This is a genomic window from Klebsiella indica (assembly GCF_005860775.1).
GTDB classification, from domain to species: Bacteria; Pseudomonadota; Gammaproteobacteria; order Enterobacterales; family Enterobacteriaceae; genus Klebsiella; species Klebsiella indica.
This window is the reverse complement of the sequence record NZ_VCHQ01000038.1, coordinates 1-44,795: the sequence shown is the minus strand read 5'-3', so window position 1 is coordinate 44,795 and position 44,795 is coordinate 1. Positions and strand designations below refer to the sequence as shown.

The 44,795-nt window shown below is 45.6% G+C and carries 45 protein-coding genes, 1 rRNA gene, 1 other RNA gene, 1 pseudogene and 1 other annotated feature; of the genes and pseudogenes, 22 read left to right on the top strand and 26 right to left on the bottom strand.

The genetic code is table 11. From position 1 onward, the window contains the following. On the bottom strand, nucleotides 1-244 hold a 244-nt coding region (locus tag FE839_RS23395), incomplete at its 3' end, for a helix-turn-helix domain-containing protein (RefSeq protein WP_138363124.1). A gap of 102 nt (nucleotides 245-346) precedes the next feature. On the opposite strand from FE839_RS23395, the pseudogene FE839_RS23390 reads away from it, so the two are divergent. From FE839_RS23390 to FE839_RS23360, 7 genes and pseudogenes are all read left to right on the top strand, one after another. After that, nucleotides 347-1,060, top strand: a pseudogene (locus FE839_RS23390) (DUF6387 family protein); the annotation flags it as partial. Nucleotides 1,061-1,160: 100 nt separating this feature from the next. Beyond that, nucleotides 1,161-1,367 carry a helix-turn-helix transcriptional regulator gene (locus FE839_RS23385; RefSeq protein ID WP_138363123.1) on the top strand — a complete coding sequence of 69 codons (207 nt, stop codon included), beginning with the start codon at nucleotides 1,161-1,163 and terminating at the stop codon, nucleotides 1,365-1,367. 334 nt (nucleotides 1,368-1,701) lie between these two features. Further along, nucleotides 1,702-2,913: a tyrosine-type recombinase/integrase gene (locus FE839_RS23380; protein ID WP_138363122.1), complete on the top strand. Its 1,212-nt coding sequence runs from the start codon at nucleotides 1,702-1,704 to the stop codon at nucleotides 2,911-2,913. After that, complete coding sequence (locus FE839_RS23375) at nucleotides 2,906-4,267, top strand: site-specific integrase (RefSeq protein WP_241675671.1); 1,362 nt, start codon at nucleotides 2,906-2,908, stop codon at nucleotides 4,265-4,267. The genes FE839_RS23380 and FE839_RS23375 overlap by 8 nt, the downstream gene beginning before the upstream one ends. After that, a complete protein-coding gene (locus tag FE839_RS23370; RefSeq protein WP_138363121.1) occupies nucleotides 4,260-6,143 on the top strand; it encodes a DNA-binding protein in 1,884 nt (627 codons plus the stop codon). The genes FE839_RS23375 and FE839_RS23370 overlap by 8 nt, the downstream gene beginning before the upstream one ends. A 34-nt stretch (nucleotides 6,144-6,177) precedes the next feature. After that, a complete protein-coding gene (locus tag FE839_RS23365; RefSeq protein WP_138363120.1) occupies nucleotides 6,178-6,573 on the top strand; it encodes a hypothetical protein in 396 nt (131 codons plus the stop codon). A 116-nt stretch (nucleotides 6,574-6,689) separates the two neighbouring features. Continuing rightward, complete coding sequence (locus FE839_RS23360) at nucleotides 6,690-7,103, top strand: hypothetical protein (protein WP_138363119.1); 414 nt, start codon at nucleotides 6,690-6,692, stop codon at nucleotides 7,101-7,103. A gap of 375 nt (nucleotides 7,104-7,478) precedes the next feature. Here the strand turns inward: FE839_RS23360 and FE839_RS23355 are convergent, their stop codons facing one another. The 13 genes from FE839_RS23355 to smpB all read right to left on the bottom strand — a co-directional run bounded on the left by FE839_RS23355 (nucleotide 7,479) and on the right by smpB (nucleotide 19,986). Next, on the bottom strand, nucleotides 7,479-7,769 hold the full coding sequence (locus FE839_RS23355) for a hypothetical protein (protein WP_138363118.1): 291 nt from the start codon (nucleotides 7,767-7,769) through the stop codon (nucleotides 7,479-7,481). A gap of 11 nt (nucleotides 7,770-7,780) precedes the next feature. Next, nucleotides 7,781-8,371: a DUF4755 domain-containing protein gene (locus FE839_RS23350; RefSeq protein ID WP_138363117.1), complete on the bottom strand. Its 591-nt coding sequence runs from the start codon at nucleotides 8,369-8,371 to the stop codon at nucleotides 7,781-7,783. 207 nt (nucleotides 8,372-8,578) lie between these two features. Next, on the bottom strand, nucleotides 8,579-9,757 hold the full coding sequence (locus tag FE839_RS23345; protein ID WP_138363116.1) for a relaxase/mobilization nuclease domain-containing protein: 1,179 nt from the start codon (nucleotides 9,755-9,757) through the stop codon (nucleotides 8,579-8,581). Continuing rightward, the gene (locus FE839_RS23340; protein ID WP_138363115.1) at nucleotides 9,757-10,170 is read right to left on the bottom strand and encodes a hypothetical protein; all 414 of its coding nucleotides are present in this window, start codon (nucleotides 10,168-10,170) and stop codon (nucleotides 9,757-9,759) included. Before FE839_RS23340 ends, FE839_RS23345 begins: the two co-directional genes overlap by 1 nt. Nucleotides 10,171-10,358: 188 nt before the next feature. Further along, nucleotides 10,359-11,072: a hypothetical protein gene (locus FE839_RS23335; protein ID WP_063863645.1), complete on the bottom strand. Its 714-nt coding sequence runs from the start codon at nucleotides 11,070-11,072 to the stop codon at nucleotides 10,359-10,361. Nucleotides 11,073-11,082: 10 nt separating this feature from the next. After that, nucleotides 11,083-11,283, bottom strand: a complete 201-nt coding sequence (locus FE839_RS23330; protein ID WP_138363114.1) for a hypothetical protein — start codon at nucleotides 11,281-11,283, stop codon at nucleotides 11,083-11,085. A gap of 341 nt (nucleotides 11,284-11,624) precedes the next feature. Continuing rightward, the gene (locus FE839_RS23325) at nucleotides 11,625-13,946 is read right to left on the bottom strand and encodes an AAA family ATPase (protein WP_138363113.1); all 2,322 of its coding nucleotides are present in this window, start codon (nucleotides 13,944-13,946) and stop codon (nucleotides 11,625-11,627) included. Then, the gene (locus tag FE839_RS23320) at nucleotides 13,909-14,595 is read right to left on the bottom strand and encodes an ABC-three component system middle component 1 (RefSeq protein WP_138363112.1); all 687 of its coding nucleotides are present in this window, start codon (nucleotides 14,593-14,595) and stop codon (nucleotides 13,909-13,911) included. Before FE839_RS23320 ends, FE839_RS23325 begins: the two co-directional genes overlap by 38 nt. After that, nucleotides 14,585-15,823, bottom strand: coding sequence for an ABC-three component system protein (locus FE839_RS23315; protein WP_138363111.1), 1,239 nt, complete (start codon nucleotides 15,821-15,823; stop codon nucleotides 14,585-14,587). The genes FE839_RS23320 and FE839_RS23315 overlap by 11 nt, the downstream gene beginning before the upstream one ends. Before the next feature lie 160 nt (nucleotides 15,824-15,983). Further along, nucleotides 15,984-17,231, bottom strand: a complete 1,248-nt coding sequence (locus FE839_RS23310; RefSeq protein ID WP_138363110.1) for an integrase domain-containing protein — start codon at nucleotides 17,229-17,231, stop codon at nucleotides 15,984-15,986. 263 nt (nucleotides 17,232-17,494) lie between these two features. Beyond that, nucleotides 17,495-18,700: a DUF4236 domain-containing protein gene (locus FE839_RS23305; protein ID WP_138363109.1), complete on the bottom strand. Its 1,206-nt coding sequence runs from the start codon at nucleotides 18,698-18,700 to the stop codon at nucleotides 17,495-17,497. A gap of 294 nt (nucleotides 18,701-18,994) precedes the next feature. After that, nucleotides 18,995-19,357, bottom strand: a transfer-messenger RNA (tmRNA) gene (gene ssrA, locus FE839_RS23300). Nucleotides 19,358-19,503: 146 nt separating this feature from the next. Continuing rightward, entirely contained in the window at nucleotides 19,504-19,986 is a 483-nt protein-coding gene (gene smpB, locus FE839_RS23295) for an SsrA-binding protein SmpB (protein ID WP_138363108.1), read from the bottom strand. Nucleotides 19,987-20,136: 150 nt separating this feature from the next. On the opposite strand from smpB, the gene FE839_RS23290 reads away from it, so the two are divergent. Then, complete coding sequence (locus FE839_RS23290) at nucleotides 20,137-20,574, top strand: type II toxin-antitoxin system RatA family toxin (RefSeq protein WP_206665985.1); 438 nt, start codon at nucleotides 20,137-20,139, stop codon at nucleotides 20,572-20,574. Nucleotide 20,575: 1 nt separating this feature from the next. After that, nucleotides 20,576-20,854, top strand: coding sequence for an RnfH family protein (locus tag FE839_RS23285; RefSeq protein ID WP_395034114.1), 279 nt, complete (start codon nucleotides 20,576-20,578; stop codon nucleotides 20,852-20,854). Between the two features lie 68 nt (nucleotides 20,855-20,922). Here the strand turns inward: FE839_RS23285 and bamE are convergent, their stop codons facing one another. From bamE to nadK, 3 genes are all read right to left on the bottom strand, one after another. Next, nucleotides 20,923-21,264, bottom strand: coding sequence for an outer membrane protein assembly factor BamE (gene bamE / locus FE839_RS23280; RefSeq protein WP_138363105.1), 342 nt, complete (start codon nucleotides 21,262-21,264; stop codon nucleotides 20,923-20,925). 147 nt (nucleotides 21,265-21,411) lie between these two features. Beyond that, a complete protein-coding gene (gene recN / locus FE839_RS23275) occupies nucleotides 21,412-23,073 on the bottom strand; it encodes a DNA repair protein RecN (RefSeq protein WP_138363104.1) in 1,662 nt (553 codons plus the stop codon). An 86-nt stretch (nucleotides 23,074-23,159) separates the two neighbouring features. Then, nucleotides 23,160-24,038 carry an NAD(+) kinase gene (gene nadK, locus FE839_RS23270; protein ID WP_138363103.1) on the bottom strand — a complete coding sequence of 293 codons (879 nt, stop codon included), beginning with the start codon at nucleotides 24,036-24,038 and terminating at the stop codon, nucleotides 23,160-23,162. 123 nt (nucleotides 24,039-24,161) lie between these two features. On the opposite strand from nadK, the gene grpE reads away from it, so the two are divergent. Then, the gene (gene grpE, locus FE839_RS23265) at nucleotides 24,162-24,752 is read left to right on the top strand and encodes a nucleotide exchange factor GrpE (RefSeq protein WP_138363102.1); all 591 of its coding nucleotides are present in this window, start codon (nucleotides 24,162-24,164) and stop codon (nucleotides 24,750-24,752) included. Between the two features lie 68 nt (nucleotides 24,753-24,820). Here grpE and FE839_RS23260 read toward each other — a convergent pair whose 3' ends face one another. Together FE839_RS23260 and FE839_RS23255 are read right to left on the bottom strand one after the other, a co-directional pair. Next, complete coding sequence (locus FE839_RS23260) at nucleotides 24,821-26,110, bottom strand: HlyC/CorC family transporter (protein WP_138363101.1); 1,290 nt, start codon at nucleotides 26,108-26,110, stop codon at nucleotides 24,821-24,823. 18 nt (nucleotides 26,111-26,128) lie between these two features. Next, a complete protein-coding gene (locus FE839_RS23255; protein WP_138363100.1) occupies nucleotides 26,129-26,920 on the bottom strand; it encodes a cytochrome C assembly family protein in 792 nt (263 codons plus the stop codon). A 166-nt stretch (nucleotides 26,921-27,086) separates the two neighbouring features. On the opposite strand from FE839_RS23255, the gene ffh reads away from it, so the two are divergent. From ffh to rplS, 5 genes are all read left to right on the top strand, one after another. After that, a complete protein-coding gene (gene ffh / locus FE839_RS23250; RefSeq protein ID WP_138363099.1) occupies nucleotides 27,087-28,451 on the top strand; it encodes a signal recognition particle protein in 1,365 nt (454 codons plus the stop codon). Nucleotides 28,452-28,688: 237 nt separating this feature from the next. Then, complete coding sequence (gene rpsP / locus FE839_RS23245) at nucleotides 28,689-28,937, top strand: 30S ribosomal protein S16 (protein WP_138363098.1); 249 nt, start codon at nucleotides 28,689-28,691, stop codon at nucleotides 28,935-28,937. A gap of 18 nt (nucleotides 28,938-28,955) precedes the next feature. After that, on the top strand, nucleotides 28,956-29,504 hold the full coding sequence (gene rimM, locus FE839_RS23240) for a ribosome maturation factor RimM (RefSeq protein ID WP_138363097.1): 549 nt from the start codon (nucleotides 28,956-28,958) through the stop codon (nucleotides 29,502-29,504). 46 nt (nucleotides 29,505-29,550) lie between these two features. Next, entirely contained in the window at nucleotides 29,551-30,318 is a 768-nt protein-coding gene (gene trmD, locus FE839_RS23235; RefSeq protein WP_138363096.1) for a tRNA (guanosine(37)-N1)-methyltransferase TrmD, read from the top strand. Nucleotides 30,319-30,362: 44 nt separating this feature from the next. Then, the gene (rplS, locus tag FE839_RS23230) at nucleotides 30,363-30,710 is read left to right on the top strand and encodes a 50S ribosomal protein L19 (RefSeq protein ID WP_000065253.1); all 348 of its coding nucleotides are present in this window, start codon (nucleotides 30,363-30,365) and stop codon (nucleotides 30,708-30,710) included. A 167-nt stretch (nucleotides 30,711-30,877) separates the two neighbouring features. Here the strand turns inward: rplS and FE839_RS23225 are convergent, their stop codons facing one another. Genes FE839_RS23225 through yfiR form a run of 3 tightly spaced genes read right to left on the bottom strand, consistent with a single transcriptional unit; the run spans nucleotide 30,878 to nucleotide 33,097 of the window. Further along, nucleotides 30,878-31,360 carry an OmpA family protein gene (locus FE839_RS23225; protein ID WP_138363095.1) on the bottom strand — a complete coding sequence of 161 codons (483 nt, stop codon included), beginning with the start codon at nucleotides 31,358-31,360 and terminating at the stop codon, nucleotides 30,878-30,880. 11 nt (nucleotides 31,361-31,371) lie between these two features. Continuing rightward, entirely contained in the window at nucleotides 31,372-32,595 is a 1,224-nt protein-coding gene (dgcN, locus tag FE839_RS23220; protein ID WP_138363094.1) for a diguanylate cyclase DgcN/YfiN, read from the bottom strand. Further along, nucleotides 32,588-33,097 (bottom strand): regulatory sequestration protein YfiR, encoded by a 510-nt coding sequence (gene yfiR, locus FE839_RS23215; RefSeq protein WP_138363093.1) that lies wholly within the window; start codon nucleotides 33,095-33,097, stop codon nucleotides 32,588-32,590. The genes dgcN and yfiR overlap by 8 nt, the downstream gene beginning before the upstream one ends. A gap of 340 nt (nucleotides 33,098-33,437) precedes the next feature. On the opposite strand from yfiR, the gene aroF reads away from it, so the two are divergent. The 3 genes from aroF to FE839_RS23200 all read left to right on the top strand — a co-directional run bounded on the left by aroF (nucleotide 33,438) and on the right by FE839_RS23200 (nucleotide 36,579). Further along, nucleotides 33,438-34,508, top strand: a complete 1,071-nt coding sequence (aroF, locus tag FE839_RS23210; protein WP_138363092.1) for a 3-deoxy-7-phosphoheptulonate synthase AroF — start codon at nucleotides 33,438-33,440, stop codon at nucleotides 34,506-34,508. A gap of 9 nt (nucleotides 34,509-34,517) precedes the next feature. After that, entirely contained in the window at nucleotides 34,518-35,639 is a 1,122-nt protein-coding gene (gene tyrA, locus FE839_RS23205) for a bifunctional chorismate mutase/prephenate dehydrogenase (RefSeq protein ID WP_138363091.1), read from the top strand. A 67-nt stretch (nucleotides 35,640-35,706) separates the two neighbouring features. Further along, a complete protein-coding gene (locus FE839_RS23200) occupies nucleotides 35,707-36,579 on the top strand; it encodes an SMP-30/gluconolactonase/LRE family protein (RefSeq protein WP_138363090.1) in 873 nt (290 codons plus the stop codon). On the opposite strand, the gene pheA is transcribed toward FE839_RS23200, so the two are convergent. The 4 genes from pheA to bamD all read right to left on the bottom strand — a co-directional run bounded on the left by pheA (nucleotide 36,576) and on the right by bamD (nucleotide 39,538). Next, complete coding sequence (gene pheA / locus FE839_RS23195; RefSeq protein ID WP_138363089.1) at nucleotides 36,576-37,736, bottom strand: bifunctional chorismate mutase/prephenate dehydratase; 1,161 nt, start codon at nucleotides 37,734-37,736, stop codon at nucleotides 36,576-36,578. The two genes, FE839_RS23200 and pheA, sit on opposite strands and share 4 nt — an antisense overlap. A gap of 30 nt (nucleotides 37,737-37,766) precedes the next feature. Beyond that, nucleotides 37,767-37,891: a sequence feature (Phe leader region), on the bottom strand. After that, nucleotides 37,843-37,890, bottom strand: a complete 48-nt coding sequence (pheL, locus tag FE839_RS23190) for a pheA operon leader peptide PheL (protein WP_101706155.1) — start codon at nucleotides 37,888-37,890, stop codon at nucleotides 37,843-37,845. It overlaps the preceding feature by 48 nt. A gap of 105 nt (nucleotides 37,892-37,996) precedes the next feature. Further along, on the bottom strand, nucleotides 37,997-38,332 hold the full coding sequence (raiA, locus tag FE839_RS23185) for a ribosome-associated translation inhibitor RaiA (RefSeq protein WP_138363088.1): 336 nt from the start codon (nucleotides 38,330-38,332) through the stop codon (nucleotides 37,997-37,999). Nucleotides 38,333-38,800: 468 nt separating this feature from the next. Continuing rightward, complete coding sequence (bamD, locus tag FE839_RS23180; RefSeq protein ID WP_138363087.1) at nucleotides 38,801-39,538, bottom strand: outer membrane protein assembly factor BamD; 738 nt, start codon at nucleotides 39,536-39,538, stop codon at nucleotides 38,801-38,803. A gap of 131 nt (nucleotides 39,539-39,669) precedes the next feature. Here bamD and rluD point away from each other — a divergent pair, with 131 nt between their 5' ends. The 4 genes from rluD to FE839_RS23160 all read left to right on the top strand — a co-directional run. Further along, on the top strand, nucleotides 39,670-40,650 hold the full coding sequence (rluD, locus tag FE839_RS23175; protein ID WP_138363086.1) for a 23S rRNA pseudouridine(1911/1915/1917) synthase RluD: 981 nt from the start codon (nucleotides 39,670-39,672) through the stop codon (nucleotides 40,648-40,650). Further along, nucleotides 40,647-41,378, top strand: a complete 732-nt coding sequence (yfiH, locus tag FE839_RS23170) for a purine nucleoside phosphorylase YfiH (RefSeq protein ID WP_138363085.1) — start codon at nucleotides 40,647-40,649, stop codon at nucleotides 41,376-41,378. Before rluD ends, yfiH begins: the two co-directional genes overlap by 4 nt. Before the next feature lie 127 nt (nucleotides 41,379-41,505). After that, a complete protein-coding gene (gene clpB, locus FE839_RS23165) occupies nucleotides 41,506-44,079 on the top strand; it encodes an ATP-dependent chaperone ClpB (protein ID WP_138363084.1) in 2,574 nt (857 codons plus the stop codon). Nucleotides 44,080-44,507: 428 nt separating this feature from the next. Continuing rightward, nucleotides 44,508-44,795: ribosomal RNA gene (locus FE839_RS23160) — 16S ribosomal RNA — on the top strand; the annotation flags it as partial.

The following is a 44,795-nucleotide window of genomic DNA, read 5'->3' as shown; positions in this document are numbered from 1 at the left end:
CCACAGCATAATCAACAACAGCCCGCTCAGTGGCCTCATCGGTTCGGTTTTTAAGGTTAGGAGCGCGACGGCTACGATTTATCAACGCATCCACGCCACCTTTATCGGCCAGCTCACGATAACGATAAAACGTATCGCGGGAGACGCCCATGATTTTGCAGGCCTTCGACACGTTGCTGAGTTCTTCAGCCAGATTGAGCAAACCGGCTTTGTGTTTGATAACGGGATTGGTAGTATGAAGCATGAGAGTTACCTCGTGTTTTGTATAAGGATTCGACACCCATATCAAAACCGGTAACTCTCAACCTTTCAAGGCCATGTGTCAGATCAAGTCGCGACTAATACACATGAAGAATTCGAAGCAGAAGCGGTCAGGCTTTACATTGAACGGATTTTCAGTGGAAAACCGTTTCTCATTACCGAAAAACATCTTGGCTATCTTACCAGAGAAGATACCCTGTACCAGCCACCTCACTTCTATCTGACAACAACTGAAAGACTGGCGCAACTCAGTATTGTCGGGCTGCGAAATTCACTTTTCTTCTGGGAGGGTGGTGATGAGTACTCGGTTAACCGCGAATTCCTCGATAGCCCTGTTTCAGAAGCTCTCCCCAAGTTGTTCAGGGATACTGTCATGGTCGAAATCGATCTTGCAAACGGGACAGATGAAGAGATCGCTGAATCACTCAAAGCTGCGCTACCTCAATGGCGTAAAGTACGGGGTATCGAAGCCGATACATCTGATTCGATCAGGTTTGGCTATGGCACCATCAAGAAAATCATTAATTACAGACTCATTCCCATGATCGACATCCTGGTATGGTCAAAATTACATAAAGTACGTATATCAGAAGACCGCCTTTCTCGCCTGTTGTATACAGATGACGATGATGAGATCAACACTCGCCTGAACCACCAAATCAGGGATACAGACAAACCCCTTGCTTTGAAGGCGGCGAGTATACCTTTTATTCGCCAGTTTCATCTGTTCATCAACAAGAACAGCCATTTGAAAAAGATCAGAGTTTCAGAGGTGATGAAAATCTCAGATTCTGACTAAGGCTAACCTCTATTAGCTCTGGCGTTCTCAGCTTCTGTCTCTTTCTTGCTGATTCACTCGTATAGTCATTCCCATCAAAACGACACAAGAGGAAACGACTATGAATCAGCACAACACCCGTCTTATTCGCCTCCCTGAAGTTCTCAATCGAACCGGTTATGGTAAAGCCTGGATCTATCAGCTAATCAGCAAAGGATGCTTCCCAGCGCCAGTAAAAATTGGATCTCGTGCTGTTGCTTTCATTGAAAGTGAAGTAGATGAATGGATTCAATTGACTATCGAAAACTCAAGAAAGCACGTTGCCTGATTAAATTAATAAAGGCCTTTCTTTGGAATATAAAAAACTGCAATTTACCAATAATGTAAAAAATAAATGAATAAAAAGTATGTATATTTTACAGAAAAATTTACAGATTAAAGTTAACTTAGTATTTCTAAGGCTCAGAGGTAAACTGATAAGTATTAGGTAAACATAATAAAAACTAGATTCACCTTATATAAGGTGCGAAAATTTTAGCACTCATATTATTGAATTGAAACAAAAATAAACAAATTAACAACTATTATTTTTGTAAAAAATAATAGTGTCATTTATTAATATATATCACCTGTGTATTAATGTAAAATTTAAAGGAGATGATGTGAAAAAATACAGCGTTAATTCTTTTGTTTTTGAAAGTGGAGAAAGGTTTTGCCATGTGATAGATAAAATATCAGGAGAGCCTTTATATTATCCAAACCTCTATATAACTACACAAGTTAGAAACAGATCAAAGTCGATCAACACGATGGAGGCTATTGGCGGAAATTTGGCATTACTATATCGATTTTTTTCTCTCAGAGGAATAGATATCAGAGAGAGAATAGCTACGTTGCAATTTCTGGATCTTAATGAAATTGATGATTTGGCTGATTTCGTTTCGAAAAACTTCAAAGACAAAAGAACAACATTTTTGCATGAGCATAGTGTTGTTAAAGAACCGACAAAATATTTCAGGTTGACCGTTATTATTAATTATCTTGAATGGCTGTGTGAAGTTCACACAATCGGAACTAAGAGTAAAGATAATCAAAAAATAATGGACAGTTTTATTGATAAGCTAAAAAATAAAAGACCATCAAATGAAAACGGATATAAAAATCAAATCCATGAGAAAACATTAAGCAGAGAACAGCTTGATATTTTATTTGAGATAGTCAGACCTGGCTCTGAACTTAATCCTTTTGCTGATGAAGTTCAGTCAAGAAACCGATTGATTATATTACTCCTTTTTTCTTTTGGGATCAGGGCAGGAGAGTTGTTAAATCTTCGCATCAGGGATATCGATTTTTCTTCAGGAATGATTGTAATAAAAAGACGACCCAATGATAAGTTTGATCCAAGAGTTAATCAACCACTTGTGAAGACTTGTGAGAGAATGTTTTCTGTGGGCAATACATTAATGGCTGAGTTATTTAATTATATTATGCAGGATAGGCGTCATGTGAATAATTCAAAAGGTAACGATTTTCTCTTTATTACATATAAAAAAGGATATTCACAGGGAAAACCATTGTCTTTTTCTGCATATCATAAAATTATTAATATGATAAGCGAGACTTCACCTGAACTGGCCGAACTAACAGGACATAAATTAAGACATACATGGAATTATGAGTTTTCCTCACTGGTAGATGGGATGGATGAGACTTTTTCGGAGGAAAAGGAAGAACAAATCAGATCGTATCTTATGGGATGGAAAACGGGTTCTGGAACGGCGCAAATTTATAACAGAAGGCATTTAGTTGAAGAGGCTCACAAAACTTCTCTTGCCATGCAGAACCAACTGATGGAGGGATACATTAATGAATGATTTAAAATGTCAGGAAGATAGAGTGCTTTTAAAAGCAAAACAGTCTGACTATTCATTTTGTATCAATGATGGACAGTGGAGATTAAACAGAAATAGCCTTGTTAATGTTGAGGCAGTATCTCTTCTCCTTGAATCAAAATTAATTGATGGATATCTGAATACGCTTGCTTTTTATGCCTGTCGATATAGCCCCAGCTATGTATCGAAAATAAATAATGCCATGAATGATTTTATTAGTAAGGTATCCCCTGAATATATTGATGAATCGGTTATCTTAAACTACAGAGCTTCACTGCCTAAATGGAAAATGCAGAATTTAGTGAGTTTGAGATGTTTTTTCATCAGATGGCATTCTCTGGGCTACTATGGCATTGATGAAAAAGTAATAACGCTTCTGAAAGCAACAAGGTTAAAAGTTAAAGAAGCAGGGAATATCATAAGACAGGACAACCCGGATAAAGGGGCATTGACTGATAATGAGCATGAGGCTCTGAATCAGGCTATATACAGTGCTTACAGAAATAAAAAAATAGCACTGCATGAGTTTTCTGCGGCATTGTTAGCGAGTTTTTCAGGGCGAAGACCATTGCAAATCATGTCATTAAAATTGAAAGATATAGTAAAAGAAAGGACACGCAATGGCGAAGTGAGGTTTCTTATAAATATTCCCAGAGTTAAGCAAGGTCTTGGGTTCAGGCAGTCTTTCAGGTCATTGAATATTAATAAATCTATGTTTGATATCCTCAACCAACAAGCCAGCGCCTCTGTTGCACTTATTGAATCTCAAATTGGCAGGGCACTTAAGCCAGCAGAAAAAGATGAGATTCCCGTTTTCGTTGACAGAACCCATTGTAAGATGCTGGTCGGAAGAGAGAAAACCTTAGACTTACTAGTTTCTGACAGACTTCATGCATCAAAACATACTGTTGATATTATTCTGAAAAAAATAATTAAAAAAGAAAATGTGATTTCGGAAAAAACGGCACAGCCCATGAAAATGAGTGCGCGCAGGCTTCGTTATACCATTGGGACAAGACTGGCCCGTGAAGGATGTAGCGTACAGGTTATTGCCGAACTGTTAGATCACTCTTCAATCGCCAGTGCAGGAATTTATATTGAAAACCTTCCCGATAATGCCGAAAAAATTAGTCAGGCAGTTTCTAAGAAACTGGCCTTTCTTGCTGATGTTTTTCTTGGGAAAGTGCAGGGGGATAGAGCCAATGGCAATCATGGTTTATTGACGAAAAAAACATGTTCACCCTGCGTCGATACTTCAACAATACCATGTCATAGCTGTATTTATTTCAGACCATTACACAATAATGCTGATAACAAAGAGGTGATATATGAATAATGTCATTGTATTCAAATCTCACTCCGATTTAGATGCAGAAAGAAATGTTCAGGAATTTATCAGCTTTTGCCGTGGTAAATTAACCGTGTTCGGAGCAGATCTGAAATGGGATTCGCCTGTCTGGAGAGGTATTGCCATTTTTAGAAAATTGGACTCTGGCTGTGGCACATTTAAAGATGAATACCTGTTAGATAAAAACTTTGTAGATTTTGCAAAAAGCTATATTCGATATCAGCAGGCACTGAACCCAGTTAAAAAGCCTGGTACAGCAATAACGGTGTTGAAGTGCCTGGAAAAAGCACTTTTACAGGTTCATCAAAATGCTTATGTTTATAATACATCGGTCATTGTTCTTGATGAAGCTTTGCAGATTGCAGGTCAGCATTATGGAAAAAATTTTCTGTATAAATGTGGCTATGAGATTGAAAAACTGGCTAAGTTTTTATCTGAATATCATTTTGTGAAGTGTGGCTTCCTTGGGTGGGTCAATCCGGTCAAACCCCATACTAAAAATAATTATCTTCCTGAGAAAGAAAATGAAGACAGAAAAAATAAATTACCGGATGAGCGAGCTTTACTCGCTATAGCCGAAATTTTTTCCCGACCGGATGAAGAACTCAGTGAGAGAGATCTGTTTACAGCCTCAGCTTTTGCGCTACTGATGTGTTCACCAAGTCGTGCCTCAGAAATACTGGCCTTGCGTGCTGACTGTGAAATTACCCGAAATGATAAAAATGGGGTAGAGCGATATGGGCTGCGTTTTTATTCCGTAAAAGGCTATGGTGCTACTATCAAGTGGATACCTGACGTAATCGTGCCCGTTGCTAGAAAAGCCATTAGCAGACTGCGCAGACTGTCTGAAAACGCACGCACTCTTGCAGGATGGTATGAATCCTCGCCGGATAAATTTTATAGACACTCGCTTTGCCCTGAAGTAAGTGAAGATAAACCCCTTGATGTTATTCAGGTTTGCCACGCGCTTGGTTATCCACTAAATGATAAGAAGCAATGTATTGAAAAACTGAAGCGCACGAGTCTCGACGGGGGCACTTCGTTCCTGAATCCAAAAGACGGGCATTACACACTGAGAAAACTATGGAAAATGATAACTGGATTATTACCTGCGGATTTTCCCTGGTTTGATGAAGAGAAATCAGTGAAATACAGCAATGCATTGTGTCTTTTGAATCTGCATCAGTGCCATGATCTGAAAATGACAGTTGATTACGTATTATACAGGCCAACCTATGACTTCTTTACGCAGGATATAGAGAAGGCAAGAAAAAACAGACAGGTAATGAAAAATATCTTTGCGCGTTACGACTATCTGGATGATTCAGGTAAAGCGTTATATCTGCGCTCTCATCAGCCAAGACATTTGCTAAACACACTTGCTCATCTCGGTGAATTATCAGAGTTAGATATCGCAAAATGGTCGGGTAGAGTCAGTGTGATGCAAAACCGAGACTACAACCATACTTCGCAGGAAGAGATGCTTGAAAAAGTCGAGACACTGAAGCTGGGGAATCATCGTTATTGCTACCAGCCCAAGCCTGGTGAGATTCTGCCTGTCGGGACTGGAGTGTTTAATGATTCAGAGAGTGGGGCTATTCATTTAACACCTCATGGATATTGTATTCACGATTACGTCATCCCCCCTTGCAGGAAATTATCTGAAACCGCCCATTATGGATGGGTAGGGCATAGCAAAATGAGTGAACAGCAAAGAGAACAAAGCATTAAAAAAATCCGCTCACTCTGGCAAATGGCTAAAGATGCTGTGGATGATGATCATTATGGTGCCGATAGATGGGTTGCTCACTACGAAAAAGTGTTGTCCATTTTAGACAAAAAGATCCCGAAAAATCAAAAATAACTTATAAAAATTAATAAAGTAAATAGGTGGTGATATGGCAAAACATTTAACAAGAAAAGATATAAATAAAATTAAAAGCACCATCCAGACATGGAATGGTAAGTTAACATGGGATTCATTATGTGAATCTGTAAAACCACATATTGGAAAGAAACCCACTCGACAGTCATTGAGTATGCACAAAGATATAGTGAATGCATATCTATTGAAAAAGGAAAAATTAAAACACGATGAAAATCCTCTTAAAAAACCTGCTAACCTGAGAATTGCTGCACAGAGGATAAAAAATCTGGAAGCGGAAAATGAAATTCTGAAGAAGCAAAATACCAGATATAAAGAACAGTTTACACTATGGCAGTACAATTCATATAAGTATGGACTTAAGCCACATCAGCTAAATGAACCTTTGCGTGCAAAAAACGATAATTAAGTAAATTTGATATTACATTCTGTAAATATATTTTTACTGTACTATTGATTTTTAATTTAAAAATGTTATTTATTGATCGTCAGGAAGACCTAACTTAACGTGCAAGGATGCATATTATGAAAAAAATAAACGTCAATCTTATGGAAAGATATCTTCTTCTGCTTGATAGATTTGTGGATAAACTTACGCAATCAGGTTTTGAAGATAAAGAAATTATAGAGAACGCGTATCTTTTTTGTGCAGGATTTTATATCAAATACCAAAGTGGTATAGAAAAAATGACCTTCTCCAACAGGGAGGTTGTTTTAACCTTCCTGCTACTTTCATATTATAGTCATATAAATAAACTGGATGATGATTTGATCAACAAAGAGCGTATGAAGCATGTATGTTCTTCATTGATTAATTTTATAGTCAGTAATAGTAGCCGAACAGAGAAAGTCTATGCTAATGAGAAAAGGAAATATGAGGCTTCGACCTTAAAAAGAGGGTTATCCATGAAGGATAAAAGGAAAAAGTATGGGCTGTAGTTTTGTATGGCATCATTAAACTAAGCTAACTTATAGTTTGAATTTTAATATTACCATTCGTACATTATCACTCTACTAATTTAATCAATACATAAAAAAGCACCCTTGCAGGTGCTTTTGGTATTTTAAAATGATAATCTGCATCAGCCCATAGAGGCAACATCACCAACAATAAGGTTGCTGATGAAAAAGAAGGAGTGGCGTATGAACAAAAAACGCTCCCGTGCATTAAAGGTGATGTTGTTTATCCTTTTAATGGTGGTTAGCACATCTGTGTATTAACCATTGGGATAACAGCCAGTGGCGCAATCCACTGGTTGTTATCAATTTACTATCTATGACGTACTTTATTTTGTTTGTCAAATATAATTAAGGTTATTTAGATGGTGCCATTGCTTTCCATGAGTCATCGGATTTAATAAACTTTAATTCCATTGTTGATGCTCTGTCGCCTACGATTGGTAATTTTGCATCGAATTCTACCGAGCAGAGATAACTGCCATCACTCTCTTTATCTTTACAGGCAATTTTCTTGGAAGAATTCAGTGTGCCATGCATCTCACTCATAAAGCTCTGCATGGCTTGTGAAATATCTGCATCCGATGGTTCACTGTTGCAGCCTGTCAGCATCATGGAAGTTAAAACCAGCATTATGATTTTTTTCATTCTTGTTTTCCTTACTTTGCATCAGCGTTTACGGTTAAGTCAAAAACGGTCATCCACTGCATCATCTGTTTTTTTAAGCTAATTAATCCCTTCTGATCTTTATAAGATCCTTCTTGAGGAAAGAATCGAATATGCCACTCAGGGTTTCTGATGTCTTTAACCTTGATAAAAAATCCTGTGTCATTAACGTTTTCACCAAGAATCTTATTGTTAATTAAGTTGGTTGTAGGATTAAGACCTGAAGTGAGGATTTGACCACCTGCGCTAATGTTATATTCCCAGCTTTCAACATCGGAGAAAGCGTAGGTTTTTTCGTTTAACCCATCTTTTAAATAAAGCTGTTTTTTGGCTTTATCTAATCGCATCTCCTGATTATGAAATTTGTAGATAAATACGCCATCTTCATTATCATTCAGGTAGCTAAAGATGGTATTTCTTTTTTTATTTTTTAACCACGCACCCCAGGCTGTAATCATCAACATTGCACAGACAAAAATCCACACAACCCAATACTCTGACAATGCTTTAGCACCAAATAAACATCCAATAAGAAACGGAAGAAGGATTGCTAACATTACACGCTTCATCATGAGATATCTCATACTTCAGTTCCTGTATGTTCAATACGTGGATAGAAAAATAGGCTAGTAAAATCAACCTATTATCCGATTTATGCATGAAAGTACATTTTGAACACTTCTAAGGACATAGCAAATTGCTTGTACCGATCGATTATTTTCATTTGATTGTTGCAGGCTATCAATATAAGAAAATCGATCGATTTAAACGATCGTTAATATGTAGAGAAATCAGGGAAGTAGGGGCTTATGGGCTTTTGGGTGGGAACTTTTTGGTTTGAAATTATCCGTTTTGGGCTGTCTCAGGCTTACAGAGGACAGATGAATCATGGACACAGAAAAGAACTTTTCTGGGCCATTGAACGCCTTTAGAAAGGGGATACGCATCGTTTTAAGTGCGCTAATAACACTCACAATATAAGGTATGGTTGCGATCCAACGCATTGTCATACTTGTAGGTTTTGTGGGGGCTGTATCAGGTCTTGGTAAGGGTACCCTCATCTCAGGGTAAATCTTTTCATCAGGATAGTCTTCCACTATAGGTATGACAGCTTCGTAGCTGCGATGGGCAGCAGGTTCAGGGATGACAGGTCTTTCATCTCCAATGTGTGAACTGGAATTCATCGAAATCATTGGTTCCAAGTTCTTCCAACTATACTTCTTACCAAGTTGGGAAGCTTTGAACACAACGCCTTTGCATTTAAACGAAAATCCATTCATCTTGCCAGTTGAGGCAATGTTGCTTTTCGCCGTAATCCCCATGCTATTCAGCTTTTCAACGAAGTCATCAATTGCTATAGGATTTAGCGTTATCGAATCTATAGCCCTCTGGATGATGGATTTAGGGCATGGTTCACCAGTTTTCTCCTCTAACATAGCCTCATTACGTGATTTTTTACGTTTTACTGGCGAGGTAGAAGGTTTCAGAGCATCAGGTCCTTTGGTTCTGGTTAACTGGTAGTCTTTTTCAAGTTCCTGGATGATACGTGTGCTGATAAGATTCTCATTCTTCCCAAGGTAGAGCTTTCCGGCATTAAGAGACGCTCTGCTGGCGATGATATGGATGTGCTGGCCATCTTCGTCGTCATGTAGGATGTAGCATCTGAGATGCGTTTCAGAGAACCCCATTCTTGTCATGTAGTCATCTGCGATGCAGAACCACTGTTTAGCCGTTAGTGATTCACCTTTAGGTAAGCGAAGCGAGTTGTGCCAAACAGCCTTTTGCACGTCAGGGCGAAGCTGTTTGGTGCTATCAAATTCAGCGATCAGATCTTTAGCGGCATTGCCAACTATCGTTATATTTCCGCCGATCACGATAGGGTCTTTTTTATGATGAGAACCGGGCTTTAACGCATAGAGGACGACGCCAGCAAAACTCTTTCCTCTGCGGATTTTTTGCATCCCCTTCATTATTTATCACTGACAGATCGATTTGCTGACAGAAGGGCATCTCTTAGTGCTTTTATTCTTTTTTGCACCGTATAAATTTCAGTGATAGTAAAAGGACTATCGTGTGATTTAGTGTTGAGATGCTGAACAAGGTTGTTCAGATCCTGAGATGCTTTGGCAAGGTCTTTCCAGACAGTTAGATTTATTTCAGGAATTTTGGGAGGGAGACAATTCAATGCTGACATACGCATCCAAACAGCACGGTTGAGATCCTCTCGTAAGCCATCAACGTAAGATAACTCGGCATCATTTAATCTGATACTAATACAATGAGAACGTGTCTGCTGAGAGGGTAATTCAGCAGAAGCGAAATTTTCATAGCTACAGATTCTGAATGGCTTGATGTTATTAAAAGTATGATTTCTATCATTCATATGAACTCCTTTCATATAGTAAAGTAAAATAAGCATCTCCGTTATGCTTATTTTACTTATATGATAGATGCTGAAAATGTCAATGTATGCAGTTGATTTTGCTTTTAATTTTTTCAACCAAAGGGCGGAAAAACAAGGAGCAACTCAAAGTATCACCGAAGGAGATGCTGAGAGTTAGCCCTTGCTTGTTATTGTTTGATGGCAATAAGATATTCTAGGGTTAGGTTTTGAATTTCATCATATTTTAATATCATTCTATCGACATTTATTGTTTCTTCTTTTCCTCTATGGGAGTTGTTTTTTAATTCTAATCTGGATATTCCTGTGATTGCGATTCTATCTAAACTACCATCAATATTTAAATAGAAATCGTTAAGAATCCCACTATAGAGATATGTGTTTTTACCTGAAACAATCATGCATGTTATGCGGATGAACTCACTTACACTATTTTTATCAATAGAGGTAGGTTCTATTTTACCTTTAAGCTCATAATACCAAGGTAAATTGAAGGCAAAGGCTGAAGACTTATAAGGATTCAATTTAAACATTAGCTTTTGTAAGGCCAATCCAGAAGCATATGCAAGTGTGAACACTAAAAAGAAATAACTTATAATCCATCTTCTACTATCGATTATTTTATTAATATCAACTGGTTGTAATTTTTCGTTGGTTAATATCTTTATGATTATTGAATAGTCAACCGATTTACAAAATAAAAAATAAGAGATAGTTAATGAAACAGTATGAAGGATTAAAGTTGCAAAAACAGATTGAGCTGATGTCGCGTCTAAACCCTTAGATTCAAGAGTGGTGTTTTCCTTTTTGTCGTACCTTTTAATATAAAGAAAACCTGGCAGCATAAGAAATAAAATGAAGAAAGCTTGAAAAGCAAGATTCACTATAATATCCCTATTTAGCTACAGGTTCTTTACTTTTTATATAGTCATAAAATTCTTTAGAATTAGTAGACATAATTCTATAAGTATCACCATTAGATAATTCTACACTTCCTGAACTCTGATTACTACCTATGAAGGTTTGCATTTGTTCTTTCCCCTTAGGGTCTCTAAGGATAGTTTTAATATCTTTACCCATAAGCGCTTTCATCATTCACCTCAACTTAAACTGTTAATATACTGTGTGTTATAGCACACAATCACGATAAAGTCAAAAATCCATTTGCATATCAGATGTATCATGTGATATGGACATACTCCAACTTAGGAATTTCCGTAATGATCAAGAAGTAAATCCATTTTGATATAAAATGACTAAGTACTTAATTATCGGTTATCATAAAAAATATTTTTAATTCAGCAATCTGCAAACCTACAAATTGAGAAGAGTCTCCAAAGTCCATTGATGTAATTGAATATTCTTAGAGTATAAATCCTCCTAAATTTAAATTTATTTATACGGCTGAGATATTTGTTATCTCAGCCGCTGGGTATTCACTTGCCAATATGTGTTTGCATATTAAATGGCTTTTGCGACAAGCCTGCACGCATGAATCTAAACCTGAGATATGAAGAAATATTATCTTCATGTGATGAGAGTATCAACTGCCTATTACTTAACTCACAGCGTAGTAAATCGCTTAAAGAGGCAATATTTATCTCGTCGAGAGATTGAGCTGGATCATCTATCAGAACCAGAGGGGACTTCGCATACACTTTATTAAGTGATAGGAAAAAGGCCAAACTTAATGCCGATAGTTGTCCAGAACTCATTGACATGGTTGCGTCATGTTCTGATTTTTCTGCTGTGCAGAACCTCAGTCTATCTCCATTCCCTTCATCTATAAATAGTCCTAAGCCACGTTGGTAGTTTTGGATAAGTCTACCGCTATAAATATGGAACGTTAACTCTATATCAGCGATGGTTTTTTTAGAATAATCTTTGTTTAGTATAGTGAGTTGTTCCTTTAATGTGGTAATTTTCTGTTTAGCATTTGTTAAGGCTTTATCCATATCTAACAAATCGCTAAGCTCTTTTTTTAAAGTTTTAAGTCTAAGATTATTTGCTTCAATCTTTTTGTATAAGAAGTATTTTTCCTTTTGATTGATCTGTGCTAAGTCTAAGTTGAAAACATCGTCTGGTGTGGCGAATGATTCATTCAAGACTGATTCCCAACCTCCGGGAAGTGTGATCAGCTCATTTTTCTTTTGCTTACGTATCAGCGATATTAATGATTCTTTTCTTGATTCTATTTCTTCTGGTATATCTGTAAAAGTCTGCGGGTAAGATATTCCGATTTGTGAAAGCCTATCATTTATTTTTATTATTTTTTCGAAAATACTCTCAGCCTTTTGTAAACTGTCAAACAACTTTTTGTCAAATTTAAGTTGTGCTTGTGTTTCGACTAAACGCTGTATTTCAGCATCCTTATATTTATTTATTTCATCAAGTTCTGTTTGTAGTAGTTTCCCTATGTCATTTAATGAGCCTTCTAATGCTTTGCTTTTAATATCAATCGCGGCTAATAAAAAATCTTTTGTGAGCCAGTCGTGCCCGCAAAGTAAACAATTTTTTTCTGATAAAGATGTAGCCTTCTGATGTTCTTCGGTTAATTTCTTTCTTGCCTGATTAATATCGACAAGAATAATATTTTTCTTGCCTATTTCGTTTCTATAATTATCTCGAAGTTGTAAACGCCTTTTGAAATCTATGATATCCAACTTCACATGAGATTCAATTTTGTCTATATCTCCCTGAGTTATAGAGTCTTCTTTTTTACGTAAAATGCCTAAAGATAAATTGATCCCATTGTTAATCTTATTCTTTTGAGTCAGTTCTGGGTAGTATTCAATATGGTGTCCTACGTTTATAACCTCTGTTAAAAGTTCTTCGTTTTTTGTTATGAAATTTTCTATTCTGATATTATCGATTATTACGCGAAGCTGTTCCTTGTTAGTAATTAGGTTTTTAATCAAGGAAATTTTGTTTTCATTTACTCTTGTTGTTTCAATGTCAGAAAAAAATGAAGGGTTCTCAACATCCCATGATGGTGTATTAAGATGGGTTGAGATTTTTTCATATTGAACAGGATTATTCTCATTCGTTCCCAACTCACTTATCGCTTGGATTTGTGATATCAGAGAGTTTCTCTTTTCAGTGAAATTAAGGCCATTGAATTTTCTTGTTAATGCCTTTTCAACTCTACCACATAAATTTATATTGTCAGTTAGTTCACTGACATTCATTAAACCACCGATAGCATTTTTTCGCTCTCTTATACTTTTAGCGAAAATAAATGAACTCTGACCTTGTTCAAGATAGTTGAGAAAGTTGTAGTTATCAGTGAATTTTTCGCCTAATATTTCATCAAGTTCATTTTGTGTAATTAAGGTACTATTTTCGTAGGAGTCTAACAACTCTAATTTATGGAGTTTAAATATATTAAAATTATCTGCTTTATTGTTCTGTATTATTTTTAAATCGTCTGCAAGTGCTTTACGTGAAAAGTAAAGTTTTTCATTGTTATCATCCGACATCTCCACACTGATTTCGATATCCTCCTCTCCATTTGTTTTATTCCAGAAAAGGTTATCACTATAATTTCTAACGCCACCTAGCATTATTGTTTGACATAGTTGTTCAATTCTCTTTATTTTTCCTGTAAACAATAATTCTAAAGCATCATATACGCTTGTTTTGCCATATCCATTAGGGCCTTCAAGTGTCAACAAAGAAGAACTCTCAAAATCGAATTCGACTTTATCAAAAGCCTTGAAGTTATTTATTCTCAGCTTTGATAGCTTCCAGTTCTTCATTTATTAATTCCTCAATTAGCATTTCTAAATTAATATCAGTTTGTTTATTTGCTGTGCTGATCTTATTATATGGTTCAGATAAATTTAATGAATCTACCAGCGTATTGATTTGGAGATCAATTGGAACAATATCCTTTTCTATATCAGGCATCTCTAAAAAAGGAAGCTTAATGAAAATTCTAGCTGCCATATTATACAGGCTAGGTCGGGATGGATCTGATTTATATATTGAGAATTCTTCATGATCTGAGAGAACTGCTTTAAGATTGCTGAAGTTCTTCCCGGAAATTAATTGGTTCTCTTCATTTGAATAATACAAAACATATTTTTTGAAATGATAAGCATTTTCTTCTATATCAAATATACTTTTTTCATATTGCTTGTAATTTGAAAGTTTGTCGAGTTGGAATACTATTATAAGGTCAGTATTTTTTGCAAAGGCTGGAGCTTCTAAAAGTTCAGTTGGGGTGTTATTAATTACTAACTCATTAATAACAGTCGCATCTTCAAGTTGATCGGTTCTGTAAGTTATTATATATCTGCGTAATTCACCTTTTTCCTTTTTAAAGAAGGATATTTCATTTGACTTGCTTTCTATCTCAATAAAATGATGATCTTCAATAGCCTGTTTTATAAATTCATTCAGCATTTAGTTCTTCCTCGGCCTTGTCTGAAGACAATACCCTTAAATTAAACTCTTTTACAATGTGGTTATTTTTTTCTTGAGTGCTTTGAACAGTTGTAATCTTCTCTGATGTAGCTGATATTATAGTATCCTCTGATATCTCATAGGCTATAATATTATTATATTCATAAAGCAATGAGGCAAGGGTAGCATTATCTCGTATGTGTTTTTTCAGGTCTTCTTGGAATGAGGTATTTCGTCGTCTTCCATCTCTAATGGTCAATGCTGTTGGAAGATATTTATTTATTTTTTTTGAATAATGAGGTAAGCCGAATAATTTGGGTATGTGAGATATAGCCGAAATTACATCAAGATAATCCCTAATGTCATCTTTATTTATAACATTATTTTCTCTGTGAGGCTGTAATGATGTATGCATTCGTATAGCAGAGCTATCATTTAAACTATAAATAAACCTGAAAACGTTTGAAATTGATTCAATCTGCTTCTCATTAAAATGGTCCAAATCATTGTAGAATTCAGTTTCAATAATAGTGGTTATTTTTTCTTTGGTTAATAATGCTTGATATATTTCGTCTGTCCGATTAAGTGGGGGAGATGTTAGTAATTCCCAAAAAATGCTACTTGCTATTCTATTATGATATGCTGCGTAGTCTTGTTTTTGTCCATTGTGAACTAAGTTATGAATTACAATTACTTTATTAGTTATAAGCTCTGAGAGTAAAGTGGATTTTTCAATAATTAAATTTTTTGTTTTAATCAAATTATTGGTATCTAAAAATAATTCAATTTGCTCATCAATCAATTCATTTATTTTTGATAGTAAACAGTATTTACTATCGCCATAACCGTAAAACTCAACTATTTTTCCATCATTACTTGTATAATTTTCAAAATTATCAAGTTCTTTAGCTACATGAAAATATCTGATTGTGTTTTCATCACAGTCAGTAGCTATACATGCTGCTTTATAAATAGCTTTGACATATTCAGAACGATATTGCGATAGCTTTGCTTTCACTTGATGAGTTGAGATCACCTTGCCATCACAATAAATAGCAAAGTCATCTGTGCTATCTAATTGCAACTCAAAATTATCAATTATTCTCTGTTGAAATGATTTTACAGTTAATAGTTTCAGGCAGTGATAAAGGGCTACTTTACCTTGGTAAACAAAGCCCCCCCAAGAACTGATCGCACTTCCTGGCAGTGTTTCCTCTATGTTAGACATTTTTTATCCTATGAAAATTTTACTGAACATAGCTATAAATCAGAATTCTTACATAGACATACTAATCATTTTTAGTGCGAATGAAATGCAAAATGTTCACTATCTTGCTCACAACTGTGAGAAAGCTCAATTATGAGAGCAGCTAAAGATTTTAATCGGTCTATCCTTCTATTGAGGTTAACTTGCCAATAACACTGATTGATGAGTTTCCAAAGGATGCTGCTTCTACATACTCACCCCACCAGATCATCATCTCTCTACGCTGTTCCAGATACTGTGATCTGTTATAGGCTCTCCTGACTTCGTTAGTATCGATATGAGCTAAAGCAGCTTCAATCACGTCTGGTGGAAAACCTTTCTCGTTAAGCACTGTTGAGGCAATCGCTCTCATTCCATGAGCCACCAACAGATCTTTGAAGCCCATCCGTTTAAGCGCCATGTTTGCTGTCTGACTATTCATAGGTTCAAGTGGATTCCTGTAGCCGGGGAAAACATAATCTCTGTGCTTACTGATGGGCTTCATCACTTCCAGAATAGCCAAAGCTTGCTCAGAAAGTGGAACGATATGCTCGCGTTTCATCTTCATGCGACCAGCAGGGATACGCCATTCTCTTGCGTCAAAGTCGATCTCATCCCAGCGAGTCGTTGACGCTTCGGCAGGTCGGATCATCGTAAGTAATTGCCATTCGATAAGACAGCGGGTTTGTCGTCCGATACTGGCAAATGCCAGAGTTTTCATTAAAAGGGGGAGTTGCTCTGGAGGTAGGGCAGGGCGGTGCTTTACCTTAGGTTTATGAAATGTTCGCCCGATTCGTGCTGCGGGGTTTACAGATACCAGCCCAGAATTGAGGGCGTAATCCATAACTTCATTTATACGCTGGCTTAGACGTTTAACCGTTTCTAGTCTTCCGGCTGCGTGTGTTGGCTCTAACGCTCCGATGAACTGCTGAGCTGTGATGTTAGCAATGGGCATAGAGCCAATATGTGGGAATACATATTTACTCATAGAACGCCAGATATCGTTTAACGTATGAGTTGCCAGCCCCGCTGATTCTTTGGTTTTGAACCATTCGGCAGCGACCTTTTGAAAAGTGTTCTCAGTGGCATTTTTTTGCCGCAACTGTTCAGTTTTTTTATGTTCCTGCGGATCAATATCTTTGCTCAATAGAAGACGGGCATCTTCACGAAGTTGACGTGCCTCAGAGAGAGATACAGCAGGGTAAGCACCAAAGCTAATCATGGCGCGTTTGCGAGTGAAAGGTTTGTAATAGCGGAATCGCCAGAGTTTTGAGCCACCGGGCTTAACCAGTAGTTCTAAGCCGTCCCCGTCATACAGGATAGTGGCACGTTCAGTCGCTTTGGAATTTTTGACTTCGGTGTTGTTAAGGGGCTTTGTCTGACGCGCCATATCATTCTCCAATCACTGGTTAGGCATATGACTCAGACGACATAATGGATTGTATGCCTAAAGATATGCCTAAAAATGTTGGATTTCACTGTATCAGTGTGGACTTTGCTAGACAACAGAAAAACAGTAGGTCTATGCAACCTACTGTTTATTCAGTTTTTTATAGTCTTGTCTGGACTTCACTAGACAAAACGTTGGGGGAAATTTGGTCGGCACAAGAGGATTTGAACCTCCGACCCCCGACACCCCATATCTGCGATAGGTTAGGCCTTCATCAACGCTTCGGATTCTGCGAGTGAGGTCTGATAGCGCTTTACTGCCTCAGCAAAGGCTTGAGCGGCGTCTGCATTTGATACCATATATTCTTCAGTTACCCCAGTTTGAGAATGGAAAGTAATATTTCCATAAATGCAGATAGGGATTTGGTAGTTGTCTTTAAATCGACGGTCTGGTGAGCCATTTTTATTCGTTTTCGCCCATGTATGCCCATCTATGCGTGAGTCACTGGGAACACCTTCTTCCTCATGGAATCTTCGATATTCTGAACTGATTTGTAATTCGCGTAAATCAATCAGAGCGAACGCCCCATCAGCTCGTGGTATGACTGCAACTCCAGGATAAAGCAAAATATCGTCGCCATTCACATTTTCAAATCGCATTGCACGCCCTGTAAATTGAATGAGATCCGTTGAACTGAAATCAAAGGTAACTGGGTGACGATTAACAGACCTGGTTGCTAATGTTCTTTCGGCAAACTGGTCTGTAGCTTTATCTGCAGTAATATCCCATTTTTTGACACTCGATTTTAACATATCGAATGCACGGACCATTGCTGCATATGCGCGCTGTGAAGCATCACTGCTCTCGAAGGTTATGGCTATTTTTGTGCTATCTTCCCATGATACTAGGCGAGATATCTCAGCTTGCGTTACGGGAAGTTCTGTCTCAAGTTCTGCGATGCGTCGTTTGTAAAACCAACGGAATAGACTTGATTTGCGTCGAACCAACTCGTTCTTTTGTTTTGACTCTTCAGCAAGAGCCTCTTGTAAATCAGATTTTATCTCTGCCCTTTGTTCTCGCGCTTTAGCAATCAAATCCCGTAAAGGTAAAAGGGACGAGCTTGTCAGGACTTCCACCGAAGCGCTTGAAATTTCATTCATGCCAGCCATGGGCATATATATTTTAGCGTTCGATGGAGTGTTGCTTGGAAATGATTCCGTCAAGCCAAAATCAGGTTCTGTCGAGGACGGAATTAATGGATTCGTAACTGAGTGGCCATCATCATAGGGCAGGGTAGGTGTAGTATAAGATAAACCCGTACCCGGGAGTCCCACAGTCGCCCTGAGTCCTTTTTTCCCAACATTGACAGTTGCACCAGGTACCCCGATGCTTGCGCTTATTCCACGCTTTCCAATGTTGAGTTTCACGCCAGGAAATAGAGTAAAGGTTTGTCTGAAACGAAGAGACATAAAGTTATCCCTGTGTAGTTTTGTGTACCAAAGTTCGAAATGTTTTTATATGAACATTGAGCTGATACAAAAGCCTATCCTATCCTTAGCTCATCTTCATACCGCCATGATAAAGCGATTAACTTGCTGGTGGAGTAAAACAAAAAAGCCCGCGTAGGCGGGCTTTTTTGTCGCTAGGGAGCCGCGGCTCCTTTGCGTATCCTTTTTTGTCCCCTCACCGTCTGGTCGGTGTCCTGCTGAGACTGCTAACTTCCTGTTATTGCTAGTGATGTCCTATCACTGTCCAATCATGATTGGTGGAGCTGGCGGGAGTTGAACCCGCGTCCGAAATTCCTACATCCTCGGTACTACATGCTTAGTCAGTCTTTACATTCGCCTGGCACCTGCGGACGGACACGCCACTACCAAACTAGCCTGATTAGTTTTAACGCTTCAACCCCAGGCAGGGCATCCACGCGATCTCTTTTGGGTTTGACCTCTCTTTGATCCCCGTCTTAAGAGCGGAAGCTAGGGAGAGAGGGCTCAGAGCAGGTTATTAAGCTGCTAAAGCGTAGTTTTCGTCGTTTGCGACTATTTTTTGCGGCTTTTTACGAGGCCAACCGCCCCTCGGCATGCACCTTGGGTTTCGCAAATCCCGTCGAATCCAGAATCAGCCCCAATGTGTAAATACAGTATAACAGATTTATGAATATGCTTACCAGTCCTCGTTTCGCGGATTATTCCGGCAGGCAGAGCAAAAAGTCAGCATCAACAACAATATAACGCGAGGGCCAGTGAAACTGACCCTCAAGAGCAGAAGGGAATTAACGGCCTGCGTTTTTCATGATGCGCGCTTTATCCAGCGCCCATTCGCGGTCTTTTAGATCGGTACGTTTATCGTGCTGTTTCTTACCTTTGGCGACGCCAATTTTTACTTTGCACCAGGCGTTCTTCCAGTACAGCGATAAGGCAACCACGGTATAACCTTCGCGGTTGATGCGTCCATATAGCGTGTCCAGTTCGCGCTGGTTTAGCAAAAGCTTACGGGTACGCGTGGGGTCGCAGACATAGTGAGTGGAAGCCACCGCCATTGGCGTAAAGTTAGCGCCAAACAGATAGGCTTCGCCATCTTTCAGAATGACGTAGCTATCGCCTATGTTGGCTTTGCCTGCTCGGAGGGATTTGACTTCCCATCCTTGAAGGGCAAGACCAGCCTCGTATTCATCTTCGATAAAGTATTCATGACGAGCGCGTTTATTCAGCGCAATGGTGGCTGATCCAGGTTTGTGGGCTTTTTTCTTAGTCATAGTATCCTGAAGTCATCGTCTTAAAACAGTCGTACCTCAATCCATCCTGCGAGGCGTAATGCGCTATCTTAGCACGAGTTGCGGTACAGCGTTTTTTTTAGCAGTAGATAAATGGTATTATTTGTACCGTGTTTATATGTGGAACCTGCCATGCCTCAGATTAGCCGTACCGCACTGGTGCCGTACAGTGCGGAACAAATGTATCAACTGGTAAATGATGTGAAGTCTTATCCTGATTTTCTGCCGGGCTGTACCGGTAGTCGGGTTCTGGAACTAGGACCAACGCAAATGACTGCGGCGGTTGATGTATCTAAAGCGGGTATCAGTAAGACCTTCACGACGAGAAATACGCTGACCAGTAACCAGAGTATCCTGATGAGCCTGGTCGATGGCCCATTCAAAAAGCTGATTGGCGGCTGGACGTTTATTCCGCTAAGCCCTGAAGCGTGCAAAATTGAGTTTCATCTCGATTTTGAATTTACCAATAAACTGATTGAAATGGCGTTTGGTCGTATCTTCAAAGAGCTGGCCATGAACATGGTGCAAGCGTTTACGAGCCGTGCCAAAGAGGTCTACAGTGTCGGCTAAAATGATGGTCGAAGTCGCCTACGCGTTGCCAGAAAAGCAGTATCTGCAACAGGTTAAGCTGGATGAAGGGGCGACGGTCGAGCAGGCGATCGTTGCCAGCGGTCTTCTGGCGCTGCGTGATGATATCGATCTGGCGAAAAACAAAGTGGGGATCTATAGCCGCCCGGCTAAGCTTCAGGATGAAGTTCATGATGGCGATCGGGTAGAAATTTATCGGCCGCTGATTGCTGACCCGAAAGAACTACGTCGTCAGCGGGCAGAGAAAAACGCAGGGAAGTAATCGTTTCAGGCGCAAATCTTCAGAAACACAAAAAGCGCTCAGTGAGCGCTTTTTGTATCTAAGCAGTCTTACTCCGCCGTCAGGGCCGGTTTGTTGTCAATGTGGGTTAACACTCCACTGCTGTCAAAGGTCAGGGTAAGGGTTTGCTGGGTGACTTTTTCATGCCCGGGTTGCTGACGGAAAACGTAGAACCAGGTATTGGTGCCAAACGGATCCGACATCATTGGAGTACCCAGAGCATAGGCAACCTGTTGCTGCGTCATGCCGACATGAACTTTTGCTACGTCGGTTGGTGCCAGATAGTTACCCTGGTTGATGTCAGGTCGGTAAACCACTCGTTCCAGAGTGGAACAGCCTGCGGTCAACATGAGAAGAACCGCTGCGGCAGCAGTCAGCGTTTTACAGCGCATAGTGATTTGATTCCTTTTTGGGCCCGAACAGTACGTGGCTCGTCTGTAATATGCCGATGATAATAGACCTTTGCCCGGTTGGGAACCTTCGGCTGCAGGTCTATTGGCAATTTGCTGTTCACTATGACTCTGTGAAAATCAAAAAGTTTACGCGGCAAGCAACTCTTTCGCGTTTGCCAGGGTGTTACGGGTGACTTCGCTACCACCCAACAGACGGGCCAGTTCCTGCAAACGGGCGCGTTTATCCAGAGGGCGCATATGCGTTTCAGTCATTTCCCCGTCAGTTTCTTTACAGACAAAGAAATGGTGATGGCCGCAACCGGCAACTTGCGGTAGATGAGTCACGCACATCACCTGGGTTGATTCACCCAACTGACGTAGCAGTTTGCCCACTATCGCTGCTGTCGGGCCGCTGATACCTACATCCACTTCATCAAAAATCAATGCCGGCGTTTCCATCTTCCGCGCGGTGATAACCTGAATCGCGAGCGCAATACGAGATAACTCACCTCCGGAGGCGACTTTGGCAATCGGCTGCTGCGGTTGGCCCGGGTTAGTTGTTACGCGGAATTCGATATGATCCGCGCCTTCGGCAGTAAGATGACGTTCATCAAACGCGACAGTAATGGAGAACACGCCGTGTGGCATCGAAAGTGAGTGCATACTTTCAGTAATGAGCCGAGCCAGTTCATCAGCACTACGCTGGCGCAGGTTGTGCAACTGCTTTGCTGTCTCCAGCGCCTGGTGATGATGTTCAGCGACCCTCTGGCTAAGGGATTCAAGAGAACCGGCGTTATCGTCCAGCAGGCGCTGCTCTTCCAGCAAGGACTGGTAAAATGCAGGAAGTTCTTCAGGGGAAATCTGATGCTTGCGCGCCAGGGTGATTTGCCGGGAAATGCGCTGTTCCAGCTCGAACAGACGATTTGGATCGAGATCGAGGCGATCGTGATAATGACGCAGTTCGTCAGTGGCTTCGCTAAGCTGGATAGAGGCTTCATCCAGCATATCCAACACCCCGGAGAGTTTACTGTCCATGCCGGTTAGTTCGCTCACCAGTTGTTTCGCGGTGTAGAGCAGGTTTTGCAGGTTGGCTTCTTCGCTGTCTGCCAGCACCGTTAGCGCATGCTGACAGGTCGTCAACAACTGACCACTGTTGGCCAGTCGTTTGTATTCTTCATCGATCTGTTCAAATTCACCCGCCAGCGGATTGAATTCATTTAATTCTTTTAACTGGTATTGCAACAGATCTGCACGAGCTGCGCGCTCCTGGCTTTGCTGCTGATGTTGCGCCAGATCGCGGCAACTTTGATGCCACTGGCGATAGTGTTCGTCCATACGTTGAGTAAGCGCATACTCACCAGCGTAGCCATCAAGCAGAGCTTTTTGATGCTCGGGTCTGGTCAGTAACTGGTGCGCATGCTGACCGTGGATCTGGATAAGTAACTGACCCAGTTCGCGGAGTTGCGATAGAGGAACTGCCGTACCGTTAATAAAACCGCGGGAACGACCATCAGCGCTGATGACCCGACGCAGTAAACACTCACATCCGCTTTCCAGATGGTTCTGTTCCAGCCAGCGCTGGGCGGCGGGCGTGTCTTTCAGGGCGAAGCGCGCGCATAAATCAGCCCGGCTGGCGCCTCTGCGAACCATGTCGGCATCCGCCCGACCACCGAGACAAAGCCCCAGCGCGTCGATGGCAATTGATTTTCCGGCGCCGGTTTCACCGGTGATGGCAGTCATACCACTGTGAAAATCGATTTCCAGCTCACGAACGATAGCAAAATTACTGATAGTGAGTTGTGCCAACATAGCTGCCTTCCTGTATGAAAAACCATTACTGTGTTTAAATACAGTATAAACTGGTTTTTTATACAGTAAAGAGGCGGGGCATAAAATCAGAACAATTTTTTTGACCAGCCGAGTTTAGTGCTTAATGTATTGAAATAGCTGTAATCTTTAGGGTGAATGAGGTTGAGGTGATAATCGCAGCGGCGGATCAATACATCTTCACCATCCTGAATCGGGAGGGCTATCTGGCTGTCACAGCTAATCTCCAGGTCGCTGCAGCGCTGGGAGAAACGCAGACGAATGGTACTGTCGCCGTTAATGACCAGCGGGCGGGCCGAAAGCGTATGCGGGAACATGGGCACCAGGGTGATAGCATCCAGCGAAGGCGTCAGGATCGGTCCTCCGGCGGAGAGGGAATAGGCCGTGGAACCGGTCGGCGTAGAGATAATCAGGCCGTCGGAGCGTTGAGAGAACGCAAATACCTCGTCAATATAGACTTCAAACTCAATCATATGCGCAACTTTGCCGGGGTGCAGAACGACTTCGTTAATGGCTGTGCTAATGCGCTTCTGGCAATCTTGCTGGCACACCTGCGCTTCCAGCAGAAAGCGTTTTTCGGCGATATAATGGCCTTCGAGTACGTCGGCGAGCTGCTGTAGCGCGTTATCCGGGTCGAGATCGGTCAGAAAACCGAGATTGCCGCGGTTAATGCCGATGACGTTGATATCGTAGCGCGCCAGCGTGCGTGCGGCTCCGAGCATATTGCCGTCGCCGCCAACGACAACGGCCAGGTCCGCCTGTTGGCCAATTTCCGCCAGCGTCCCTGTTTTAACACCGCTAAGCTGCAGTTCATGCGCGATTTGCTGTTCAACCAGTACGTCATAATTTTTACTGGACAGCCAGCGCCAGAGCATTTCATGTGTGGTCAGGGCGGTTGGGTGACGGGGGTGTCCCACGATGCCTATACACTTGAAATGGTTCTTCATGATCTGGATGTCCTTAGGTTAAATGAATAGTGACAATCTGGCTGTGTTCCCTTGAAACCCGGAAACTGATCCCCATAATAAGCGAAGTTAGCGAGATGAATGCGAAAAAACGCGGAGAAATTCATGAGTAGTAAAGAACAGAAAACGCCTGAGGGGCAAGCCCCGGAAGAAATTATCACGGAGCAGCACGATGACGTTGAGGCGGTAGAGCCTGAAGTTTCGGCTGAGCAGGTGGATCCGCGCGATGAAAAAATTGCGAATCTGGAAGCACAGCTTGTTGAAGCGCAGAAGCGCGAACGTGAAGTGGTGCTGCGTGCAAAAGCCGATGAGGATAACCTGCGTCGTCGTACGGAGCAGGATATCGAAAAAGCGCATAAGTTCGCGCTGGAAAAATTCGTCAACGAACTGCTGCCGGTTATCGACAGCCTGGATCGCGCGCTGGAAGTGGCTGATAAAGCTAACCCGGATATGGTTCCAATGATTGAAGGCATTGAGCTGACGCTGAAGTCAATGCTGGATGTGGTGCGTAAATTCGGCGTGGAAGTGATTGCTGATACCAATGTGCCGCTGGACCCGAACGTACACCAGGCCATTGCGATGGTTGAGTCTGAAGATGTGGCGGCTGGCAATGTTCTGGGCGTGATGCAAAAGGGCTATACCCTGAATGGTCGTACGATTCGCGCGGCGATGGTGACCGTGGCGAAAGCGAAGTAAATAACAGTGAAACGGCTACCCCAGGGTGGCCGTTTTGCTATTCATATCGAGCAAAAAAGTAAGGCTTGCTACGACTCCGCCACGCTTTCGCGAATGGGTTTTACCGGCATCACCTTCACCTGCTTAATCATATTCTCCTGAACATCAAGAATATCAATATCATACTGTTCGATGCGTACGCGGGTACCTGGGGCCGGAATCTCCTCAAGGGCTTCCAGAATGATACCGTTAATCGTGCGCGCTTCATCTTCCGGCAAATGCCAGTTAAACGCTTTATTGATTTCACGTACGTTGGCGCTGCCGTCAATAATCACTGAGCCATCGTTTAGCGGCGTGACCTCTTCTGCAAGTGTAGGGGACATTGACGTCGTGAAATCCCCGACGATCTCTTCGAGAATATCTTCCACCGTGACCAGCCCCTGAATATCGCCATATTCATCCACTACCAGGCCCACTTTTTTCTTATTTCGCTGGAATTTCACCAGTTGCGTGCTGAGCGGCGTACCTTCCGGCACGAAGTAAATTTCATCGGCAGCACGGAGCATGATTTCTTTCGTGAACTCCTTTTTTTCCGTCATCAGGCGATACGCCTCCCGGACGCGCAGCATGCTGATCGCATCGTCCAGCGTATCGCGGTATAGCACGATGCGTCCGTGCGGAGAGTGGGTCAGTTGCCGGACGATAGATTTCCAGTCGTCGTTAATATTGATGCCGACAATATCGTTGCGGGGAACCATTATGTCGTCAACGCTGACCTTCTCAAGATCCAGCACGGATAGCAGCATGTCCTGATTGCGGCGGGATATCTGTGAGCGAGATTCATTAACAATGGTACGTAGCTCCTCTTTGCTCAATGCTCCGCTGATAACGATGTCGGTTTTAATGCCCATCATGCGCATCAGAATGCGGGTGATGGTGTTGAGCAACCAAACAAGGGGCATCATTAATATTTGCAGCGGCGCGAGCAGCAGGCTGCTGGGGTAGGCGACTTTCTCCGGGTAGAGCGCGGCAATGGTTTTCGGCAGCACCTCGGCGAAAACCAGCACCACGAAGGTCAGCACGCCGGTGGCAATGGCGACGCCGGCATCACCGTACAGGCGCATCCCGACAATGGTGCCTAACGCCGAAGCCAGGATATTGACAAGATTGTTGCCGATCAGCACCAGGCTGATTAAACGGTCGGGTTTGCGCAGCAGCTTTTCGACACGTTTCGCCTGGCGATTGCCTTGCTTGGCCATGTGGCGCAGGCGGTAGCGGTTTAGCGTCATCATGCCGGTTTCAGAACCGGAGAAATAGGCGGAGATGAGCACCATAATGAGCAGAGTAACGATTAGCGTAGTGGTGGAGATATGTTCCACTTGGGATTCCTTAAAGACTTAGCTCATGAATTGCTGCAAGACGCGGCTACCAAAATAGGCCAGCGTCAGCAATCCTGCGCCAGCCACGTTGAACCAGACGACCCGGCGCCCGCGCCAGCCTTCATGATAGTGCCCCCAAAGCAGGACGATATAAACGAACCACGCCACAATAGATATCACGGCTTTATCAATATTTTCTGCGCTAAACAGGTTATGCATATAGAACAACCCGGTACACAGCGTCAGGGTCAACAGAACCACGCCGACCTGGGTGATATGGAACATTTTACGTTCGATGCTCATCAGCGGCGGCATTTCGTTGCTGAATATCAGCCTTTTATTCTTCAGTTGATAGTCAATCCATGCCAGCTGTAGCGCGTACAGAGCGGCGATAATCAGCGTCGCATATGAGAAGAGCGACAGACCGATATGTATCAGCATGCCCGGCGTGGTTTCCAGGTGCGTGATGTACTCGTTCGGCATAAAGGTCGCGAAGGCGAGATTGATCAGTGCGAAAGTGTAGACGATGGGCAGCAATAGCCAGCCGCGATTACGCGATGCGACAATGGTCATCACCGTGCAAATCATCAGACTGACCAGCGATCCTACATTTAATAGGCTAAGGTTTTGCCCGCTTTCGCCGCCAGGAAAAATGCGTGATTCCAGCGCGAAGGCGTGACAAATCAACGCAACAGTTGCGGAAAGGATCGCCATTTTCCTCCAACTGCTGTTTTTTTGCAGCAGGCCAGGGATAATCAGCGCGAGGCTGATGGAGTAGGCGACAAGCGCGAGTAGAGCAAAAACAGGCATATGGGCGTCGACTGTTGACTTAATAGTAGAGAAAAGCAGTATAGCGTCACGCGACTCTGGCTCCAACCGTTGCAGCACATTCGCGTTGATGTCGTGTTATACTGCGGCCATTCCGTATTTTTGTGTCGCTGCGGCGACCGACCGTTTCCACCTCAGGCGAGAGACAATGTTTGATAATTTAACCGATCGTTTGTCGCGTACGCTGCGCAACATTAGCGGCCGTGGACGCCTCACCGAAGACAATATTAAAGACACCCTGCGCGAAGTGCGCATGGCGCTGCTGGAGGCGGACGTCGCGCTGCCTGTGGTTCGTGACTTCATCAACCGCGTGAAAGAGCGCGCGGTCGGCCATGAAGTTAACAAAAGCCTGACGCCAGGCCAGGAGTTCGTCAAAATCGTTCGCAACGAGCTGGTTGCGGCGATGGGCGAAGAGAATCAGGCGCTGGATTTAGCCGCACAGCCGCCAGCCGTGGTGTTGATGGCCGGCTTGCAGGGGGCGGGTAAAACGACCAGCGTCGCTAAGCTGGGTAAATTCCTGCGTGAAAAGCATAAAAAGAAAGTGCTGGTTGTTTCTGCCGACGTGTATCGTCCAGCGGCAATTAAACAGCTGGAAACGCTGGCCGAACAGGTTAGCGTCGATTTCTTCCCATCGGATGTTGGTCAGAAACCGGTTGATATTGTTAATGCCGCGCTGAAAGAGGCAAAGCTTAAATTCTACGATGTGCTGCTGGTGGATACCGCCGGTCGTCTGCATGTTGATGAAGCGATGATGGACGAGATAAAACAAGTCCATGCGTCTCTGAATCCAGTAGAAACCCTGTTTGTCGTCGATGCGATGACCGGGCAGGATGCGGCGAACACGGCGAAGGCGTTTAACGAAGCGCTGCCGCTGACCGGCGTTGTGCTGACCAAAGTTGATGGCGATGCCCGCGGCGGCGCGGCGCTGTCGATTCGTCATATCACCGGCAAGCCAATTAAATTCCTCGGCGTAGGCGAGAAAACCGAAGCGCTGGAGCCGTTCCATCCGGACCGTATCGCTTCTCGTATTCTCGGCATGGGCGACGTTCTGTCGCTGATCGAAGATATCGAAAGTAAAGTCGATCGTGCTCAGGCCGAGAAGCTGGCCTCTAAGCTGAAAAAAGGTGACGGTTTCGATCTGACCGATTTCCTTGAACAGTTGCGTCAGATGAAAAACATGGGGGGGATGGCCAGCCTGATGGGCAAACTGCCGGGCATGGGGCAACTCCCGGATAACGTTAAAGCGCAGATGGATGACAAGGTTCTGGTGCGTATGGAAGCGATCATCAATTCGATGACGCTGAAAGAGCGCGCGAAGCCGGAAATCATTAAAGGTTCGCGCAAGCGCCGTATTGCCGCGGGTTGCGGAATGCAGGTGCAGGATGTGAACCGCCTTCTGAAGCAGTTTGACGATATGCAGCGCATGATGAAGAAAATGAAGTCGAAAGGCGGCATGATGAAAATGATGCGCGGCATGAAGGGTATGATGCCGCCTGGCTTCCCTGGCCGCTAATACGCTTCATAATTCAAGCCGCAGATGCGTTGGCTGCGTTCGTTCACCCCGGTCACGTACTTGTGTACGCTCCCGGGGATTTACTCACTTGCCGCCTTCCTGCAACTCGAATTATTTAGCGTATGTAGTTTTGAATTGATTTTTGCACAGAAATCAGTAAAATTTTCGGGCTTTTAATATGACGCCGGGCTCCGTTCCTCGATGGGGCCCGGTGTTTTATTCACACAAGAGGATGTTATGGTTACTATTCGTTTAGCACGTCACGGCGCGAAAAAGCGTCCGTTCTACCAGGTTGTTGTTACCGACAGCCGTAATGCACGCAACGGTCGCTTTATTGAGCGCGTTGGCTTCTTCAACCCAATCGCTTCTGCGAACGAAGAAGGCACTCGTCTGAATCTGGATCGTATCGCTCACTGGGTTGGCCAGGGCGCGACCGTTTCCGATCGCGTAGCTGCGCTGATCAAAGCCGCTAACAAAGCAGCTTAATCTGTCACGGTGGTCATGATGAGCAAGCAACACACCGCACAAGCACCTGTTGATCCGATTGTATTGGGCAAGATGGGTTCTTCCTACGGTATCCGTGGTTGGCTCAGAGTGTTTTCCTCCACCGAAGACGCCGAAAGCATTTTTGACTATCAGCCCTGGGTAATCCAGAAGGCGGGTCAGTGGCAGGTCGTTGAGCTGGAAAGCTGGCGTCACCACAATCAGGATATCATCATCAAGCTGAAAGGCGTTGATGATCGCGATGCCGCGAATCTATTGACCAATTGCGAAATTGTCGTGGATTCTTCGCAGTTGCCTGCGCTGGAAGAGGGTGATTATTACTGGAAAGACCTGATGGGCTGCCAGGTAGTAACCACTGGAGGCTATAGCCTCGGTAAAGTCGTCGATATGATGGAAACCGGGTCTAATGACGTTCTCGTCATCAAGGCAAGCCTGAAAGATGCATTTGGTATCAAGGAGCGGTTGGTTCCGTTCCTCGATGGGCAGGTTATCAAGAAAGTCGATCTCACTACTCGTACAATCGAAGTAGACTGGGATCCTGGTTTTTAAATTCTCCGGATAAACGGTAACAAAACGGCACTATGGGGATTGGCTTGTGTTTATAGGTATCGTTAGCCTGTTTCCTGAAATGTTTCGCGCAATTACCGATTACGGGGTAACTGGCCGGGCAGTAAAAAATGGCCTGCTGAACATCCAGAGCTGGAGTCCTCGTGACTTCGCGCATGATCGGCACCGTACCGTGGACGATCGTCCATATGGCGGCGGGCCGGGGATGTTAATGATGGTGCAACCCTTGCGGGACGCCATTCATGCAGCAAAAGACGCGGCAGGTGAAGGTGCAAAGGTGATTTATCTTTCACCTCAGGGGCGCAAGCTTGATCAAGCAGGCGTCAGCGAGCTGGCAAGCAATCAGAAACTGATTCTGGTATGTGGTCGCTACGAAGGTGTAGATGAGCGCGTAATTCAGACCGAGATTGACGAAGAATGGTCAATCGGCGATTACGTTCTCAGCGGTGGAGAGTTACCGGCAATGACGCTGATTGATTCCGTTTCCCGGTTTATACCGGGTGTTCTGGGTCATGAAGCTTCAGCAATTGAAGATTCTTTTGCTGATGGATTGCTGGATTGTCCACACTATACGCGTCCTGAAGTGTTGGAAGGTATGGACGTTCCGTCGGTGTTGTTGTCGGGAAACCATGCTGAGATACGTCGCTGGCGCCTGAAGCAGTCGCTGGGCCGGACCTGGCTTAGAAGACCTGAACTTTTGGAAAACCTGGCTCTGACTGAAGAGCAAGCAAGGTTGCTGGCGGAGTTCAAAACGGAACACGCACAACAGCAACATAAACATGATGGGCAAGCGTAATACGCTCCCGATATATCAGTTTACCCAGGATAAGAGATTAAATTATGAGCAACATTATTAAGCAACTTGAACAAGAGCAGATGAAGCAGGACGTACCTTCCTTCCGTCCGGGTGATACCGTGGAAGTGAAAGTATGGGTTGTTGAAGGTTCCAAAAAACGTCTGCAGGCATTCGAGGGCGTGGTTATCGCTATTCGTAACCGCGGTCTGCACTCTGCATTCACTGTTCGCAAAATTTCCAACGGCGAAGGCGTTGAGCGTGTCTTCCAGACTCACTCTCCGGTTGTTGACAGCATTTCTGTTAAACGTCGTGGTGCTGTGCGTAAAGCTAAACTGTACTACCTGCGTGAGCGTACCGGTAAGGCTGCTCGTATTAAAGAGCGTCTTAACTAAGATTCGCTTTCGCGACATCCTGAATAAAAGGGCTGGCCTGCAGGCTGGCCCTTTTTTTACCGTTAGCTGAACCCTTCATGGCGTGTGGCTTACTGACGATATCGCGCCATGTGCAGAGACGATAGTCAGCACACCCTTTTACAGGTTAGATCAAGCGATTAAAGAGTTTAAGGTGTACTGATAATCACCGTGACGCGGCGGTTTTCTGCGCGCCCTTTTGCGGTATCGTTGCTGGCGATAGGGTATTTTTTCCCGAGTCCGCGCGTAGTCAAATTTGCTCGCGGGATATTTGCACCTTCGGCCCAGGCATCCGCTACGCTGTCAGCACGCTTAAGCGATAACATTTCGTTGTAGCTATCCTCACCGTAATTGTCAGTATGCCCCTCCAGACGACTGTGGGTAATACCCGTGGCGGCCAGACGTGATGCCATCGTATGAATTTTTGTTTTACTGTCGGCGCGCAAATGGTAGTCGTTTTTATCGAATAAAATGGCATCCGATAATCCTAATAACCAGCCACCGTTGGTCTCAGTGAAGCCGTATGATTTCATGGCTGCAATCTGCTCCGGAGAGAATTTACCTTGTGGGGCCTGGCAACTGGTGAGAAACAGTATGGCCAGTAACGCGGAAGCAAAATATTTCCCGATCATTGTGACTCCTTTTATTTTTGTGTTTGCTGTAAACGCTGGTTTTTCATCCGATACATATTTTGATCGGCAAGCTCTTGTAGTGTTTCTGCGCAGTCGTGTTCCCAGGTTAACGCATAACCAATACTCAGTGACAGCCTGGCGGTGTGGCCGTTTTGGAGATTAAACGGCGGGAGAAACTGCTCGGATAATGCATCGCAGAGCACCTGAACTTCGGCTTCAGTGCGAACTCCTCGCAGCAGAATGGCAAACTCATCGCCCCCCAGACGCCATGCCTGGTGCTGTTTGCCGACAAAGGCCATCAGGCGTCTGGCAACGTCGATTAAAACGTTGTCCCCTGCCGCATGACCCCAGTTATCGTTAATGCGTTTGAAGTTATCGCCATCAAGAAATAATAATGCAGAGCAATTATGTCTGGTTTTGTCTTTCATCAACGCAGTAATGGCATTACAAAAATCCGCTCTGTTAGCCAGTCCGGTTAACGGATCGAGTAATGAACTGCGCAGGAGCTGGGCATTTTTGGCCTGTAGTTGTTGCTGCCAGTCCTCCATTTCTCCCAGCAGGCTATTAAAATCCTGGGCAAACAGGTGAAATTCTTCAATGCGTTCTTCGGGAACCCGGCGGGAGAAATGACGATTTTTGCGAATATCGTGTACCACTTCAGTAATATTTTGCAATGCGCTCACAATGCCGCGATGCAGCGAGTGGGTAAGGAGTAATGCGATACAGGACGCGAAAAAAATACTCCCGGTTAAAACCACAATTGCGATGCCGAGAAAGTGGCTTATCAGTTTGTCCAGCGCGGTCAGTCGGAGTTCGCCGATAATTTTCCCTTGATGCCAGATCGGTTGAACTGTGGGTTCCGGGAATAACCATTTACTGATCGTGTCGCTGATTTTTTCCTGGCTGACCAGATGATCGTTATTCCATGCTGCGAAGTCTCTTTGCTGCTTATCCAGTAAAACGGCCCTGGAGAATTGCCCCTGTTTACCCAGCTCGGCCAGCGTATCCCGGGCCGCGGAACTATCACCAAAAACAAGTGCGGCTTCCAGACTATGTCCCATTGTTGCAGCCGTCAGCTCAAGGTTTTTTTGCGCATATTGCTTGAGCGTAAATACCGATGCGGTGCTCAGCAGTAACCAGATTAGAGTCATAGAGATAACCACGCTAATCATGCTGATACGGCGTAGCGCTCGTTTAAATGTGGGGCGCGGGGCCTGAGACAAATCCTTATTCATGCGATGTTTTCCGGGCAAGCATCAGTACATCGGGATTAACCCGAACGCCGCTGTGCGTCAGTACATCCAGATTTACGGAAAATCTGACTCTCTCATTATTTATACGCAGACAAAAAGCACTGCCAATAGAGCAATCGGTATTTTGTTCCGCAATAAGCAATAGGGGGCGATTTCCATATCTAGCCGTAAATTCAGCCTGTTGTATTGGTGATTCACTGCCAAAATAAAAACCATCGCAAATCGTCTGTAAGGCTTCGTCAGTGTTACGAACAATCACGGGGTGATAAGGCAACATTTCCACAGATTCTTCAGCCAGGCTATGGATATAACGTGATGTCGAAAAAATACAGAGTCTGGGTGGGCCTGGTAACTGTGGCCAGCGTGTGTAAGACACAATGCCCGAAACGATAGTACGAACATTTTCAGACGGCCCGGAGGCAACAGCAGGGAGACCCACAAGAGATAATACTAAAGTCAAAAAGAGACGGTGAAGAACGGTCATTACGGTTCCGTCAGGTTGTCATAGCGTGGGGAATGCAGGTTGCTGATACCTGAGCGGAGGATAACATTATCGGTGAAAACCGTCATTAGCCACGCCTGCGGCTTTACGGTAATTTCTGCCAGGATTTTTAGTAAAGGAAGATAGGGTGGGTGGGGAATGCCAGAGGAATTCACTTTGGTGTAAATTAATGTTTACTAAAAAAGAGTGTTTTGTGCGACTAAATTGCTGGTGTAAATTAAAATTTACTGAATATGGATTGAAATCTTTACTTGGTATGGTATCGTTACCTCCTCCTCGCTGAGGAAATCACTATCGCAAACGAGCTATACAGGATCCAATCATGCAAAAAGACGCGCTGAACAATGTACACATTACCGACGAACAGGTTTTGATCACGCCGGATCAGTTGAAGGCCGAATTCCCCTTGAGTGTTGAGCAGGAAGCGCAGATCGCGCAGTCCCGGAAGACAATCTCAGACATTATTTCGGGTCGCGATCCGCGCCTGTTGGTGGTGTGTGGTCCTTGCTCAATTCACGATCCTGAAGCCGCGGTTGAATATGCTCGTCGTTTTAAAACCCTTGCCGCAGAGGTCAGCGATAGCCTCTATCTGGTCATGCGCGTCTATTTTGAGAAACCCCGTACCACCGTTGGCTGGAAAGGGCTGATTAACGATCCGCATATGGATGGCTCGTTTGATGTTGAAGGTGGCTTGAAGATTGCCCGTCATCTGCTGGTTGATCTGGTCAATATGGGGCTGCCATTGGCGACAGAAGCGCTGGATCCGAACAGTCCCCAGTATCTCGGCGATCTGTTTAGCTGGTCCGCAATTGGTGCGCGTACCACGGAATCCCAGACTCACCGTGAGATGGCCTCTGGCCTGTCAATGCCGGTCGGTTTCAAAAACGGTACCGATGGCAGCCTTGCAACGGCGATTAACGCGATGCGTGCCGCAGCCATGCCGCACCGTTTTGTTGGTATCAATCAGGCGGGGCAGGTCTGCCTGCTGCAAACCCAGGGCAATCCCAACGGTCATGTTATTCTGCGCGGTGGTAAAGCACCGAACTACGGCCCACAAGATGTCGCGGAATGCGAAAAAGAGATGATTCAGGCGGGACTGAAGCCTTCGCTGATGGTAGATTGCAGCCATGGGAATTCAAATAAAGACTTTCGCCGCCAGCCTGCGGTAGCAGAATCCGTTGTCGCACAGATTAAAGATGGTAATCGTTCCATTATTGGTCTGATGATTGAGAGCAATATCCATGAAGGTAACCAGTCCTCTGAGCAACCGCGTTGCGATATGAAGTATGGGGTCTCCGTAACGGATGCATGCATCAGTTGGGAAACCACCGAGGCGTTGCTCCGTGAAATTGATAAAGATCTGCGAGGCCATCTGGCGGCTCGTCTGGTGTAAGAGGATCATATGGTTGCTGAACTGACCGCGTTACGCGATCAAATAGATGAAGTCGATAAGGCGCTGCTGGCATTGCTGGCAAAGCGGCTGGAACTGGTGGCGGAAGTTGGAGAGGTTAAAAGCCAGTTTGGGTTGCCGATTTACGTCCCGGAGCGTGAATCCGCAATGTTAGCTTCCCGGCGTGAGGATGCTGTTGCCCTTGGGGTCCCGCCGGACCTGATCGAAGATGTTTTGCGTCGCGTGATGCGTGAGTCTTATTCCAGCGAAAATGATAAAGGCTTTAAGACGCTGTGTCCGACCCTGCGTCCGGTAGTGATTGTCGGCGGTGGCGGGCAAATGGGGCGTCTGTTTGAGAAGATGCTGACGCTTTCCGGGTACCAGGTGCGTATCCTGGAAAAAGACGACTGGTCACAGGCCGAGGCGATTGTTGCGGATGCCGGTATGGTTATCGTCAGCGTACCGATTCACAAGACGGTGGCGACGATTGCACAACTGCCACCGTTGCCTGCGGACTGTATTCTGGTCGATTTGGCCTCTGTTAAAGCAGAGCCGCTGCAGGCGATGCTGGCCGCGCATAAAGGGCCGGTGCTGGGGTTGCATCCGATGTTTGGTCCGGATAGCGGCAGCCTTGCGAAGCAGGTAGTCGTGTATTGCGATGGTCGTCAGCCGGAGGCTTACCAGTGGTTTCTGGAGCAAATTCAGGTCTGGGGAGCGCGTCTGCATCGTATCAGCGCCGTCGAACACGATCAGAATATGGCCTTTATTCAGGCGCTGCGCCACTTTGCGACATTTGCCTATGGCCTGCATCTGGCGGAAGAGAATGTGCGCATTGAGCAGCTTTTGGCGCTGTCGTCACCTATTTATCGTCTGGAGCTGGCGATGGTTGGCCGACTGTTCGCCCAGGATCCGCAGCTCTATGCTGATATCATTATGTCTTCGGAAAATAACCTCGCGCTGATAAAGCGTTACTATCGGCGTTTTGGGGAGGCGATTGGTCTGCTTGAGCAGGGCGACAAACAGGCGTTTATCGATAGCTTCCGTAAGGTTGAACACTGGTTTGGCGATTACGCCCAACGTTTCCAGAGCGAAAGCCGAACGCTGCTGCGCCAGGCAAATGATAATCGGCAGTAAGCCGTAAAACATGTATACAATAAAGCCAGAGGGGTTACCCGCTGGCTTTTTTTATAGGGATGAAAACATGGCTGAACCACAACCGCTGTTTGATTATGCCGGGTATCTGCCGGAATGCCCGACCTGGAGTGAAAGCGAACAGGCACTGTACTGGGCCGATATTATGGCGTGTGAGATTCACCGCTATGATGTGCATACTGGCGAGCATCAGGTACTGCAATTTCCCGAAGAAGTCGGCTGTTTTGCGATGCGCGAAAAGGGGGGATTTATTGTCGCTTTACGCAGCGCTATCTGGCTCACAGATGCGCATGGTCTGCTGCAGCGAAAAGTCTGCGATAACCCCAGTAATCCGCAACTGGCGCGCTTTAATGATGGTGGAACCGATCGTGATGGCCGCTTTTACGCGGGGACGTTCTGGGGGCCGGGGGATTTTAACGGCGCGCTCCTGATGCGTATCGATAATAGCCTCAGTCCACGGGTGATTCAGTGTGATATCCATGGCGCTAACGGTCTGGCATTTAGCGAAGACAAGCGCTGGATGTACACCTCGGATACGCCGAACGCCGTTATTTATCGCACAGCGCTGGACGGGCAAGGGGAGCCTGGTAAACGCGAGGTTATGCATCGCTTCGTTGCGGGAGAAGGGATCCCGGATGGCGCTGCTATTGATAGCGAAGGGTGCTACTGGAGCGCGATGTTTGATGGCTGGCGCGTTGCACGCTTTTCAGCAACCGGCGAACAACTGGAAGAGTATCGTTTGCCCGTTCGCTGCCCTACGATGGTCTGTTTCGGCGGCGCAGACATGAAAACGCTTTATATCACTACCACGCGGGAGAATATGGATGCCGATGAAGTGGCGAAGTATCCGCTTTCCGGGGCAATCTTCACCCTGCCGGTTTCTGTGGCAGGAATGAAGAAATTGCCGTTTCGTGAACGTTAAACCGGATCAACCGGCACCACGTTTTCGCTGGGGTAGCAGCCCAGCACTTTCATGGAGCGGGTTATTTCGGTCAGCTCTTTCAGCGCCTTGCGCATGGCTATTGATTGCAGATTGGCCTGAATATCCAGATAAAACATCTCTTCCCACGGATTGCCGTGAATCGGGCGAGATTCCAGCTTGGTCATGATCAGATTGTGATTGCGCAATACCAGTAGCGCCTCTACCAGCGCACCGGCCTGTTGGCCAGTGGCCATCAGCAGCGTGGTTTTTGCCGGCACCTGGCTGGAAACCTCCACCGCTTTGCGCGCCAGAACCAGGAATCGGGTGATGTTTTGTGCCTGGTTAGCCAGGCAATGTTCCAGCACCTGTAAGCCATGAAGCGCTCCGCCGGCTTCGCTGCCCAGAGCGGCAACGGTCGGCGAGTTAGCCTGCGCCACTTTTTCCATTGCTGAGGAGGTGCTGTCGGTATACTCAATGTTCCAGTGCGGATAGCGGCTAAGATACTGGCTACACTGCTGGAACGGCTGCGGGTGGCTGTAGACGGTCGTAATTTGCTGGGCATTGGTTGATGTTGAGACCAGCACGCAGTGATCGATAGGCAGAGTCAGTTCGCCGACGATAGACAGGCTGGTGTGCTGCAGAAGGTCGTAAACATCATTGATGCCGCCGGAGCTGGTGTTTTCAATCGGCACGACGGCATAGTCAGCCTGCCCGGTTTCCACTTGCTCAAAGATATCGGCGAACTTGGCACAGCCGCTTTCGATAAACTGTTCGAAGTGGCGGGCGGCATACTGGCGGGCCGCAAGATGCGAGTATGAACCTTTGGGGCCAAGAAACGCCACGCGTGCGGAGTGTGGATTAATTTTATTCAGGCGCTGTTGTAGCAGGGTTTGTTGGGTAAGAACCGAGTCTTCAATGATCAACTGAAACAGGCGCGTAATGTAATGCGCATCGAGATGGTGGTTTTTCCCCAGGGCCATCAGATGTTCCAGTAGGTCGCGCTCCCGGTCGATATCGCGCACCGGACGATGCGACGCCAGCTTGGCCTTACCGACCTCGACGGCCAGGCTACGGCGTTCCGCCAGCAGCGCAAGCAGCTTTTCATCCAGAGCGCTTATCTTATCGCGTAAGGCCAGTAATGGGTTTTCCTCGGTCATATGTGTTGCCTTTCTTGTTATCGAATATCAATAAAAAAGGCCTCCCGCGTGGGAGGCCTTGTTGTTCGTCTTCGCATTCTTTATCACACGACGAATTGCCTCCCATTCAGGGGAAGGTAAAAAAGAATGCGAAGAAAAACGGGATCAATTTCACGATGAATTCCTTGAGTCAGTGGGATTACAGTACCTGCACTGTTTTCTCTCTGTCAATAAAAAACGCGCCCGAAGGCGCGTTGCATTACACAAACTTAAGTTAAGGATTACTCTTCTTCTTCCACAAAGCCTGCCTCTTTCACCGATGTTACGGCGCGGCGGGCTTCCCCTTTGTGTTGCACTTTATTCAGCTGCCGTTCCAGCTTGTTGATCAATTCATTGATGGCGGCATACATATCTTCGTGCCGCGCGCTGGCAACCAGATGGCCGTTCGGCGTATTGATAGTTGCATCAGCGATAAAACCCTGCGGTTCCTTAGACAAGATGATGTGCGGGTTAATTAAATGAGTTTGCCATTTATCAAGTTTGGCGAGACGGTCTGCGACGTGTTGGCGAATTGCCGGAGTAATTTCCATTTGTTTACTGGTAATGTTCATTGTCATAAATTTTACCTCTTGTCTTTCCCGTCTTGGTGAATTCAGCATACCGCGCCTAATGTCAAAAATCGTGAGTTAAATCACATTTTATTGTCACTTTTTGTCAACGAATTTGTTTTGTGAGTCAGGACAGGAACGGGGGAGATTTTGCTTGTCGAACGCAGGAAAGAGGGCCATATTTGATGGGTTAACTCAGCACTAAACCGCTTCAGCTCACGCTGACATGCACATAAAAACGGCAGCCAAAAGGCTGCCGTTCAGATTGCTGACAAAGTGTGTTTTTCCGGAATTGCCCGGCGGCGCTTCGCTTGCGCGGGCCTACGAAAAACCCATAACATGATGATATTATTGGTTTTACATGCCAGGTAAAGCGATAGCCGCCACCCGGCAGAAATGCGAGCACAATATCTAAATCAGGTTTGTCATCAGCCTCAACGGCAGCCAAAAGGCTGCCGTTTGGCTTATTTACCGGAATCAGGTGTTTTTGCTGTTTGCCGCAATGATTTTCGCGACCTTGTCGGCCTCCGCATTCATTTGCATCTGGCGATAAGCATTTTCCATCTTCGGCAATGCATCACGGGTGGCCTGGGTATCCGGATAGTTACGCAGCATACCCTCTACGCGGTTGACAACCGCGACCCATGCGCCGCGATCGGTGTAGTAATTCACGACGGACAGCTCGTACTTCGCCAGACGATCTTTCAGATAGACCATACGTTTGTAGGCATCGGTTGCATACTGGCTGTTTGGATAGCCACGAACCAGTTTGGAGAAGTCGTTGAAGGCATCGCGCGCGTGCTGCGGGTCGCGGTCAGAGCGATCGACACCGAAGAAGCCCTGCAGCGCACTGTCATCCAGCGCCATATTTGTCAAACCACGCATATAAATGACGTAATCAATGTTAGGATGCGTAGGGTTCAGGCGCATAAAACGATCGATGGCTGCCTGCGCCAGCGGCAGGTCGGCATTTTTGTAGTATGCATAAATCAGATCCAACTGTACCTGTTGGGAATAAGGGCCGAAGGGATAACGGTTATCCAACGCTTCCAGTTGCGTTATTGCCTGTTTCCAGTTACCGTCCTGCAGCTTTTGCTGAGCGGTCGCGTAGATCTCATTCGGCGGATTATCGGGCACCTCTTCCTTTGAGCCAGAGCAACCCACCAAAGCCAGGCTCAGTGTGGCTGCTGCCACCAGGTATTTCATGCGCGTCATGACGTTTTGACTTCCTCAAAATGTTTATGCGGGAGAATCTCGGTTCCTGCTCCCGATTAAGACCAGCTACAATAGCACACTATATTAAACGGCAAAGCCGTAAAACCCAACGTTAAACGAAGAAGCTGTATATGGCACAACGAGTACAACTCAACGCAACGGTATCCGAAAACCAACTCGGTCAACGCTTAGATCAGGCTTTGGCCGAATTGTTCCCGGATTATTCGCGTTCGCGCATAAAAGAATGGATCCTTGACCAGAGAGTGCTGGTTAACGGCAATGTCAGCGACAAGCCGAAAGAGAAAGTACTGGGGGGAGAGACCGTTTCTGTCGATGTTGAAATCGAAGAAGAGGTTCGTTTCCAGCCGCAGGATATTCCGCTCAATATCGTTTATGAAGATGATGACATCCTCGTAATTAATAAACCGCGTGATTTGGTTGTCCATCCCGGCGCGGGCAATCCTGACGGTACTGTGCTGAATGCGCTGTTGCACTACTATCCGGCTATTGCTGATGTGCCGCGAGCGGGGATTGTGCACCGCCTGGATAAAGATACCACCGGGTTGATGGTGGTAGCGAAAACTATCCCGGCGCAAACCCGGCTGGTGGAGTCCCTGCAACTGCGTGAAATCACCCGTGAGTATGAAGCGGTGGCGATTGGTCACATGACCGCAGGCGGAACGGTTGAAGAGCCGATCAGCCGCCATCCGACCAAGCGTACGCATATGGCTGTGCACCCAATGGGCAAACCAGCGGTGACCCATTATCGGATTATGGAGCATTTTCGCATTCATACGCGTTTGCGTCTGCGTCTGGAAACTGGCCGTACGCACCAGATTCGCGTGCATATGGCGCATATCACCCATCCGCTGGTGGGCGATCCTGTCTACGGGGGGCGTCCGCGTCCGCCGAAAGGCGCGTCGGAAGCGTTTATTACGGCGTTGCGTAAATTTGATCGTCAGGCGCTGCATGCGACGATGTTGCGCTTATACCACCCGATCAGCGGCATTGAGATGGAATGGCATGCGCCCATCCCGCAGGATATGGTTGATTTGATTGACGCCATGCGTGCCGATTTTGACGCTCACAAAGATGATATCGACTGGCTATGACTAAACTGATTGTACCGCAATGGCCGATGCCGAAAGGCGTGGCTGCCTGTAGTTCCACGCGCGTTGGCGGGGTTAGTCTGTCGCCATACGCTTCACTCAACCTTGGCGCTCATTGCGGAGACAATCAGCAGCTCGTAGAAGAGAATCGTCGGCGCATGTTTGCCGCTGGCGGCTTGCCGTCATACCCCGTGTGGCTGGAGCAGGTTCACGGCACGGCCGTGTTGAAACTCGATGGCGGGCCATATGCGTCAAAGCGAGCGGATGCTTCATACTGCAATGTGCCAGGCACAGTATGTGCGGTGATGACCGCCGATTGCCTGCCGGTGCTGTTTTGTAATCGCGCAGGTACCGAAGTCGCGGCGGCTCATGCCGGCTGGCGCGGTTTATGTGCAGGCGTTCTGGAAGAAACCGTCGCCTGCTTTGCCGATAAGCCGGAAAATATTATGGCCTGGCTTGGGCCTGCTATTGGGCCGGATGCGTTTGAAGTTGGCCCCGAAGTGCGTGAAGCCTTTATGGCAAAGGATTTACAGGCGGAAAGCGCATTTCGTCCCGCGGGTGAAAAGTATTTTGCTGATATCTACCATCTGGCCCGTCAGCGTCTGGCGAATGTTGGCGTGGCGCAAATTTTTGGTGGCGATCGCTGTACCTTTAGCGAAAAGGATGAATTTTTCTCTTATCGTCGCGACAGAACGACAGGTCGTATGGCAAGTTTTATCTGGCTGATATAACCTGCCGAGCTAAGACGATCCAGAAGGCAAACTTATTTTTGCATAGTTCAGGTCTTTAACCTTGAATAATTGAGGGATGACCTCATTTAATCTCCAGTAGCAAATTTGACCTGTTATGGGAGGAGTTATGCGTCTGGATCGTCTTACCAATAAATTCCAGCTTGCTCTTGCCGATGCCCAGTCGCTTGCACTTGGGCACGACAACCAGTTTATCGAACCTCTTCATCTAATGAGCGCCTTGCTGAATCAGGAAGGGGGATCGGTACGTCCATTATTAACTTCGGCAGGTATTAATGCCGGGGAATTACACAGCAAAATTGAACAGGCGCTGAGCCGTTTGCCACAGGTGGAAGGCACTGGTGGCGATGTTCAGCCATCTCAGGATTTAGTACGTATCCTGAACCTTTGCGACAAGCTGGCGCAAAAGAGAAAAGACAACTTTATTTCGTCAGAGCTATTTGTTCTGGCGGCGCTTGAATCACGCGGTACGCTGACCGACCTTTTAAAATCCGCCGGGGCAACAACCGCCAGTGTGAGTCAGGCGATTGAACAAATGCGCGGAGGTGAAAGCGTGAACGATCAGGGGGCCGAAGACCAACGTCAGGCATTGAAAAAATTTACCATCGATCTGACCGAGCGTGCCGAGCAGGGCAAGCTTGATCCGGTGATTGGCCGTGATGAAGAGATACGGCGTACAATTCAGGTTCTGCAGCGTCGTACCAAAAATAACCCGGTGCTGATTGGTGAGCCAGGGGTAGGTAAAACGGCCATCGTTGAAGGGCTGGCGCAGCGGATCGTCAATGGCGAAGTCCCGGAAGGGCTGAAGGGCCGTCGGGTGCTGGCGCTGGATATGGGCTCGCTGGTTGCGGGCGCCAAGTACCGCGGTGAATTTGAAGAGCGCTTAAAAGGCGTGCTGAACGACCTCTCTAAGCAAGAAGGTAACGTTATTCTGTTTATCGATGAATTGCACACCATGGTTGGAGCGGGTAAAGCGGACGGCGCGATGGATGCCGGGAACATGCTGAAACCGGCTCTGGCGCGTGGGGAACTGCACTGCGTGGGCGCCACGACGCTGGACGAATATCGTCAGTATATTGAGAAAGATGCCGCGCTGGAACGTCGTTTCCAGAAAGTATTTGTCGCCGAACCGACGGTTGAAGATACCATCGCCATCCTGCGTGGCCTGAAGGAACGCTACGAACTGCATCACCATGTGCAGATCACTGACCCGGCGATTGTGGCGGCGGCCACGTTGTCTCATCGTTATATCGCCGACCGTCAGTTGCCGGATAAAGCTATCGATCTGATCGACGAAGCGGCATCCAGCATCCGTATGCAGATTGACTCTAAACCGGAAGAACTTGACAGGCTTGACCGCCGTATTATCCAGCTCAAGCTGGAACAGCAGGCGCTGAAGAAAGAGTCGGATGAAGCCAGTATCAAGCGACTGGATATGCTCAATGACGAGCTGGCGGATAAAGAACGTCAATATTCGGTATTGGAAGAAGAGTGGAAGGCGGAAAAAGCCTCGCTTTCCGGGACCCAGACGATTAAAGCTGAGCTGGAGCAGGCCAAAATCGCTATTGAGCAGGCGCGTCGTGTTGGCGATCTGGGGCGGATGTCAGAGCTACAGTATGGCAAGATCCCGGAACTGGAAAAACAGCTGGCAGCAGCTACCCAGTCTGAAGGTAAGACCATGCGTCTGTTGCGTAACAAAGTCACCGATGCGGAAATCGCAGAAGTGCTGGCGCGCTGGACCGGCATTCCGGTAGCCAGAATGCTTGAAGGTGAGCGTGAGAAACTGCTACGTATGGAGCAGGACCTGCATAGCCGCGTCATTGGGCAGAACGAAGCGGTGGAAGCGGTATCGAATGCGATCCGCCGTAGCCGTGCCGGGTTATCCGATCCCAATCGTCCTATTGGCTCATTCCTGTTCCTTGGTCCTACGGGGGTGGGGAAAACGGAGCTCTGTAAAGCCCTGGCTAACTTTATGTTCGACAGCGACGATGCGATGGTGCGTATCGACATGTCCGAGTTTATGGAGAAACATTCCGTTTCGCGTCTTGTCGGGGCTCCTCCGGGATACGTTGGCTATGAAGAAGGCGGCTATCTGACTGAAGCGGTTCGTCGTCGTCCTTATTCCGTCATCCTGCTGGATGAAGTGGAAAAAGCGCACCCGGATGTGTTCAACATTCTGCTACAGGTACTGGACGATGGACGTTTGACTGACGGGCAGGGGAGAACGGTCGATTTCCGTAATACAGTGGTTATCATGACTTCGAACCTGGGGTCCGATCTGATTCAGGAACGTTTTGGCTCGTTGGATTACAGCCACATGAAAGAAATAGTGCTGGGTGTGGTTAGCCAGAACTTCCGTCCGGAGTTTATCAACCGTATTGATGAAGTTGTCGTCTTCCATCCATTGGGTGAAAAACACATTGCTTCTATTGCGCAGATTCAACTGCAACGGTTGTATAAACGTCTGGAAGAGCGTGGTTATGAAGTCCACATGTCTGATGATGCGCTGAAACTGTTAGGTGAAAACGGGTACGATCCGGTTTATGGCGCACGTCCGCTGAAACGTGCTATCCAGCAGCAGATTGAAAACCCGCTGGCGCAACAAATTCTTTCTGGTGAGCTTATCCCGGGTAAAGAAGTGCAATTAGTTGTGAAAAACGATCGGATAGTGGCAGTGCAGTAAATCACAAAACAGCAAAAACGGGCCCATTGGGCTCGTTTTTGCTTAAAAACCAGGCAATAATTTAATTCTGACGGGTGTTTTGGCTTAAAAATAAGCGGGTGGGCTTTTTTTTTAAAATACCCCTTGCCACATCAGAATTACTCCCTATAATGCGCCTCCACTGACACGGAACAACGGTGCACAAGCCGCCGGGTCAGCAGGGAAGGCTCTGAAAAACAGGGTTGACTCTGAATGAGGAAAGCGTATTATACGCCACCTCGCGACAGGCGCTAAGGCGCGTCGCAACTGCTCTTTAACAATTTATCAGACAATCTGTGTGGGCACTCAAAGTGACATGGATTCTTAACGTCTTCGGACAATAAATGAATACCAAGTCTCTGAGTGAACACGTAATTCATTACGAAGTTTAATTCACGAGCATCAAACTTAAATTGAAGAGTTTGATCATGGCTCAGATTGAACGCTGGCGGCAGGCCTAACACATGCAAGTCGAACGGTAGCACAGAGAGCTTGCTCTCGGGTGACGAGTGGCGGACGGGTGAGTAATGTCTGGGAAACTGCCCGATGGAGGGGGATAACTACTGGAAACGGTAGCTAATACCGCATAACGTCGCAAGACCAAAGAGGGGGACCTTAGGGCCTCTTGCCATCGGATGTGCCCAGATGGGATTAGCTTGTTGGTGAGGTAACGGCTCACCAAGGCGACGATCCCTAGC

Coding starts and splice junctions, on each gene's coding strand:
- rplS (WP_000065253.1), top strand. CDS start 30,363: ATGAGCAACATTATTAAGCAACTTGAACAAGAGCAGATGAAGCAGGAC.
- smpB (WP_138363108.1), bottom strand. CDS start 19,986: ATGACTAAGAAAAAAGCCCACAAACCTGGATCAGCCACCATTGCGCTG.
- grpE (WP_138363102.1), top strand. CDS start 24,162: ATGAGTAGTAAAGAACAGAAAACGCCTGAGGGGCAAGCCCCGGAAGAA.
- FE839_RS23345 (WP_138363116.1), bottom strand. CDS start 9,757: ATGAAGGGGATGCAAAAAATCCGCAGAGGAAAGAGTTTTGCTGGCGTC.
- FE839_RS23385 (WP_138363123.1), top strand. CDS start 1,161: ATGAATCAGCACAACACCCGTCTTATTCGCCTCCCTGAAGTTCTCAAT.
- FE839_RS23305 (WP_138363109.1), bottom strand. CDS start 18,700: ATGTCTCTTCGTTTCAGACAAACCTTTACTCTATTTCCTGGCGTGAAA.
- yfiH (WP_138363085.1), top strand. CDS start 40,647: ATGACTAAACTGATTGTACCGCAATGGCCGATGCCGAAAGGCGTGGCT.
- bamE (WP_138363105.1), bottom strand. CDS start 21,264: ATGCGCTGTAAAACGCTGACTGCTGCCGCAGCGGTTCTTCTCATGTTG.
- bamD (WP_138363087.1), bottom strand. CDS start 39,538: ATGACGCGCATGAAATACCTGGTGGCAGCAGCCACACTGAGCCTGGCT.
- rimM (WP_138363097.1), top strand. CDS start 28,956: ATGAGCAAGCAACACACCGCACAAGCACCTGTTGATCCGATTGTATTG.
- FE839_RS23350 (WP_138363117.1), bottom strand. CDS start 8,371: ATGAGATATCTCATGATGAAGCGTGTAATGTTAGCAATCCTTCTTCCG.
- FE839_RS23325 (WP_138363113.1), bottom strand. CDS start 13,946: ATGAAGAACTGGAAGCTATCAAAGCTGAGAATAAATAACTTCAAGGCT.
- raiA (WP_138363088.1), bottom strand. CDS start 38,332: ATGACAATGAACATTACCAGTAAACAAATGGAAATTACTCCGGCAATT.
- FE839_RS23365 (WP_138363120.1), top strand. CDS start 6,178: ATGGCAAAACATTTAACAAGAAAAGATATAAATAAAATTAAAAGCACC.
- FE839_RS23370 (WP_138363121.1), top strand. CDS start 4,260: ATGAATAATGTCATTGTATTCAAATCTCACTCCGATTTAGATGCAGAA.
- FE839_RS23320 (WP_138363112.1), bottom strand. CDS start 14,595: ATGCTGAATGAATTTATAAAACAGGCTATTGAAGATCATCATTTTATT.
- FE839_RS23310 (WP_138363110.1), bottom strand. CDS start 17,231: ATGGCGCGTCAGACAAAGCCCCTTAACAACACCGAAGTCAAAAATTCC.
- nadK (WP_138363103.1), bottom strand. CDS start 24,038: ATGAAGAACCATTTCAAGTGTATAGGCATCGTGGGACACCCCCGTCAC.
- FE839_RS23225 (WP_138363095.1), bottom strand. CDS start 31,360: ATGATCGGGAAATATTTTGCTTCCGCGTTACTGGCCATACTGTTTCTC.
- FE839_RS23290 (WP_206665985.1), top strand. CDS start 20,137: ATGCCTCAGATTAGCCGTACCGCACTGGTGCCGTACAGTGCGGAACAA.
- rluD (WP_138363086.1), top strand. CDS start 39,670: ATGGCACAACGAGTACAACTCAACGCAACGGTATCCGAAAACCAACTC.
- FE839_RS23330 (WP_138363114.1), bottom strand. CDS start 11,283: ATGATGAAAGCGCTTATGGGTAAAGATATTAAAACTATCCTTAGAGAC.
- recN (WP_138363104.1), bottom strand. CDS start 23,073: ATGTTGGCACAACTCACTATCAGTAATTTTGCTATCGTTCGTGAGCTG.
- dgcN (WP_138363094.1), bottom strand. CDS start 32,595: ATGAATAAGGATTTGTCTCAGGCCCCGCGCCCCACATTTAAACGAGCG.
- rpsP (WP_138363098.1), top strand. CDS start 28,689: ATGGTTACTATTCGTTTAGCACGTCACGGCGCGAAAAAGCGTCCGTTC.
- FE839_RS23355 (WP_138363118.1), bottom strand. CDS start 7,769: ATGAAAAAAATCATAATGCTGGTTTTAACTTCCATGATGCTGACAGGC.
- aroF (WP_138363092.1), top strand. CDS start 33,438: ATGCAAAAAGACGCGCTGAACAATGTACACATTACCGACGAACAGGTT.
- ffh (WP_138363099.1), top strand. CDS start 27,087: ATGTTTGATAATTTAACCGATCGTTTGTCGCGTACGCTGCGCAACATT.
- FE839_RS23360 (WP_138363119.1), top strand. CDS start 6,690: ATGAAAAAAATAAACGTCAATCTTATGGAAAGATATCTTCTTCTGCTT.
- FE839_RS23340 (WP_138363115.1), bottom strand. CDS start 10,170: ATGAATGATAGAAATCATACTTTTAATAACATCAAGCCATTCAGAATC.
- FE839_RS23255 (WP_138363100.1), bottom strand. CDS start 26,920: ATGCCTGTTTTTGCTCTACTCGCGCTTGTCGCCTACTCCATCAGCCTC.
- pheA (WP_138363089.1), bottom strand. CDS start 37,736: ATGACCGAGGAAAACCCATTACTGGCCTTACGCGATAAGATAAGCGCT.
- tyrA (WP_138363091.1), top strand. CDS start 34,518: ATGGTTGCTGAACTGACCGCGTTACGCGATCAAATAGATGAAGTCGAT.
- FE839_RS23285 (WP_395034114.1), top strand. CDS start 20,576: ATGATGGTCGAAGTCGCCTACGCGTTGCCAGAAAAGCAGTATCTGCAA.
- FE839_RS23375 (WP_241675671.1), top strand. CDS start 2,906: ATGAATGATTTAAAATGTCAGGAAGATAGAGTGCTTTTAAAAGCAAAA.
- clpB (WP_138363084.1), top strand. CDS start 41,506: ATGCGTCTGGATCGTCTTACCAATAAATTCCAGCTTGCTCTTGCCGAT.
- yfiR (WP_138363093.1), bottom strand. CDS start 33,097: ATGACCGTTCTTCACCGTCTCTTTTTGACTTTAGTATTATCTCTTGTG.
- FE839_RS23315 (WP_138363111.1), bottom strand. CDS start 15,823: ATGTCTAACATAGAGGAAACACTGCCAGGAAGTGCGATCAGTTCTTGG.
- FE839_RS23200 (WP_138363090.1), top strand. CDS start 35,707: ATGGCTGAACCACAACCGCTGTTTGATTATGCCGGGTATCTGCCGGAA.